The organism is Neoalteromonas facilis, from assembly GCF_002807665.1.
GTDB lineage: Bacteria > Pseudomonadota > Gammaproteobacteria > Enterobacterales > Alteromonadaceae > Alteromonas_E > Alteromonas_E facilis.
This window is the reverse complement of the sequence record NZ_PEAY01000007.1, coordinates 57,672-115,342: the sequence shown is the minus strand read 5'-3', so window position 1 is coordinate 115,342 and position 57,671 is coordinate 57,672. Positions and strand designations below refer to the sequence as shown.

Below are 57,671 nucleotides of genomic sequence, written 5' to 3'. Positions count from 1 at the left end.
AGTGTCTAAGTTCGTAAATTCAAGTCCATTTGGTGCATTCTTTTTATACCAGTGAGAGGTCTCATCATTCCATGAAATATCAGTAATGGCGTGCGTCTTTAAAAATGGCGAGCCATTTTCCCCTGTGAGTACTTCACCGATAAAACCATACTCACTTTGAGTTAACTGCAATAATTCCCCTAAAAAACGTGAAAAGATTCGATATCCTTCATCACCTTTAATGTACGCTTTTTGTAAATTAGATATCGCCTCAAGCATCTTCTTTTCTGCGTGAATCACTTGAGTATATTCATCAAGCAACAGTTTTTGCTTTCTACTCTCAATTAGCCTCATCACTTGCGTAGCGAGCAATCTTAGAAGTTTCTTTTGCGAATGTGTTAAACGTCTTGGTTTAGAGTCGATGATGCACAGTGTACCAAGCGGTAACCCTTCTTCAGTAATCAGTTGAGCGCCCGCATAAAATTTGATGTTAGGGTCGTTTGTAACTAGGGGGTTATCGGAAAATCGAGGGTCTTTCGATGCATCCTGGACTTCAAATACATCTCCTTCCAATATGGCGTGCCCACAAAAAGAAATGTCCCTTCCGGTTTCTTTCGCTTCGAGTCCTTTCGCGGCTTTAAACCATTGTCTTGAACTGTCTACAAGGGATATCAGTGAAATTGGGACACCAAACTCTTCTTGAACAAATTCCACCACTTCATCGAATTTTTCTTCTGGAGCAGTATCGAGAATGGAATATCGATAAAGTTGCTTTAACCTCTCTTCTTCCAGAGGATGCTCAATCGGATATTTCATGTTTCTGAATATTCCTTAATTAGAGATTCTTTACAGACTAATTCTAATTCATTAGCAAGTATAGACATAAAAAAATATAGGAACTTGAAAAAATAGATGTGCTTCTTATGGCTGCGATCCAGGGTCTAATTGGCAGTCAAATTATCTGATTCAATTGGTAATTATTGAAGAGTTATTTCAGAGAGGTTAATAAATTAGCGAACGGCTCTTTTACGGTAACAGCAGACAGCCATTGAGAATTTATGATCGGCAACTATATGGTACGAACCTGAAGTCGCAAAACACAACTCTGAACGTCGGCTGATTGTCTTTGGCCGACCTTAACTATGTAATGAGTTTCAACCAAATTATCCACAAAATGGCCTTGTAGCTATTTCATTGAACAGCTAAACAACCAATTTCGCTCTGTACTAGAAGTTGCTCTTGGAGCAATCTATTCACGTACCCCGAATGCCTGCTGAGACATTTCAAACCGTGTTTACTGATACAGTAAATAGGCTTGGCGTCGATGCAAAAAATCTGTCAGACCGGCTTGCCACTGGTGTCGAATGTCCTTCTCTGACGCTCCGCTCATAATCGCGAGTCGTAGCTTGTCTGTCCCAGCTAATTTGTCGAAAAAAGTCGGCGAAGTGAAAAACTCAATCCCCTGTTGCTGGCTAAGTTGATAGCTCTCAAGTAATAGTGCTAATGAAAGTCCTGAAAGTTCACTGGCGCGCAAGTCGATCCCCAACAAAGCGGTGTCTTGTAATTTAGGAGTAGGCGCACTGGTTGGCATACTGATCGGAGTAAAGGCAAAGTCACCCATATTGATCTGGTTGTGTCCTAACACTTGGAACGGAAAAGGTGTGCCACGACCAATACTCATGATGGTGGGTTCGAATAAACACAAACTTGGGTATAAGCGAATCGCTTGATCGTTGGGTAGATTAGGACTCGGCGCAATCGGCAAAGAGTAAGGGGTTTCTCTGGTGTAATCAGCAACGGGGACAACTTTGACTGTAGGTTGCTGTGAAACGGAAAGCCATTGCTCGCCAATCATCATTTGGGCTAATTCAGCTACGGTCATCCCATGTAATATGGGGATCGGATGCATGCCAACAAAAGAAGTAAATTCTGGCTCTAATATGGGCCCATCAACATATTGGATATTGGGGTTGGGGCGGTCTAATACGATAACCTTAATATGATGAGCGGCAGCGGCTTCTAAGACGTAATGTAAGGTGCTGATGTAGGTATAAAAGCGCACGCCAACATCTTGAATATCGAACAACAACACATCCACATTGCTGAGCATGTCATCTGTTGGTTTGCGCGTCTTGCCATATAAAGAAAAAATGGGGATGCCAGTCGCGTCGTCTTTGTCATCATTAACTTTCTCGCCAGCGCCTTTGTCGCCTCGAAAGCCGTGCTCAGGCGAGTATATAGCCGTTACCGAAACGTTCTGTGATATCAAATAGTCGACCAAATGCTGACCAAACGCACGCGAGGATTGATTGACGACTAAGCCAACACGCTTGTCTTTGAGATCGCTAAGATAGTGTTGCGGTTGTTCAGCACCTACGGTAATGGCATGCACTGGCGTGGCAAAACTAACGACAACCAATATGCATAATCCGAGGGCGATTTTAATCCGATTAACCATTGTGTACCTCGACGGCTTGTCGCAGAAAGCCCTTATTGTCATTCAGCAAATCAGTCGCTGTTGCGGCATCAGTGTTCGTTAAGATCATGAGTATCGCTAGTTTGGCATTGTTATTGGACGATTCCAGCGCTGCTTCAGCAGTATCAGCTTCGCATTGAGTGGCCTGCATGACAATACGAATGGCTCTGGCGCGTAGTTTCTCATTTGATGCGTTCACATCGACCATTAAGTTTTGATAGCTCTTACCCAATCGGATCATGCTGGCGGTGCTCAACATATTCAGTATTAATTTCTGTGCGGTACCTGATTTCATGCGGGTAGAACCGGTTAAGCATTCTGGCCCTACCACAGCACAAATGCCTATGTTTGCAGCTTCCAGCAAGGCAGAGCCGGGGTTACAGGTGATAGAGACCGTCGCGGCATCAACTGTTTTAGCATAATCCAGAGCGCCTAGAACATACGGCGTTCTGCCACTGGCGGCAATGCCCACAACCGTATCGTTTGCACTTACATTAAGATTTTGCAGATCAGCAATGCCACCTTGTCTATCGTCTTCAGCGCCTTCGACTGCATGCTGAATGGCGGTTTCGCCTCCCGCAATAATCCCTTGAACGAGCGTATCGGGCACGCTGAACGTGGGGCGACATTCGACGGCATCGAGTATGCCTAAGCGGCCACTGGTACCTGCCCCGATGTATAGCAAACGCCCACCTCGCTGAATGCGCTCGACTATGGTATCGACCGCCTTGGCAATTTCGGGGATACATTGGGCGACCGCAGCCGCGACTTTCTGATCCTCGTTATTGATCTTTTTAAGAATGTCTTCTGTGCCTAGCAGGTCAATGTCCATGGTGTCTGGGTTGCGTCCTTCAGACACGATTTGTTCGAGTTGATCCAATAATTGGGCCGTGGTTGACGAAGTATTGTTAGACATAAAATTAGCCTGCTTTAACAGTAGGGGGATTGGCGGTAGCGGGTGATGCTGGCTTGCCACATAAACACACCAATGTTGCTGCGACGGTGCCGAGCATTAATTGCCAGGTAAATGCGATAGATACCGGTGAGTCACTTGGGTACCAAATCGATAGCACGTATGGCTGGAGTGCTAGTGGAACCGCAAAGCCAACAACGAGCGCTAGCAAAACACTGAGCTTGGAGCCGCGATTGCTAAACAGTGCAGCAATATAGACCCCTAATAATCCGCTATAGGAAAATACCATAACGCTTAGTGCAAATTGTAACAGGGGCGTATCAGTATATTGTTGCCAGTAGAAACAAATACAGGCAACGCTCGCTAACAATATGGCAACGATCGCCATCATCCATTGACCATAGCGCACTTCTTGTTGTGCACTGAGCGCATGTTCACGCTTAGCAAAGTGAGGTTTCAACATATCATTGACGACAACAGACGCCATCGAATTCAATCCTGAATTCAGGGTTGAGAGAGCTGCGGCAATGATGCCAATAGTGACCCAGGCTTTTAATCCTGCGGGCAATTCGGTCAGCACGTAGTACATAAAGATGGTGACGGTTTCTCCAGCAAACGATGGCGCAGCATCTGCGTGATGGGCGAGTTGCATCACATCGGGTCGCTGGTAGTAGATGTATAGCAATAGGCCAATGGTGATGAATAACAGCATTACCGGGATCACCAACACGATAGACATCATCATAGCTGATGCCCCTTGCTTGGCGGTTTTACAGGTTAATACCCTCTGCGTCATGTCTTGGTCCAGACCAAAAGCGGCAATGTTTAACAATACAAAACCCGTTAGTACCGACCACATGGTAAAAGCACCGCCAGCAGAAAAATCCCAACGCCAGTCAAAAAGGGTAAGTTTCGATTGAGCACCATCTAGCGGTTGCTGTAGAGCACTGATCAGCGTACTCAAATCGGCGGGGATCGTACTGAGTAACCAGATGATAACGGCGATAGCAGCACTGACATAAACGACACATTGAATAACATCACTGTAAATAACACTGCGAACGCCACCGTATACAGTATATAACAGGCCACAAAGGGTGATGATCAGCGTTGCACTTACCACACTGGATGCTGCAATGTCGCCAAATAAGATCATTGAGACTGCAATTGCCGCCATGTAGAGGCGTGCCCCACTTGCTAACAATCGCCCAAACAGGTAAACACTGCCAGCTTGCTGTTTCGCTTGGCTGCCAAAACGGTCTTGTAATAATTCATACACAGTGAATACACGTGCCTGATAAAAACGCGGTATTAATACGAGGCTGACAATCAATGCGGCGATAAACGCGCCAATGTTGCTGGCCAGATAACTGAGATCGCCACGGTAGCCTTGATCCGGGCCTCCCAGAAAAGTGGCTGCGGATTGCGAAGTGGCTAGTACAGATATGGCAACAGCCCATACGGGCATAGCATTGCCACCGAGGAAATAATCACTCGCGCTGTTGGCTTTGCGACTAAACATATAACCGCTGATAGCAAGTAGAAGTAGGTAGGCTATAAATACTGCGATGTCGACACTAGAATATTGGTTAAGCATTGCGGTATGTTTACGCTTTGAATAAAGTATGTATAAATAAAGAATACTTTATTCTTAAAAATATGTACATACTGGAATAATATTCCTTTCTTATCGATAAATTGGACTAATTTCTTGGCACGAACCACTGTAGCAACCATTGACCTTAATGCACTAAGGCAGAACTTTCGTTTTATTCAACGCTTGAATCCTACGGGTAAAACCCTTGCTGTAATAAAGGCAAATGCCTATGGGCACGGCGCGTTAGCGGTATCTCGTGCGCTTGAGCAAGATGCTGATTGTTTAGCGGTCGCCTTTATGGATGAAGCGCGAGAATTGCGAGAGCAAGGCATTACAAAGGCAATTATTGCGTTAGAGGGGCCATACAGTAAAAGCGAGGCGCGCTGGGCTGCAGAAAATAATGTGACGTTGGTGGTGCATCGTTTGGCTCAACTAGATTGGATTGCCGCGTTGTCACAAAGGCCTCATTCGCTTTGGCTCAAGATCGACACGGGTATGCACCGATTAGGATTAATGCCGCAAGAGCTGGATACGGTATTTTCCCAGTACGCAGAATTACTCACCGGCGATGTCATCATATTCACCCATCTGGCTTGTGCCGATGAAGAGAATAATGCACATACACAAAAGCAATTAGACGCATTGCAGCAGATTTTAGCGCGCTATCACTATCCAGTGAGTGTGGCGAATTCAGCGGGTATCGTGCAATGGAGTAATGCCCATGGCGCGTGGAATAGGGCCGGTATAGCGCTGTATGGTGGGCGTTCAAGTCAGACTGAGCTCAATTTGCCACTTGAGCCTGTCATGACGCTATTCGCCCCCATCATTGCAATGAGAACTATTCAGCCCGGCGAAAGTGTGGGCTATGGCGCCACATGGACGGCAGATAGAGAAACAACAATAGCCACAGTGGCTATTGGTTATGCAGATGGCTATCCTCGTCACGCTCGAAATGGCACGCCTGCATGGTGTAAAGGCCAGCGAATATTGTTAGCGGGCAGAGTATCAATGGATATGTTGACCTTTGATGTGACGGATGCGCAAGGATTAGAAATCGGAGACATGGTTGAACTGTGGGGCAAAAATCAGAGTGTTGACGAAGTCGCACATTGTGCCGGTACTATAGACTATGAACTTATCACCCGTGTGTCAGACAGGGTTCCAAGAGCTTACGAGTAAGACAGAACAGGCTCTGCCACGTGACTCTGATCGCGCCCCTGAGTTTTCGCTTTGTACATAGCAGCATCCGCTCTTGCGATCCATTCATACGCCGTCTCATTGCGATTGAATTCTGCAACCCCACAAGACATCGTAACTTTCAACGCTTGTTCTGGCCATTGAGTCTCTCTGATGGCTTCTACGAGAGTATCAGCCAGCACGCCAGCTTCACGTTGTGCGGTATTTTCTACTACGACGACAAATTCTTCACCTCCTAGGCGATAGATGTTATCGCTCTGGCGAATACGATCACTGATAGTGGTAGTAAATTGCTTGAGTACTTCGTCACCTACAGCGTGACCAAATTGATCATTAATTTGTTTGAATAAGTCGATATCCATCATGATCAGCGAACAGGTTTGGTCTGGGTAGCGACGTAACCGTTCGATTGTGGCCAGTAACTTTTCTTCGAGAGCTCGGCGGTTGCCAATTTGTGTCAATGGATCGGATGTCGCAATTTGTTCCAAAAATTGCTGATGTCGGTGTGTTCTGCTGGCAAATGCATAACAAAACAGCAAAGTAGCACCTGCCGATACGGCAAATTTCAATACAAAGAATGCACTCGACATGGGCCAGATGATCAATATAACGCTGGCCAAAAATAAAACCGTGATAATCAACGCCACGCTGGGGGAGAGTAGAAAGAAAACGGTCGTGAGTGCGGGGTAAGCCCACACAATTTGGTCTGGGCCTTTGAGAGCGATCGTCATGATCATGACGAAAACGCTGAGCAGGGATAATCCCCAGCGAGCAAAATTAACCGTATGCGTAATGTAAACTTGGAAAAATATCGCGGCAGTGATGGATACCGCAACAGTATTTAAAACTGCAACCGAGAAGTCTTGCTGTAGAAAGCGAATAATCACGAAAGGCACCAAGCATAGCGATATGGCGCCGCTGATGGTCATGATTATTGATTCTTCAAGCGTTCTGACTTTGGTTTCCATACATCTATTCAATGCCAAATGTTGAGTGCAATACTACCGTTGCTCAATTAGTAAACACAAATGAAAATATTCATAAAAAACTAGCTTTGCGATATACGCCACGATTCGCATTAACCATTATCAAAGCCTCGTTAAAGCGTAGTCTATGGCGAGACAGGCTGTTTACATTTATCGATTTAACAGCCGCCTTATGCTCTGATTGAGCAAGTGTTGCATTTTTATTCCAGCATAGCCTACAAACTCATCGCCCGTACCTGATTGTGCGGTCTGGGCTGCTAGCGTGAATTCTCGTCCACCGTCAAATTCAGGCAAGCAAACATGGGCTAACACGACGGTTTCGCCTGCACCTCTAGTTTCACTCGGGCCCCAGCCAATTTTCTGGAAAATTCGCCACTGCCCGTTGGTTGCTTGATCGAGGACCTCTTTACTCGTCTTTTGATTGCTTGGGTCAATTGCTATCGCGATGGCATCTGCGAGCATGGTACTGATCCCAGCCATCATGCCGCCTCGACCATCGTCACCGTAAAACAAAATGCTAACGTCATTTTCTTTAAGGTACGGCTGTTGTGTGGCAGTGACGCGAGTATGGCTTGCCAGTCGCTTTAGCCACTCTGCTTGTGCCAACGCTGACATGGGTTTATTCCCTGTCTTGCCGCACTTGGAGCAAAGATAAGACTGGTAACCAGGGTCGTCCGATGCACGTTTAAACCCATTGAGCGGAACACTATAAGCACCATCAACCCAGCGTTTAGCGGTAGGCTTATACGCCTCTAGACCATAGGCACCGCGAAAACGGACGTTGGTATCGTCCATCCGTAACCACTGGTCGTGGAATAGAGCGGTAAGATAGTCTCTGCCAGCAATATTGGCGAAAAACGTTGCAATAGCGTTTGAATCGTCAGGCGCTTTGTGGGTTGGACGGTAACTGTGAATACTGGTAATCAAATCAGCTACGCTGACATCACCTATGTGGCTGGTGGCGCCAATACCAGATTGTCGGAGTGTCGCAATGGCACCCGCGTATGCGAAAATTTTAGAAGAGCTCCAGGGCTCGTATAGTTCGTTGTGTCTCGCATTAGCGAGATAACGATAAGCTAATTCCTGTTTGGAATTGAGCGCAAAATCAATGATCGCGATCCGGCCTAATTCATTGGCGCTGTCTAAATAATGCCAATCCGCTGCTACACGCTCGCTCCACTGGGCTTTTGAATAATCGATGGTGTTAGCTGAGCGGTAGTGTTGTTTATCTTTTCTTATGCCTATTTTGCATGATAATGAATGAACGGACAGATCGGCAGGGACATAAGGCGCGGCATTCATCACCTTATGATAAAACTTATCCGGATCACGCAATGATGTATCGGCGTGGCCTACGGCAGCTAACAGCACAAGCAAAGTACAAAAGATCTGTGCGAGTGTTGTAGTGATTTTTTGCATCAAACGGACTTACACACTTTTACATGCCGATTATGGTTAGGTTTAAGGTACTTCGACAAAACAATACATTCACGCGACATCAGCGAGAGTTCGCTGATGCCGCACCAGCGTTTCAGGAAGATATCGATGCAATGGTAGGTACTATCGACACGGTTTTAATTTTTGACTCACTGATCTCATTGCTCGCCATTGTTGACGGTACAAAACGATAGTCCATTGGTCCGGCTAGACTGTCTGCGGTCAGCGAAACATCATAGGTTTTGTCTTCTTGCCAACGAAAATAGAGTCTTTCACCTTGCTGTATAGTGAAGGTTGCAATGTAGAATGCTTCCTGATCCACTTCGAAAGGCGTATCCATTTTATACAAGGCGATTTCATGTAAGCCTGGCGTGAGGTTAACGATGGCTAAGGCGCCATTGGATAAGCGAGTGACTTCACTGCCGTTGATCTTAACGACTGGAACGGTATGAGCATTTCTCACTTGGATCGGACTGTACACAAACAGTGCTGTATCTGAAGTGTATTGCGCCACCGGTATAAATGGCCCTGAGCTTGAGCTACAGCCGAAAAGCGTGAGTAGGGAAATAACCGCAATAAAAGTTAATTTAATCTTGTGAAGCTTGAACATAAATATCCTTTTGAGTCGTTGTCCTGTTGCACTCTAAGATTAGTTTATTACTTTCAATTAGCAATATTTTTGCCATTTCGGTGGACCATAGCTTTTTTATGGCGCGTGCTGCAGTGCAGAATGACTTTGGCAACTGACGATAGCCGGCGCTTTGCGGATCAAGCTTTCGTCCTCAATCGCGTGAACCATAAATAAGGCAAAATCAATTCTTCGGGTAATATTGCTTTGTAGAGCGGGATCACCAACATGCTCTCGCCAAATGGGCAGACCCTGACTATCGCCTTCCTGCAAATCACTGCCTCGCACTACTGTCCATTGCCGTTGGCTAGCAAATATCCGATTGCACGCTTCCACTTGGTCATCAAGTTCTACCAGCCGTAGCCAGCGAGCAATCGGGCCAAAGACTTTTATTAGCGCTTTGAAGTGCCATGAGTACACATCTTTGCCGTCATAGGTGATATGCCAACCACAGGAAAAAATTAATCTGGCTTGAGGTTCTGCAAAGTCTAAAACCGCCTGTGCGGTGCCTGATGAATATTGATTAACACCCCACGGAACTAAAACGGTGAGCACGGCATCACAGCCTTTGACGGCTTGTCGAATGACGTCGCGATCATTGGTATTGCCGGGGACGATAGTAATGAGGTGCTTAAAGTGTTCCAACTTATCAACGCTTTGTGCCCGACAAACACCCACCACTTCATAACCATGCGCTAATGCGTGCTGGACCATGTATTGACCAAGCTTTCCTGAAGCGCCGATGATGCAAACCCGTTTAATCCTCATTCCCCATTCCATTTGACGTTGCAATTGAAACGTCATACTAGCACTCTGATTGTGAAATATTTGTGTGGTTGGTCGGTAAAAAAGGACTCAATAACGTGTTTTACTCCTTCGCATAAAACCTGATGTTACGTATGTGTAGATTTTTTTTGCGGGGGAATTAAAAAAGCCGCAGTTTGAAAACTACGGCTTTTTAAGATTGGTTGGGTAAGTTAAACGCGCTCGAAGATTGTCGCGATACCTTGGCCTAAACCGATACACATGGTGGCAAGTCCCAATGTTTTATCTTCAGATTCCATCAGGTTCAACAAGGTGGTTGAAATTCGCGCACCTGAACAGCCAAGTGGGTGACCTAATGCAATCGCACCGCCATTGAGGTTCACTTTTTCGTCGTACTTATCTAACCAGCCTAGTTGCTTCACACATGACAATGCCTGAGCAGCGAATGCTTCGTTAAACTCAGCAATTTCGATATCGTCCATGGTTAAGCCTGCTCGTTTCAGCGCTTTTTGTGTCGCTGGAACTGGGCCAAAGCCCATGATCGCGGCATCACAACCGGCTACACCCATCGCGCGGATCTTCGCGCGAGGCGTTAAGCCAAGTTCTTTCGCTTTATCGGCAGACATCAATAGCATGGCCGCGGCGCCGTCAGAAATCGCAGAAGAGGTTCCTGCTGTAACGGTACCATTCACTGGATCAAAAACTGGGCGTAAGCTTGCCATTGTTTCGATGGTGCTATCAGGGCGAATAACTTCGTCATGCTCGATAAGCTTCAATACACCGTTTTCATCGTGGCCTTCTATACCAACGATTTCGTTCGCCCAACGTCCTTCAAGGTGAGCTTTGTGCGCACGTTGGTGAGAACGTGCACCAAATGCGTCTTGCATCTCACGGGTAATGCCGTTTTGACGACCTAACAACTCAGCAGTCATACCCATGTTACCCGATGCCTTAGCTGTGTATTTGGCTAGGCCTGGGTGGAAGTCTAAGTTAAAGGTCATGGGTACGTGACCCATGTGCTCAACACCCCCGATCATGAAAATATCACCATTGCCGGTCATGATCCCTTTGGTGGCGTCGTGCAGGGCTTGCATTGACGAGCCGCACAATCTGTTCACGGTAACCGCACCAGTGCTACGCGGGATATCAGTTAATAACTGAGCATTACGCGCAATATTGAAGCCTTGTTCTTTGGTTTGCTGTACACAGCCCCAAATAATGTCTTCAATTTCCGCTGGGTTCACACCTGGGTTGCGCTCAAGCAATTTGGTCATCAAGTGTGCAGATAAGGTTTCTGCACGAACATTGCGAAACACACCGCCTTTAGAGCGACCCATAGGGGTACGAATACAATCAATAACTACTACGTCTTTCATAAGATTCTCCTTAGGCTGAGGTTATGCGAAATAAGATTTGCCGCTGCGAGCCATCTCGCGAACACCATCAGAGACCTGATAGATAGGGCCAAGATCTGCGTACTTGTCAGCTAGATCGACAAAGGCCTGTAATCCCATAGTCTCGATGTAACGGAAAATCCCGCCTCTAAATGGAGGGAAACCTAGCCCGTACAGAAGTGCCATGTCGGCTTCTGCTGCACTACCAACGATCCCTTCTTCAAGACAACGAATGGCCTCGTTAGCCATCGGGATCATGGTGCGTGCAATGATGTCTTCTGCACTGAACTCTTTCGTTTCAGCTACGTGTGGCTTGAGTAATTCATAGGCAGTAGCTGATGGCGTTTTCATTGGTTTACCGCGCTTATCGACGCCGTAGTCGTAGAAACCTTTACCATTCTTCTGACCCAAGCGGTCATTGGTGAACATGACAGTGATTGGGTCATTGTCAATCTTTTGCATGCGCTCTGGAATACCCGCTGACATTACGCCCGCTGCGTGATCAGATGTATCCATGCCCACTACGTCGAGCAAGTATGCTGGGCCCATTGGCCAGCCAAATTGCTTCTCCATTACCTTGTCTACCGCGGTGAAATCTGCACCGTCAAGGATCAAGCGACTAAAACCTGCAAAGTAAGGGAACAATACACGGTTAACTAAAAAGCCTGGGCAATCATTGACAACGATTGGCGTTTTGCCCATGCGTAATGTTGTGGCGACAACTGTTGCGATAGTGTCATCACTGGTATCTTCACCTCGGATGATTTCAACCAATGGCATTTTGTGCACAGGGTTGAAGAAGTGCATGCCACAGAAACGCTCAGGCTTTTTGAGGCTCTTCGCCAACTGATTGATAGAAATAGTAGAGGTGTTCGAACAGATGATCGCATCATCCGCCACCGCCGCTTCGGTTTCGCTCAGTACGATACCTTTGACTTTTGGATTCTCTACCACCGCTTCGACCACTAGATCAGCGTCTTTAATCGCACTGTATTCCAGTGTTGGGGTAATGTTAGCCAAGGTAGAAGCCATTTTAGCGCCATCGACTTTACCGCGCTGCATACCTTTAAGCAGAATGCTTGATGCTTCTTTCATGCCTAAATCTAAAGCCGCTTGGTTGATATCCTTCATGACGGTCGGAATACCTTTCACGGCACCTTGATAGGCTATGCCGCCACCCATGATGCCAGCGCCAAGTACCGCGTTTTGATTAACAGTTTTAGTTGCTTGTTTGGCTTGCTTTTTACCTTTGCTCTTAACCAATTGGTCAGCCATGAAAATGCCAATCTGTGCTTTTGCGGCATCAGTTTTGGCTAGTTTTACAAAGCCTTCATTTTCAAGTTTAAGTGCGCCATCTCTGTCGAGTGTTGAGGCGTTTTTCACTGTTTCGACCATAAGGTGTGGTGCAGGGTAGTGTCTACCTGCTTGCGCAGCAACCATTGCAGCAGCGGTTGAAAAGCTCATCATCGCTTCATTTTTATTCAACTGCAGTGGTGCTTTCTTCTGTTGGCGACGCGCTTCCCAGTTGATACGGCCAGCGGCTGCGTCTTGCGCCATTGAGATGGCTGCCTCGACCAATGCGTCAGGTGCTACGACCGCGTCAACAGCGCCTTCAGCTAGGGCTTTAGGCGCCTTTCTATCGCGCCCAGTGGTCATCCACTCTAATGCGTTATCTGAGCCAATAATGCGTGGCAATCTGACCGTTCCGCCAAAGCCTGGCATTAGACCAAGTTTTACTTCAGGTAAACCGATTTGAGCTGTCGTGTCAGCCACGCGTAAGTCACACGCCAATGCCATTTCACAGCCACCACCTAAGGCAAAGCCATTGACTGCACACACGGTTGGGATGGGTAAATCTTCGAAACGGTCAAACACTTGAGATGTTTTCGCAACCCAACTGAGTACCTCTTCATCAGGCTGAGCGAATAAGCCAGTGAATTCGGTAATATCCGCGCCTACAATAAAGGTAGGTTTTGCACTGCGAACGATAACGGCTTTTAAGCCTGATTGAGCTTTAATGGCTTGAGTGGCTTGATCCAGCTCCTCAACCGTTTGACGGTCGAACTTATTTACCGAGCCAGATGCATCGAAAACCAGTTCAGCAATGTCGCTTGCTGAATCGAGAGTTGCAACTGTTAAACAGCTACCTGAGTAAATCATATGTTGTATCTCCTAATAGCGGTGGAGCTAAGTATAGATGACTCACACCACATTATGCGTAGGGGTCGAGATTCTCGTTAAAATTAGCTCGAAACACAATGAAAAAATGAAACGAGCGTTTGAATGAGTAGAGATAGGTAGTAGGAATAATTTTTCAAGGTACAAATCGATCTTATTGCGATAAAGTGCACTGAAAAGCGTGTGAATACTTGATAGGCTATAGATATGCGGTGGCATTCTAATATTAAGTCGATACTGAAATTTATCGGTTGGCGCACACTTGAGCCGACGTCGTTATATCGACTATTTTCTATATCAATTTTACTCGGTTTGTCGCAAAGTTCGATTGCGGCGCAGCCAGTTTCCCCTTTTGTGTTAGCAGACAATGCGCTCGCCAATGTTAGCCGTGATCCCTACGTTAACCCGCAAACAGTATTGCATCGTCAGCAATTTGCCGAGTTGGTTAATATTATCCAAACCTCACGACGTATTGATGCAAATGATATTGCTCAGCGGTTAACGCAATTACAGGGCTATGCGTTGTATCCCTATGCATGGAAGTATTGGCTACTGGCCAGCTTATCGTATAAATCGGCGGACCAGATCCATGCATTTCTGGCCGAATATGATGGCCAGCCGGTTGCGCGAAACGTGCGCAAACGTTGGTTACAGTTGTTGCAAGATGAAAAAAGAAACAGCGTATTTGTTACTGACTATCGCCCTGGCATCAGTGCTGAGCTAGATTGTTATTTCTTACGCCAAACATTGCCTGCAGACGCTGATGAACGGACCTTGGATGGCAAGATAAGCCACTTGTGGATGGTGCCGTATTCTCAACCCAGCGCTTGTGATCCATTGTTTTCGCGCTGGAAAAAAGCAGGCTTGCAAACCTCGGAGCGTACGCTTAAGCGTATCAAATTAGCCACCAAAGAAGGCAACTACAAGCTTGCGCGTTTTCTCGCCAGAAGCCTCAAACCTCAACATAAGTTTTTAGCTGATTTGTGGCGCGACGCACAGCGCAATCCTTCGCGACTAACGGCATCTAAACGTTTTCCTATGCAGTTTTTACTGCAAGAAGCTGAAGTGTTTAGTTATGCCATGGAAAAGTTGGCTTGGTCGCGTCCTCACCAAGTTATTCAAGCCTATCGGACGTTGGCGGACACGCTGCAACTTAATGATCAACAGCGCGATAATATTGTCAATGCGATTGCATTGTCGCTAGCAGTCGATCAGCATCCAGATGCGCCTAGTTGGTTACAAAAAGCCCAAGATATAAATCCCAGTGAAGAGATTTTACGTTGGCAAGTGGCAACAACAGTAAGGCAACAACAATGGCAGGAAACGCTGGCATTAATCGAGCAAACGCCTGACATTTCACAACAGAACTTATCCTATGAATACTGGAAGGGGCGCAGTTGGCAACAGCTTTCGGTGGCTGATAAAGCTGAGACTAGCTTCAATCAAGCCGCTAAAGAGCGGCATTACTACGGTTTTCTCGCCAGCGCACAGCTTGGTACACAAGCGCAATTGAATCATAAAGAGCCGGCAGTAGATGATGCCTTACAGGGGATGCTGATACAGAATCTTAGTATTCAGCGTGCCTATGAACTTAAACTCAATGATCGCTTTTCCGAAGCCCGCCGAGAATGGCGCTTTGCACTCAATGAACAAGCCGATGAATTGAAGCTACAGGCAGCATTATTGGCCCATCACTGGGAGTGGTTTGATCAAGCGATATTGTTATTTAGCGAGCTTGACTATTTAGATGATGTATTACGCCGCTTTCCCGTGCCTACGCAGAGTCAATTTGAGCCTCTAGCCAATGAATATCAAGTGGATCAGGCCTGGGCACTTGCTATCACTCGGCGTGAGAGTTCATTTATGGTCGATGCCGTATCTCAGGTAGGCGCGCGTGGATTGATGCAGATCATGCCCACAACCGCGAATTACCTTGAGAAGAAATCAGTGCGTTACTCGACGCTATTGGAGCCAGAGCGCAACTTGTCTTTGGGAATGCAATATCTCAATTATTTGATGCAGAAGGTGAATAATAATCCTATTTTGGCAACCGCTTCTTACAATGCAGGGTGGCAACGCGTATTGAAGTGGTTACCCGAAGACGAGGCGATAGATGCTGATGTTTGGATTGAATCCATCCCGTTTAAAGAGACACGCAATTACGTTAAAGCCGTGTTAGCCTATAAACATATATATCAACTGCAACTGGGCCAAAAAACCGATGTATTTGAGCAGGTGCAAAACATGCAAATGCCGGCAAAAAAAGACAAGCGGTAGAAGGCTCACTGTAAACACTATTCACGAGTAAGGACTATATGCAAGCATTAGCTGATGATTATGGTAAACATATCGAAACTCTGCAGGCGCGAACGCGAGAGGCGTTAGAGCGCGAAGCACTTGATGGCTTAGTGATCCATTCCGGACAGAGTAAAGTGATGTTTTTGGATGACAACCATTACCCTTTTCATGTTAATCCTCAGTTCAAAGCCTGGTTACCGGTAATTGATAACCCGAATTGTTGGTTAGTCGTCGACGGTGTTAACAAGCCCAAGCTTATATTTTATCGTCCTGTCGATTTTTGGCATAAAGTGCCGCCAGAGCCTTCATCATACTGGACAGATTATTTTGATGTCGTCTTACTTAAACAGGCGAATGCAGTCGAAAAACACCTGCCTTACGATAAGGACAAATTTGCTTATGTAGGCGAGTGCATTGAAGTAGCTCAAGCGCTTGGTTTTAAAAACGTTAACCCCGATCGGGTCATGCATTATTTGCATTACCATCGGGCATACAAAACTGACTATGAGTTGTCTTGCATGCGCTTTGCAAACAAAACCGCGGTTGCAGCGCACCGGGCAGCAGAGCAGGCGTTTTTACAGGGCAAAAGTGAGTTCGATATCAATCTAGCCTACTTAAACGCTGCGCGCCAGGGCGAGAACCAAGTGCCGTATTCGAATATCGTAGCACTTAATGAAAACGCCTCAATTTTGCATTACATGGTGTTAGAGTCACAACCGCCACAGCAGCATCGCAGTTTTCTCATTGACGCAGGTGCCGGCTTTAATGGCTATGCAGCAGACATTACACGAACATATTGCAATCAGCCCCATGAGTTCAACGATTTGATCTCACGGGTGGATAACCTGACCAAACTATTGGCCACAGAATTGCAGCCGGGCGCAGATTATGCAGATATTCATCGCAAAGCACATGCGGGAATAGCAGAGATCTTAAGCGACGCTCATATCGTCAATTTAAGCGCTGAACAGATTCTGGAAAAAGGTATTAGCCGCACATTTTTCCCACATGGAATCGGTCACTTTTTGGGGCTTCAGGTACACGATGTGGGAGGTTTGATTGCCGATGAGCGTGGCACTCCAAAACCAGCACCAGATGATCATCCATTTTTACGCTGCACACGCACGATTGAAGCGCGACAGGTGTTTACTATTGAGCCTGGGCTGTATTTTATTGATAGCTTACTGAATGACTTGCGTGCAACGGAAAACAGTCAATATGTGAATTGGGACAGAGTTGCCGAGTTTAAGCCGTTTGGTGGCATTCGTATTGAAGACAATATTATCGTGCATCAAAATTCAATCGAGAACATGACGCGTGATTGTGGGTTAGTGTAAACGCCCACTAAAATTCATCACGGGTGCTAGGCTTGCGCCCGTGCTAGCCTATCATTTACATCATCCCAGTTTTCATTTTGAGGGGGCTGTTCAACCCAGATGTTGGCATACCCTTTATTATCTAAGGCATATAAGCTGCTATATAAATGGCGTGCATAGCTTGCTTTGTCAGACTCTATTTGCACGAATCCATGTACCGCTGCACTTTTTAATTGCTGGCCCACTTTATCGCTATACCATAAGCAGGCAGTGTCTTGTGGCCACTGTTTGAGCGCATTAATAATGGTTTGGGTGCTTTGTACTTGCAATCGGCCTTTCGGTTGATAGTGCTGTTTAATATTGCCTGGTACCTGCTGCTGATGGCTTCGATAACTTTCCACCGGTAAATTAATGGCATCACGCATTTGTTGTGCGGTAATAGGGCCAGCACGCAGTACTTTGATGGGGCTGTCAGGGTAATGGGCCACATCAACAATGGTTGACTCAAGCCCAACATGACAGGCACCACCGTCTACAACCGCATCTATTTTACCGTTCAATTCATTGAACACTTGTGTCGCAGTCGTTGGGCTTAACTGTTTATGCGGATTGGCCGATGGAGCCGCTACAACGAGATTACCTTCTGCCAAAATTGTGCGAAAAACGGGATGCGCTGGCATGCGAATGCCGATGGTGTCTAAGCCCCCAGTAACTACATTTCCTAAAGCGTAAGACTTCTTTAGGATCAAGGTCATTGGGCCCGGCCAAAACGCCTTTGCTAGTTCGATAGCAACGGGCGGAATATCAATACAGAGTTCAGTTAACTGTTCGAGGGTATGAATATGCACGATCAAAGGGTGATTGCTTGGTCTACCTTTGGCCGTAAATATCTTTTTTACCGCAGCGTCGTCAGTTGCGTTCGCTGCTAATCCGTAAACGGTTTCAGTAGGAACCGCTACGGTGCCACCTTGTTGCAATAGCTGCGCAGCGGCTGTGATACCTTCATGATCGTTGTGCAGAAAAACAGTGTTGAGCTTTGACATAGCTAGGGATTACACACATTACAATTAACAGGTTGAGTATATTCAGCAGCAACGGGCTCTTGATTGCTATAGTTGCATTGTGAGCAAGTGGCTGAAAACGCTTTAGTTTGCGCCGTGGGTTGTAGGCATTGACTACAGGGCAATCCACTGACAGGGGTGTCATAAACAAACCCTCGGTGATTGCATTGCGGGCACTTAGACGTCAGACGTTTGGCTAAGTCTTGAGCTGCCGCTGCAAGTGTTTCCTGTCGCTGCGGACAATGCATGGCGCGTAAATCAAATTGCAATTCTAGCAAAGTGGCATTCGCATGTGTACTTAACTGTTGTAGTGCGGTGATAATTTGAGTGTGGGTATAGAGCCCTTTTTCAGCAGCAATTACACGTTTATTCGCGTCACCCGCAGCCACTATACAGGCTTGCTTAGGTGGCAATTCTTCTAGAAAAGCTACAACATCTTGTTGCCACTGTGATGGTAAAGGAAGCTTCCACGTGATCTGATCAACGAACACAGGCTGCTTGGCGCGACCAATTGCAAGAGGGTTGTCATCACTATCGACACACACCAGGATCTCTTCATTGAAGGTTGCAAAGCCAAACGCATCAGATTGAAAGCTGCCCTCACTGCCAATGCCAATATCGCATTGGGCTCCTTGACGAGCGGCAATGGCTTTGGCGGTTGCGCAAGCAACGGGGGATTGTTGACGTTCCACTTCGCCACTGAAGGTGCCTAACGTATCGGTGTCTAGTTCAGTGTAGGTTGTCACTGACCAATTCAGAGTATCGCGCAGCGCTGGCTGAATATAACGCGTCTTATCATGCAAGGTTGCGATGGCTGCAGCCAATCCTCGTAGTGGTTCAGGCGAGTCTGCCTGCTTAGTCATTATTGTTCCAATGCCTATTGTTTCAATGTTTATTGTTCTAATTCAGACAGCAATGCTTCGAACTGCTTACTTAATTTGTGTGCAGGCGCAAAGAAGGCTAATGGTTTACGTTGCGAGTGTGATTCACGGACTTTAACCGATGAATTTAGCTTCGCTTCTAAAACGGGTAGTCCTTGCTCGGATAAAGACGCAACCAATTGCTTGGGCAAATTCGCTTGTGGGTTAAATTGATTGATTATGACCCCCTCAAACGCAAGGTCTGGGTTATGGTCGCTTTTCAGCTCCATTACATTATCCAATAGTCGTTGAATAGCTTGTGACGAAAAATCGTCACAATCAAACGGGACTAAAAATGAATCTGCTGCAATAAGCGCGGCTTTTGAGTAAAAGTTAAAGTTCGGTGGCGTATCAATGTATATGCGATCGTATTGCCCTTCGAGCTCTTTGATGGTGTCACGCAGTTTAAACATTTTATAGCGTGACTCGAGTTCGCGCTCAATGTTGGCAAGACTCTTGTCCGAAGGCATAACATAAAGGTTTTCAAATGCCGTTGACTGGACAAAGTCTTCACCCGTCAATGCGGTACTGAACCAGCCGACGGTCTGCTTGAACATATCCGCAACAGTATGAGTGTCGTCGGTAACATCCACACCGGCATAATGGGTTGCGTTGCCTTGCGCATCAAGATCGATTAGCAATGTTTTTAAACCCCGCTTGGCACTAGCGGCAGCAAGGTTAGTGCTGATCGTTGATTTTCCAACACCACCTTTTTGGTTAAATACGACTCGCTTGTTCATTGGCTGTGTACACTGGTGAACTGGTAGGATCAGCATAAAATAATCTCTGCGCTTTGGGAATGCTTAGCCCCCGTCAATTTGCATAAATCTGTATTTCTGTGGGCTATTCGCATCGAAATGAGGAGAGGTCGCGGTGAATAACCGGTTATTTTCGGGGAACTACTTTGGCTGAAAGGCATCTTAATAACTATAGTTAACATACTGTTAACATTCGCGAGGTGTCTATGCGAGTTGTCAAATCAGTTGCACTAGCAGCTTTATTCGTAGGGCTTACCGGGTGTGTATCAACACCGCCAGAGCCACTTGAGAGCGCGAATGTGCTTTTGAACGATAAGGCTTTTCCGGGTTATCACTTGTTTGATGTTGAAACTGAGGAAGAGGTGTTCACCCTACCGCCTGAGGCACGAGCATTCGTCGAGCGAGTGACCTGGCCGCATGATCATCCATCTAAAAAAATCAAAGCCCTCGTCAGCAGTGTTTTTGATCGCTCAGACTTCAATTTGTTGTACAGCAATGATGCGAATACTACGGCGGCACAAACCTTTAGGAATAAAGCTGCCAATTGTTTATCAATGTCGATTATGACCTATGCGCTGGCCAGATATGCAGGCTTTGATGCACGCTTTCAAGATATTCAGATCCCTGAGTACTGGACACGGCGAGACGGATTCAGTCTGCTGAATGGGCATGTGAATGTATTAGTCAGGCCCAGACACGATCAAAACGTTATTCAGTTGTTGAGCAACGACATGGTCATTGACTTTGACCCGCAAGATAGTCGTAAACATTTTCCGGTGGTAGAAATCAGTAAGCGACAAGCACTTGCGATGTTTTACAATAACAAAGGTGCGGATGCATTAATTTCAGATTCCTATTCACAAGCCTATGCGTATTTTAGGGCGGCGGTTGAACAAGATCCTGACTTTGATGCAGTTTGGGTGAATTTAGGTATTTTATATCGTCGAACGGGTTCTCCCGATTTGGCGCAAAAGGTGTATGAGCGCGCGATTCAGGCGGACGATGACAACTTAACTGCTTGGGAAAACTTAGCCTTTTTACATCAACAAAATGGCAATATTGCATTAGCCGATGAAATATTTACCCGGGTTGAGCGTCGACGTCAGGATAATCCGTTTTATCATTTCATCTTGGGGGAGCAAGCTTTTGATGATGGTGATCTTGAAGGTGCGTTACTGCATTATGTTAAGGCCCACCGTTTGGATGCAGAAAAACACGAGATCTTGTTTGGCTTGAGCAAAACTTACTATGAATTGGGTGACATTAGTCGCGCTGAAAAATACCTCGCTATGGCTAAACGCAGAGCCCCTAATCCGGTTGAAGAGGCACGTTATGAAGGGAAGCTGTCTAAGTTGCAGCGATTATAATTGATGCGTGTATTCGCCAGTCTGCTTATGGCGCTGTCGTTGCCGATAGAAGCTGCTGATGATGTTGTTCTCAATCAAGCGTGGGAAGACTTGGTATATTTAGCCTCAACAGCTCGTGAGGGGCGAGCGCCGAACACAGTGGGTAGTGAAGACGCTCAACGTTATATCAGCGAGCGCTTTGCTAATGCGGCGTTGCAGGGGTTATTTGAAGAAGGCCAATATCGACATCCCTTCTCCTATGAAAGTGGCTTGAATCGTTGGTCAGGCACGAACCTTATTGGTGTTCGCTCAGGTCAGAGTAAGCAATTTATTGTTATCACAGCACACTATGATCATATTGGGCGCGTTTTCGGAGTGGTTCATCCGGGCGCCGATGACAATGCTTCTGGGGTGGCGGCGATGCTTGCACTGGCACAGCAAAGTCAGTCAAGAATGTTTACCCATAGTCTTATGTTTGTGGCCACTGATGCTGAAGAGAAAGGGCTTATAGGTAGTAAGGCATTGATAGAGGGGCCTAACTTTCCGTTGGACAGTGTGAGCGCTAACATTAATCTTGATATGTTGGCTCAACTGGGGCGTCCTGCAAGGTTATATTTATCCGGCACAAACACACATCAAGCGTTTGATGGGCTAGTCTCTTTAGTGAATCAGAGCATTCTGCAAGATCCCGCTATTCGTTTGATTAAAGAGCATCGACAGCCAAGAGGGAGACGTTCTGCGTTGACTGAAATCAATTTTAAAAATGCCAGTGACCATGCGGTATTCGCTGATAATGGCATTCCCTATTTGTTTTTTGGGGTAGGAGTGCACCCGTATTATCACTCGCCGGATGATTCGGCAGACCGCATTGATGCAGAAAATTTTAAGCAGGCTGTGACAGTGGCGTGGGCGCTGCTCAACGAGGTTGATCAGCGCCTAAGTGTTGAGAATTAAGCAACGCCTAATTCGCGTAATCGTTCTTTTAAATAACTGTCTGCGGTATGGCGTTCCGATAGCACAACGTCAGGACGTGGGTGCAAGAATAACGGAAGCGATATACGTGAGCGCGTTTGGTCAGAGCCTTCAGGGTTAATCACACGGTGTGTAGTCGATGGGAAATAACCACCCGATGCTTCTTGTAACATGTCGCCAATATTGACGATCAAGTTTCCAAAATCACACGGCACATCAATCCAGTTACCATCTTTACCTTTGACTTGTAGCCCTGGCTCGTTAGCCGCTGGCAATATCGTCAATAAGTTAATATCTTCATGAGCAGCTGCGCGTATGGCATCGGGCTCTTCTGATCCGTCTAGCGGCGGATAATGGAGCACACGCAATAGAGTTTGCTGGCTGTCTTTGATCATGTGCGACAGTGGTTCACGGTACAGTTGGCTAACCGACTCAGGAGAAAGCTCTTCAACCCAGGACAATAACTCAGCCGCTAAACCAATTGCTTGCTCATAATAATCTTGTAACTGCTGCTTTAATTCAGCAGGACATTGACCCCATGGGTAATAATGAAAATACTCTTTGATATCTTTCTTTTTAAAGCCTTTGGCGACTTCAGAAACCGTGCTCGGGAAAAAGCCATCTTGTGTATCTTTATGAAAGGTGTACTGATTTTTTTCTTCACTGTCGAAGAAGGTTTGCCATTTGGCATAAATATCTGCAACTGACTGTTGCTGGATTGGATGGTTTTTTAGTACACCAAAACCGGTTTCACGAAGTGAACGAACAAACTGCTCTTTAGCATCTGCTGCCTGATAATCGACAGCAACCAATTGTTGAGTCATATACATCTCTATCTTGTTTACAATGCGACAAAGTATACCTTGGATTTGACCAAGGTCATTGATTAGGGTCAATTAAACCCTTGGCGTATTTGGCCTCGAATTATCCCAGTGACAAAAATACGCCAGCTAATGAGGCACTCATCAAGTTTGCTAACGTTGCAGCAAACACCGCTTTGAGGCCTAACTGAGCAATTTCTTTGCGACGAGTCGGTGCCATAGCGCCGATACCGCCCATCAAAATTGCGATTGAAGAAAAATTTGCAAAACCACATAGCGCAAACGTCACGATCGCTTGAGTACCAGCCGATAACGCTTCTTTGTGATTAATAAAATCTAAATAGGCAACGAACTCATTGACGACAATTTTCTGTCCGATAAAGCTGCCTGCCAAGCGAGCTTCTTCCCACGGCACGCCGATAGCCCAGGCGAGTGGTTGAAGAATATAACCCAGTATTAGCTGGAAGGTTAGATCGGGCATACCAAACCATGCGCCAACACCCCCTATCATGCCATTTAGCAGTGCAATTAATGCGACGAAGGCAAGTAACATAGCACCCACGTTCAGCGCCAGTTGCAAGCCTGAAGATGCCCCAGCTGCAGCTGCATCGAAGATATTGGCGTATTCTGCTTTATCTTCTTTTACTTCTGCCAATTCATTATGAACCTTATCCACTTCGGGTTGCATTAATTTAGCCATGAGTAGGCCGCCCGGAGCCGCCATAAAGCTTGCTGCTAACAGATATTTAATCTCAACGCCTAAACCTGCGTAACCGGCCATTACAGAGCCGGCAATGGAAGCTAGGCCACCGACCATAATCGCAAATAGTTCAGAGCGGGTCATTTTAGGGATGAATGGACGCACAACCAGAGGTGCTTCTGTTTGACCAACGAAAATGTTTGCTGCGGCAGACATGGATTCTGGGCGGCTGGTTTTAAGCAATTTTTCCAGTGCGCCACCAATAATACGAATCACCCAAGACATAATACCCAAGTGATAGAGCACAGTGATTAACGATGAAAAGAAAATAATAACGGGGAGCACATTAAAGGCGAAGATAAAGCCTAGCGATAAATTACCGACTGGGCCAAACAGAAAATCAATGCCTTGCTGAGAGTAGGCGATAATGTTTTTTACAAACTCACTTAAGCTCAGGAGCATTTGAATGCCGGGTTCAAAATACAGGATAAACGCACCAATACCCGCTTGAATAGCAAATGCACCGCCTACCGTGCGCCAACTGATCGCACTGCGATTGGATGAAATTGCGTAGGCAATAACGAGCAATGTAATGATGCCAATGATACCGGTCATGGGTAGGGGTTCCTTTTCTTATTCTTATTGTAATGCTTGTTTGATATGCGAAGAGATCACGTCCAAAGCAATATAGTTTTTTCCGCCTTGTGTTACGACTACGTCGGCAGTAAACCGGCTCGGTTCAATGTATTGGTGATACATAGGCTTAACAGTCGATTCGTATTGGTTCGCAACGGATTCAAGGGTTCTGCCACGTTCACGCACGTCTCGCATCATTCGACGCATCAAGCAGATGTCCAATGGCGTGTCGATAAATACTTTTACATCATATAGAGGCAGGAGATCAGGTCGTGCTAGCAGCATGATACCTTCAAGAATGATAACCGGAGCAGGCTTTAATGTTTCTGTTTCGGGTAAACGCGTGTGAGTTTTATAGCAATAGTGTGGGTATTCTATCTCTTCGCCGCTGCGCAGAGCCTCTAGGTGAGCCTTTAATAAACTGTGTTCAAACGCATTTGGATGGTCATAGTTGTTTTTTTCACGCTCTTCCATTGGAAGATGGTCCTGTGCTTTGTAGTAATGATCTTCACGCAGGATCTGCACTGGACGGCCTTGTTCGGCGAAGGCTTTAAGTAAATTTTCAGTGAACAGTGACTTACCGGAACCGGATGCACCGGAAATGGCAATAATAAGCGGCTTTTGCATGTTAAAACTGACTAACTCTCGAATCTGCCAAAGATACGTGTTTCAGCCAACATTGGCAAATTTACATGCCAATAAACTCTACTTTATCGTGTTCAATTTTGTTTAATGCGTAGCTATGTTGTTTTGACCTTGACCCTTCGCCCTGTGCTCGAGGGGGGTAGAAAATCGCTTTGTGCAGTTCGTCATTTGCAAATACGGAATCTAACACAGCCCTTATTTCACTCAGCGTTTTGTCTAAGTTGGCATTGAAATCGGGTCGTTTGCGTTTGGTATGACCTAATTCAATTAATCGAGCGAATACCTTGTTTGCTCTGTTAATCAGTTCTTCTGGTACATCTTTGTGATGCAGTAGCTCAGCGTTGGGGTGCTCTAAGCAATAAAGCACAAGAGCAGTGAAAAAACACAGCGGTTTGTTTTGCATTTCAAAGTGTTCGTTTGAAACCAAATTAATCACTTGCTTTTGTGCTAAATCGATACGTAAAAATGCCGATGGCGAGGCAGCAACACGCTGTTGTCGCGCTATTTCACGTCCTTCAGCCCGTTTGAGAAGCAAAATACTGAGCGCGGCTGCTAATAACAAACCTAACCAATTTACGGTCAATATGTTCCATACATTGGGTACCGAAACGAAGATTCTGATATTTGCTTGATCAGTTGCAAGGTACAGACTCGGTGTATCGCTCGACGGGGCTAAAAAGAACAATAAGTTTTCAACCAGTTCGGGCGAGGCGGCATCCTCGCTCAATTCATAATTAATGCTACGTACAGAAAGTTTGGGGATAGCATATCGGTTGTGTAAGGACTGATTGAGCGTCTCAATATATTGCTCGACACTCGCCTGATTCATGGATTGTTGGGTTTTTGGGTCGCCTAGGTCGAGGTGTGCAGCGTCTAATGCGACTCGCGTTTTTAGTTCAATCAAGGCATGACGCAGCGAGTGTTGGTGTGCTAATGATTCTGCCACTGAATAAACAAGCTGTGCACCTAGGCTTAACAATACGAAAAGCAGTAGACTCTTCTTGATGAGTATTTTACTCGCCATTGCACGACTCCAGCATTGTTAGATTGCGGTAGTAACTAGAGGGGTGTTCGTCGGATACTCGGGCAATGTTTTTTTGAATGGAACATATCAAATCTATATTTCTATCTTGTCGACGCAAATACCAACGCGAACCGGTAATACTTGAACTGATTTCGGTACGGTAATTGATAGAGAAATTCTGTGTATCGGACTCATCCCAATAACTGGCAATAATGTCGACATCGCCATTACGCAGTTTTTCTCTCAGCTCCTGATGCGAGTTGAAGTACAAAATAGTGGAATTGCTCTCATCTATGTCGAGCTTTTGTAATTCAGTTTTCGGGGCTATGTGGCCTGAGCGGCTACTCGGATAATCTAATAAACCGATGCGCTTGCCTAGAAAATACTCTTTGCTCAACAATGGCTTTTCAGTGCTGCCAATAAAGTAGGCAGGGTAACTCGGGTACTGTGCAATGGGCCTATAACCATAGACTTTATCGCTGACAAAGGCGTTGACCATGTTGTCTTTTACTAACGCTAAATCGGCGATGCCATAACTGATATTTCTATAGGTATCAAAATCATTGTCACCAAGGGTTACCAACACATTACCGAACTGCTTCTTAACGATTTCATCGCCACAGAGTGATTCAAGCATGGCATTGGCAAGCCATTTATCGGTGACATAAATGGTCAACTTATCGGGGTTTTCCGACAATTTCGCCCTACAATAGGTGTTTTTTTCGCCAATTGGCGACAAAGATGAAATATTTTTTTGACCCGAAAAAGCACCTAAAAAAGCGCTTAAAATCAAAATGCCACACACAGTGGCCCAGAGGAAGTTTCGGGAGGCGAGGATCGTGAATCGCAAAGTGACTATGAAATACTTTATTATTTATTGGGCTGATTTGAGCATTTATTCACCATTATTGCAATAGGTAATATTATTTATCGTTATTAAGTTGTTGAAATTAATGGTTTATCAATAAGTAAATCTGAATTTTGTTGAGCGCTGTTTACTTGAGGTTTTGGTGGGACAATTCGGATTGGAAAATAAGAAACACTAAACTCGCGCTCAAGCTTGTCTGTCGGTTTGTTTTTATCGGAAGGCAAAAAAGTTTTTTTGAAGCAAGTGAAGTGACACAAATCCTCTGATTACTTCGGATTGATGTGCGTATTGTCATAATTCTGACATAAAGATCGCGAAGAATTTAGCGGATTTTTTTGTACGTTTGCTACCAAAAGAGCACAGTGAAAGTGTTCGCTAATAAAAGCATGCAAATTTAATTGTTATTAAGACAATAGGAAACACACTATGTTACTTAAATCTAAACTCAATCGTGTTGCGATTGCAGTTGCCGTTTCAGTAGGTCTTTCTACTGCGGCTATGGCGCAAGATACGTCATCAACCATTCGTGGTTCTGTAGCAACTCAAGCTGGTGAGATGGTTAGCGGTGCTACCGTTACCTTGACAGATACTCGTACCGGTTCAGTTCGTACACTAGAAACTAACGAAAATGGTGGTTTCGTTGCACGTGGTCTTCGTGTTGGTGGTCCTTACACTATTACCGTAGTTGACGCACAAGGCTCTCGTACAATCGAAGATGTTTACCTAAACCTAGGTGAACCAGCGAACGTAAACATCGCACTTGAAACGTCTTCTAATATTGAGCGTATCGTAGTAACAGGTGCAGCTGGTGGTGTTGTAACTGAAGCGTTAGGCCCATCATCTAACTTTAATTTCGAAGACTTACAGTTCCAACCTTCTGTTAGCCGTGATATTAAAGACGTTATCCAAAACGACCCACGTATCACAATTGACCCATCAAACTCTGATGCGATTCAATGTGGTGGTGTTAACAACCGTTTCAACAGCATCACGGTTGACGGTATCGCACAAAACGATAACTTCGGTTTGAACAACAACGGTTACCCAACTGAGCGCTTACCTTTCCCATTTGACGCGATTGACCAAGTAGACGTACAGCTTGCGCCATTCGACGTAACATACGGTGGTTTCACAGGTTGTAACGTTAACGCTGTAGTACGCTCTGGTACGAACGAAATCCACGGTAGTGTTTGGATTGATTACACCAACGACGCGATGCAAGGTGATTCAATCGAAGGCGAAAAATTTGACGTGCCTGATTTTGACGAGAAGCGTTACGGCTTCACTGTTGGCGCACCAATCATCAAAGATAAACTATTTATCTTCGCCGCTTATGAAACTCATGAGCCAACTGAATTATTCGAAGACGGTCCAGAAGGCGCCGGTTTCGCAGAGCCTATCGATGGCTTAACGGTAGGTATCCTTGACGAAGTACGTAGCATTGCACTAAATACTTACGGATACCAAGCCGGTGATATCATCACTGCCGCTGACGAAGACGAAGAAAAAGTATTGATCAAGTTGGATTGGGATATCATGGACGGTCAACGTGCCTCTTTGACTTACCAAAACACTGACGGTAATACAATTTCGTCTACAGGTGCGAGCTCATCTAGCTACGCATTCAACGACCGTTATTACAAGCGTGCTAACGAATTAACTTCTTACTCACTACAGTTGTTCTCAGACTGGACTGACGATTTCTCTACTGAAATCCGTGTAGGTCTACAAGAAGTACGTAATGGTCAAACACCATTCACTTCTGATTCTGATTTCGGTGACGTTGTTATTCGTGACGTAGTTGATGGTGTAGACGTATTCTTGGGTGCTGACCAATTCCGTCAAGCAAACAAACTAGACTATGACACAAACACATTCCGTTTCGCGGGAACTTACTACGCAGGTGATCACGAAATCACGGGTGGTTTTGAATACGGCTCAGTAGACGTATTTAACTTATTCGTACCAGGTAGCCAAGGTGTTTTTGAATTCGATTCTCTTGATGACTTCCGCAACGGTATTGCCGCTGAAATTGACTACAACATTCCAGCATCTTTAGATGCAAATGATGGTGCGGCAGCATTTACATTTGAAAACACGACTGTTTACTTGCAAGACCGCTGGGAAGCGTCTTACGACTTGACTGTTACATTCGGTCTTCGTTACGACAAGTGGACCAGTGATGACACACCAACTGCTAATGCTAGCTTCCAACAACGTTACGGCTTCACCAATGCTGTAGCGCCTGATATGGACCTATGGCAGCCACGCTTGGGCTTCAACTATGTGGTTGATGACAGCACATTCGTATACGGTGGTGCAGGTTTATTCGCGGGTGGTAACCCGAACGTTTGGTTGTCTAACAACTATTCAAACAATGGTGTAACTATCCTAGCGTCTACAGTTGAAGATGGCCCAGGCCTAATTGCAGCTAACACGCCAGGATTCTTGTTCAACGTACCTCAAGCTTCTATCGATGGCCTAACAGGTGGTGACGGTGCGGTTAACGCATTGGACGCTGACTTCAACGTGCCTTCAATCTGGAAGTTCAACTTAGGTACTCAACACGAGTTTGAAGACGGTACTGTAGCCGGTATCGATGCAATCTACTCGCGTCAGCAAGACTCTGCAAAAACAGTAGCGCTTAACACAGTACGTGTAGGCCGTGCGGCAGATGGTCGTCCAATCTATGAAGACGTAGATTTACTTGACCCAGATTGTCGTGTATCACCTACAAGCAGTTCATGTTCTGGTCGTAGCACAACTGACTATTTCCTAACTAACTCTGATGACGACGGTGATTCACTAATCGTTTCATTGTTCGCTAACAAGACTTACGACAGTGGTCTACGTGTTGGTGCAGCATACGCATATATGGATGCGGAAGAAGGCAGCCCAATGAACAGCTCTACAGCAAGTTCAAACTACGGTAACCTTTCAACTGCTGACTACAACAACCCAGAAGTTGCAACCAGTAACTATGAAGTGAAGCACCGCTTTACATTCAGCCTTGGTTACAAAATGGAAATCTTCGATGGTTATGACACACGCTTCAACCTATTTGCACAACGTGTGAAAGGTAAGCCGTACAGCTATAACTTCGACTGGGATCCAGGCTTCGGTGACGAGCGTCCATTCGAAGACCGTTCACTACTTTACGTACCATTGGTTGACGATCCAATCGTTCAGTATGGCGAAGGCTTTGATATTGACGAGTTCAATGCGTTTATCAGAACAGCTGGCCTAGAAGGTGCGCGCGGTACAATTCTTGACCGTAACACTCAGTACAGCGATTGGTGGACACGAGTAGACCTACGTGTTTCTCAAGAATTACCTGGCTTTATGGACGGACACCGTGGTGAAGTTTACTTCGCAATTCGTAACCTAGGTAACTTGATTAACGACCAGTGGGGTGTATACCGTCAGGTTAACTTCGAGTACAACAACCCAGTGGTTGATGCTAGATTACTTGATGACGGTACATACCTATACACTAACTTCGACGGCGACCGTGGCCAATCAGTTAACGCTGATGCCTCTACTTGGTCAATGCGTGTTGGTGTTAAATACCGCTTCTAATCCGAACGGATTATACGATTTAAAAACCGGCCTTTTGGCCGGTTTTTTTTTGCCCGATTCCATATTGAGCTAATCCCGCTAAAGTTGTTTTCAACTCACGAAAACATTTGGCCTCAATAGGTTAACGTCGCGAAACCAGATACATGCAATATCACCTCTCAAATAAACGGACTATCCGTTATTAACTTATTAAATTTAAAGCATTATAAGGTTAATGTTGATGTGAATGTTACGAAATTGTTAATTTTTGAAGTGGTACATAGCACGTGAATTCGCCAGCACGCTTGTTACGCTCTAAACAAAATTATTTGTGTAATGTCTTCAATACGTTAGGTGATAATTTAGATGCTCTGCTTGCAGGTGGCTAAAAACCACCTAACACAACAAAAAAATCAATTTGGTATCAAGCCATGTCATCGGAATGTAACACCCGTGTCATTCAATGATTGGTTAATATATCAATACAATAAACAAATGGATTTTCTATGAAAACTCGCACTTTTTCTCGTCGTCATTTCCTCAAACTAACCTCTCAGGGTGTAGGTCTTGCCGTTGTTTCATCCGGATTAATGGGATGTTTAAGTAGTTCAACAAATGATCAGCCCGATGTGGTTGAGGCTCCGATGATGCCTGTTGAGTTTTTACACGGGGTGGCCAGTGGTGATCCTACGGCTGAGGCGGTTATTTTATGGACCCGCGTTACGCCTGGGGACAGCAGTTACAATGGGCAATTGTTGGTGCAATGGGAAGTTGCCAACGATGCTGAGTTTGAAAATTTAGTCACTAATGGACGGGCATTAGTTTCAGCAAATTCAGACTATACACTGAAAGTAGATGCTATCGATCTATTACCAAATACAACGTATTACTACCGCTTTAGCAGCAACGGCACAGACTCAGCGGTTGGTATCACCAAAACATTACCGGTCGGCTCTATCGATTCAGTCAAACTGGCGGTGATGTCGTGCTCCAATTACCCAGCGGGTTTCTTCAATGTGTATGATCTCGCCGCAAAGCAAACAGACTTAGATGCCGTGGTACATTTAGGTGATTATATATATGAATATGACCGTGACGGATATGCGAATGAAAATGCGGCTGCGTTAGGGCGAGAAGTTTTACCGGCGAATGAGCTGATTACTCTGTCAGATTACCGCACCCGTTATGCTCAGTACCGCACGGACGAGAGTCTGCAACAGCTACACTCGATTGTGCCGTTTATTGCGGTATGGGATGACCATGAGGTTGCCAATGATGCATGGCGTGACGGCGCTGAAAATCACAATGAGGAGGATGGTGATTTTGAAGCGCGAAAATTGGCGGCGATGCAAGCGTACTTTGAGTGGTTGCCAATACGCCCTGTGATCGAAGGTAACAATGAACTGATTAACCGCGCCTTTCGCTTTGGCGACCTAGTTGACTTGTACATGCTTGATACGCGTGTTGTAGCGCGTGATCAGCAGCTCGACTATGCCAACTACATAGACCCAGCTACAGGCGGTTTAGATGCTGCTAGCTTTACAGCCGATGTTACTGATACCAACAGAACGTTACTTGGTGCAGAGCAACTGCAGTGGCTACAGGGCTCAATGATGATGTCGAGCGCGACGTGGCAAGTATTAGGACAACAAGTACTCATGGGGCGTATGATGCTGCCCGCTGCTATTGCTACCTTACAAATGAGCATTAGTGACTACGCTGAATTGGCGCAGCTTGCTGTCCTTGCGCAGCGTGCACAAGCCAATGATCCGACATTAACACCGGAAGAATTGGCATACTTACAAGCCAATATTGGTCGCTTAACACCACAGGTGCTGGCACTTCTGCAATTACCGTCAATCCCTTATAACCTAGATGCGTGGGATGGTTATGCGTATGAACGCGAAGTCGTGTTAGGCACCGCCAAACAATTGAATAAGAATCTTGTTGTATTGGCAGGTGATACGCACAATGCGTGGGCAAATGATTTACGTGATATAAACGGTGATATTGTCGGGGTTGAGTTTGCGACTCCATCGGTGTCTTCACCGGGGCTGGAAGAGTACTTGTCAATTGCGCCTGAAGATGCATTAGCGACAGAGGCTGGTATTGTTCAGCTGGTATCCGATCTGCAATATGTAAATGCCATCGACCGTGGTTTTATGACACTGACCTTTACCGCAGACAAGGTGTCGACGCAGTGGCATTACGTCGATACGGTACAATCAACCACTTACACTGAATACAGTGCTAGAGGTCAATCGGCAGAATCTGTTGTAGGTGCGCCAGGCGTGACGCTAGTTTAATTTAGTTTTCTAGCAAGGTTTATGGCATCAAAAAGGGGCTTGTTAGCCCCTTTTTGTTGAAATATTTGATTCGCTAGAGCAAGACAACGCGGATTAAACGTTATCAAACAACTTTTCAACGCGTTGACGCAATTCTTCAATTTGGCCGACATCAGCCGGTGCGATGAAGATCGTATCGTCGCCTGCAATGGTGCCTAACACGCCGTCTTTTTTAGACAATGAATCGAGCAAGCGAGCTATCAATTGTGCTGCACCAGGGCTGGTGCGAATAATGACCATTACATTGTTATGTACAATGTCTAAGACTAACTGCTTGAGAGGGCTCTTAGCGGTTGGCATGCCTAGCTCAGGTGGTAAGCAATACACCATGTCACCGCGCGCATTGCGGGTACGGACCGCTCCAAACTTGCTTAGCATACGAGAAATCTTTGACTGACTTATGCTGTCAAAGCCTGCTTGCTTGAGTGCGTCGACGATTTCGCCCTGTGAACCATAACTTTCTGCTTTGAGCAGGTCTTTAAATGCTTTGATGAGTAATTCTTGTTTTGCGCTTGCCATGGAAACCGGAATGTACACTGGAAAACCGACATTTTGCCGCATTCACCGCAGTGAGGCAATTTTAGTGTAAATAAGGCGCTATAATTGGGTTAAATAGTCACTATACGACTATAGGGTCATTGAGTTTTGGACCCTTTTGATTTAGTGTGTCGGGCGTTTAATTTCTTGCGCGTTGCTCAAGCCCTCGCTTCGACCTGCGTTCGCATAAATTCTTTAAGTTAAGTAAAGATTAATCTTGTAGGAGAGACTCATGAAAGTAGCAGTCCTAGGTGCCGCTGGTGGTATTGGTCAAGCATTATCACTGTTGTTAAAAACTCAATTACCTGCGGGTTCTGAGTTATCACTGTATGACGTTGCACCTGTTGTTCCAGGCGTTGCCGTTGACTTAAGCCACATCCCAACTGATGTAAAAGTTACTGGGCACGGTAAAGATGATTTGGCTGACGCATTACAAGGCTGTGACATCGTGCTTATTCCAGCAGGTGTACCTCGTAAGCCGGGCATGGACCGTTCTGATCTTTTCAATATTAATGCGGGTATCGTGCGCAACCTTGTTGATGCTATTGCGGACACTTGCCCAAGTGCTTGTATTGGTATTATCACTAACCCAGTTAATACTACGGTTGCTATCGCGGCTGAAGCGCTTAAAGCTAAAGGTGTTTACGACAAAAATAAATTGTTCGGTGTTACAACCCTTGATGTTATTCGTGCAGAAACATTTGTAGCTGAGAAAAAAGGCTTGGATGTATCAGGCGTTCACGTACCAGTAATTGGTGGTCACTCTGGCACTACAATTTTACCTCTTTTGTCGCAGGTTGAAGGTGCAACATTCTCTGATGAAGAAGTTGCCGCACTGACTACTCGTATCCAAAATGCCGGTACTGAAGTTGTTGAAGCGAAAGCGGGCGGCGGTTCAGCTACGTTGTCTATGGGCCAAGCAGCAGCACGTTTCTGCTTGTCTTTGGTTGCCGCAATGAAAGGCGACAATGTGGTAGAATATACTTATGTTCAAGTTGATTCAGATGACGCGACATTCTTTGCTCACCCAGTACGTTTAGGTCCAAACGGTGTGGAAGAAATTTTACCGTACGGTGAATTAAGTGCATTTGAACAGAAAGCTAAAGAAGATATGCTAGATGGCCTTCGTGGTGACATCCAGTTGGGTGTGGATTTCGTAACTAAAGCCTAATCACCCTTAGCGAGTTCATGAAAAAGCCAGTTGCATGCAACTGGCTTTTTTATTTCTGTGGAAAAATGTTTGTTCGCTCACAAGGTTATGGCATTTATCAATAGTTAGCGGCTGGCTTAATACTGTTTGACCGCTTTACAGTTAACTTACCGCTAACTGCTCGTTAAGCCATTGCTCCGCTTTTTCTTGATCGGCAAAGCAAGCCACTGTGTCACCACACTCTGTGTACATTTTGTCAAAATAGCGTGCGTAAAAATCAAAGTGTTCGTCATTGGTAATAACCACCGCTGTGGCGACTCGACCGTGATTTTTTTCGATACTAATTTGGTTTTTTAAATGGGCTTCTGCCGAAGGAATATACATTGGGTCACCATGCATGATAGTGATAACGCCCCAATGTGGTCCTAAGCACGCGGGGAAATCTGACGGCAATTGCGCCTCAGCTTGCTTTATCAATTCCAGATTCCACGGGCCTGTGCCTTCGATCTTCAGAATGTTGCCGTGAATTTCCAGCGCTAACTCACCGTGAGCTTTAAATACACCTGCCATCAATTCATTATCCTGTGTTTCGCATACCAATCGCGATACCCGCTATCGTAACCATCATTGCACGTTCAAGTGTAGCAATTTGTTCACTTTCAGGCTGTTCTTCAAGATCGGTTGCCTGCGCACGAATGCGTGATAGTAACTCTATCTGCAAATAGTGTAGCGGTTGCAAATAGCCTGCGCGAATATTCATTGACTCTTTTCCTTGCGGATCGGTTTCCATAACCGAATCTTGATGCGTCAACTGCAACAACATACGGATACTATCGCTCAACTCTTTGCGCAAGCTTTCGCCAAAATGCTTAAGCTCATTCGGGACCAAGCGAGCATCATAGGCTTCACTGATTTGTGGATCGGCTTTGTGAAAGACCATGTCGAGCATCGATAACCGAGATGCAAAAAATGGCCAATGCGTGATCATGTCATCAATCACGGCTTGCGAATCACCTGCGTAGTGTTGTTCCACTGAGCGCATCACACCGAGCCAAGAAGGCAAGACTAAACGGGTCTGAGCCCAGGCAAAAATCCAAGGGATCGCACGCAGACTCTCAATTCCGCCGGTTGGTTTACGTTTAGCCGGGCGGCTTCCTAATGGCAGTTTACCCAATTCTTGTTCTGGAGTCGCAACCCGGAAATAGGGCACGAAGTCAGGATGCTCGCGCACAATATCACGGTAGTTATCGCGCGCTTGATCCGCCATTGATTGGATCGTATCGCGCCACGCCTGTTTCGGCTGAGGTGGCGGAAACAACATCGCTTCAATAATCGCACTGGTATATATACCCAAACTGCGCTTGGCCAATTCCGGCATACCAAATTTATAGCGGATAGTTTCACCCTGTTCCGTAACACGGAATCCGCCGTCGAGTGACCCGGGCGGTTGTGAGTGGATCGCGGCGTGAGCCGGCAATCCTCCGCGCCCGATGGTACCACCACGGCCGTGGAATAAGGTTAACTGTACGTTCGCCTCTTGAGCTAGCGCAACCAGTGCCTCTTGTGCCTGATATTGTGCCCAACCAGCGGCCAGCGCACCTGCGTCTTTGGCTGAATCTGAGTAGCCGATCATCACATATTGTCGGCCTTGAATATAACCGCGATACCAGTCAATCGACAGTAAGTTGGTCATGACCTTTGGTGATTGGTTGAGATCATCTAGCGTTTCAAATAGTGGCGCAACAGGCATAGGCCAGGACACGCCCATTTCTTGCAATAATAATTGCACGGCAAGTACATCAGACGGCTCGCTGGCCATGGAAATGATGTAGATCCCAAATCCTTGTTCTGAATGCTTGGCAATAGTCCCCGCCGTTTCAAGTACCTCTTGAACGTCGTCGCTGGGTTGCCAGTTACGCGGGAATAAAGGCCTTTTTGAGCTTAATTCGCGTAACAAGAATGCTTGTTTGTCGGCTTCGGTCCATTGATTGTAGTCTCCCAATCCAAGGTAGCGGGTTACTTCGCTGAATACGTCGGCATGGCGTTGTGAGTCTTGGCGAATATCGAGTTTTAATAGGTGGATGCCAAAGCAATGTGCGCGACGAATGGTATCGGTAAGTAAGCCATCGGCAACGATTTTCATGCCACAATCAATCAGGCTTTGGTAACACAACATTAATGGCTCGATAAGTTGCTCTTGCTCGGACAACCAGAGTGAAGGCTCACTGGGCTTGCCGTTCAAATAGCGGTCAATATCGTCGCGGGTAAACTGTAACTGAGTCACCAGTGGACGTAAGATAGCGCGGTAGGGCTCCAGTACATCGCCCACCTGTTCACGCAACGCCCCATTGCAATCACTCATGGATAACTCCACTTGCAGTTTATCCAAGTCGATGGCAAATAATTTGGCTGCACGTTTGCGCGCTAGCAGCAGAACCTGCTCTGTGACTTTTGAAGTAACAAAAGGATTGCCGTCGCGGTCGCCGCCCATCCAGCTACTGAATTGCACGGGCTTAGCATCCAACGGCAGTGTTAGGTCATAGTTATTGTTGAGTCGGCAATCCATATCTCGCAGGAATTCTGGAACCGCTTCCCACAACGAGTTTTCAATCACCGAGAAGCCCCAACGTGCTTCGTCGACGGGGGTTGGACGGACCGTACGGATCTCTTCGGTATGCCATGCTTGGGCTATGAGATCAGCAATGCGAGCGTGTAGCTTGTCTCTATGGTGTTCGTCATTCACGCTTTGATGTAATTGTGTCAGGCATTTGGCCAATTCACTGTGCTTGTGGATCAGGGTACGGCGTGTGACTTCTGTTGGGTGAGCCGTCAGTACTAAGTCGATATTCAAGTCAGCTACCGCGGAGGCAACACTCTCTTTATCAAGTTTGGCTCGTTCTAAATGTTCAAACAGTTTATCTATTGGAAAGTCGATTTGCTGAGCTGAATTAAATTCCTGCTCTGCGATATTGGCGAGATTCAAAAACTGTGCGAATGCACGGCCAATCACCAGTAAATCTTTTTCACTGAGTTGACTAAAAAGCGTTTTTAATTGGGTACGGCTATCATCGTCGCCCTTATTGGCCGCGCGGCCGGCTAAACGGATGGTTTCTATGCGCTCTAGCCACTCATCACCTAATTGATGTTTAATTGTGGCGCCCAATGTTGCCCCTAGCTGGCGGACAGTTTCTCGAAGTTGCGCATCAAATTCAGCCATTTCCCTCTCCTTTATTCAGCGAATAAACAAGATACTGCATGTCAGGGAGCAGTGTCTAATCACTTTGGCAATAAGTTAGATAGATCTTAATGCCCGCCAAATTGCCATTTGAGTGTGATATCATCGCGCCTTTTAAATCAATCGGGAAAAATTGTGAGCGACAAATACTCAACTATTGAACTTCAAGGTAGCTACGGCATTGGTTATCAAATGGGCCAGCAATTGGCGTCGAATCCTTTCGAAGGCATGGACGTAGATGCTGTTGTTGAAGGTGTACGTGATGCCTTTACCGGTGAAGCGCCTAAAGTAACTGACGATGAATTGCGTACTGCGTTCAATACCATCCATGAGCGTATGCAAGCGGCAAAAGCTGAACAGCACAAAGCCGTAATCGAAGAAGGTGTTTCGTTTTTAGCTGATAATGCCAAGCGTGATGAAGTTCAGGTGACAGCATCAGGCCTACAATATGAAGTATTAACTGAAGGTGATGGCGCAACGCCTGACGCGAGCTCAACAGTTCGTACGCATTATCACGGGACACTTATCAATGGCTCAGTATTTGATAGCAGTTACGAGCGTGGTCAACCCGCTGAGTTCCCAGTTAGTGGCGTGATCAAAGGTTGGACAGAGGCGCTTCAGTTAATGAAAGTGGGTTCAAAATACCGTTTGTACGTGCCGCATAACTTGGCCTATGGCGAACAAGGTGCAGGTGGTGCTATTGCCCCATACAGCACATTGATCTTTGACGTAGAGTTATTGGACATTCTTTAATCCAGAACTCGTCAATAAGCCTAAAAAAACCTGCGTCAAAGCAGGTTTTTTTATTTCAGTTGCGTAATGCTATATGCAACGCTTACCCTATCGGTAATAGAGAACAATAATAAGAAGGATATGTGTGGTGCACGCCTTAAGCGCAACAATTGATCGTGTGATTCGATTCATTGGTCAATGTGCCAGTGTTGGCATTTTGTTGATGACGCTGATCACCTTTGTCGTCGTTGTATTACGTTATGGCTTTGGAACGGGCTGGATAGCGTTACAAGAATCGGTGATGTATTTGCATGCGTTGGTGTTTATGTTGGGGGCGGCTTACACCCTGCGGGATGATGGGCACGTTCGTGTGGACATTTTCTATCGTAAATTTTCTGAAAAACAGCAAGCCATGGTGAATATTGCCGGGACTTTGTTGTTGTTGTTCCCCGTTTGTATATTCATTTTTGCCATGAGCTGGGACTACGTTATGAAGTCTTGGCAATTATTAGAATCATCCAAAGAAGCCGGCGGCTTACCGTTGGTCTTTGTGCTCAAAAGTTTAATCCCCGCCTTTTGTGCATTGATGTTATTGCAAGGGGTATCTGACCTTATTCGCTACGCAGCAGTCATCACGCAACGCAAGGAATCAACGTAATGGAATATATGGCATTAGTCTTATTTGCCTGTGTATGTTTGGTGTTGTTGCTAGGCTTTCCTGTAGCGCTCAGTCTGGCCGGTACTTCTTTATTATTTGCTGGATTAGGTATTCTGATGGGCGGTTTTGATGCGAGTTACTTGCATGCGTTACCGAGTCGCTTATACGGAATATTAACCAACACAACGTTAATCGCAGTACCCCTGTTTGTATTCATGGGGGTGTTGTTAGAAAAGTCGAAAATAGCTGAAGAGTTGTTGCATAGCATGGCGCAGTTACTCAATGGGCGTTTGCCTGCCGGTATGGCGCTCTCTGTAATTTTTGTCGGCATGCTGCTGGCAGCGAGCACGGGTATTGTTGGGGCAACGGTTGTGACCATGGGGTTACTCTCCTTGCCCAGTTTATTGAAGCGGGGTTATACACCAGAACTCAGTACTGGCCTTATCTGTGCAACAGGAACGCTTGGGCAAATCATTCCGCCATCCATCGCATTGGTTTTGCTCGGTGACGTTTTATCCAGTGCATATCAGCAAGCGCAATTGGACATGGGGATATTTTCGCCGGACTCTGTTTCGGTCGGGGATTTATTTGTCGGCGCCATTATTCCCGGTTTTATCCTCGTTGCCTTGTATACCGCATATGTAATTTTCACCACATGGCGTCAGAAGATGCCAATCACTCAAGACGAAACGGCTGAACCGATTTCATGGCGCCAAGTATTTTCAGCACTGCTGCCGCCGTTAGTGCTGATTGTTATCGTATTGGGTGCCATTATCAGCGGCTATGCAACTCCCACGGAAGCCGCTGGAGTAGGGGCCATGGGGGCATTGGTTTTGGCGTTGTTAAAACGCACACTAAGTCGCTCCCAATTGTTTGAAGTGCTGACAGACACCAGCAAGATAACCTCAATGGTGTTTTTGATTTTAATCGGTGCTTCGGTGTTTTCACTGGTATTCAGAGGATTTGGTGGGGAAGAACTGATTGAGCATTTCTTCGCGTCACTGCCAGGCGGTCACGTTGGTGCGATGCTGGTTGTGATGCTAGTCGTTTTCTTATTGGGCTTTATTCTCGACTTTATTGAAATCACGTTCGTTGTGGTACCCATTGTTGCGCCTGTATTATTGATGATGGGGATTGATCCCGTTTGGTTGGGGATTATGTTAGCGGTTAACTTGCAAACCTCATTCTTAACACCTCCCTTTGGTTTTGCATTATTTTACTTGCGTGGAGTCGCAGCTAAAACCATACATACTGCACAGATTTATCGAGGGGTAGTCCCTTTCATTATTATTCAGCTATTATTGTTGCTTATGCTTTCCATCTGGCCTGAGATTGCCACTTATTTGCCGGATGTTATCTACTAATTGATAAGGTTATAACGATGAAAATAAAAACCACAATTGTCAGTGTACTTTCATTGGGGCTCATATCGCTATTATTGGGGTGTGGACAACCAAAAACAGAAGAAAGTGCTGCGTCAGTCGCGGCAGAGCCAGTGAAAGAATACCGTTGGAAAATGGTGACAGCCTGGCCTAAAAACTTCCCCGGTTTAGGACGTGGCCCAGAGACCTTTGCTCGCTATGTGGAGTCAATGTCAGGTGGGCGTTTAAAAGTAAGGGTTTACGGCGCAGGCGAGCTAGTCCCGGGTTTTGAGGTATTTGACGCAGTGTCACAAGGTACCGCCGAAATGGGGCATGCGGGTGCCTATTATTGGAAAGGCAAAATTCCGGCAGCACCTATTTTTTCTGCTATCCCGTTCGGCATGAATGTGACGGAAATGAACTCTTGGTTGCAGTATGGTGGCGGCCTAGAACTGTGGCGTGAACTGTACAAGCCGTTTGGCGTCATTCCGTTTGCGGGTGGTAATACGGGCGTGCAAATGGCGGGATGGTTCAACAAAGAAATTAATTCGATTGAAGATTTTGCTGGCTTGAGTATGCGTATTCCGGGTCTTGGCGGAGAAGTGTTTGCCAAAGTCGGTGGCGTACCGGTAACGCTTACGGGCGGTGAGATTTTCACATCGCTGCAGACTGGCGCAATTGACGCGACTGAGTGGGTCGGCCCGTACAATGATCTCGCCTTTGGATTACACAATGCTGCTAAGTATTACTACAGCTCAGGTTGGCATGAGCCGGGTACTGCATTGGAATTTATCGTTAACGAAGAAGCGTTCAATGCCTTGCCGAAAGATTTACAGTCGATCGTTGAAATTGCGACACGCGCAGTGAATCAAGACATGCTGGATGAATATACGGCGCGCAACAATAATGCGATGCAACAATTGATCAATGAGCACAATGTCGATGTGCGTGAATTGCCAGAAGACGTGATTGAATCATTGCGTGAAGCGACACAACAGGTGCTTGCTGAGAAGTCTGCTGAAAATGCGGATTTCGCGCGCATATACCAGTCTTACAAAACATTTTTCGACGGTGTGAAGCAATACCATAAATTGTCTGAACAAGCGTATTACGAGAACCGAGAATAATGGTTAATCGCGCGGCTTTTAGCCGCGCTTTCAGCAAATGCTATCGTCACCAAGTCTGTTTGGTGTTTGTATTGCTTGATTTACTTCACAATCCTGTGGCCCGTGATTTAATCTAATCTGCTCCGAGTTGTTAAACGCACACAGCTGATTACAATAGCCGCCACTGATAAGAATAGGATTTATTATGGTTATTCAACCTAAAGTGCGCGGGTTTATTTGTACTAACGCTCACCCAATCGGCTGTGAAGCCTCTGTCGAACGACAAATCGCCTATATTCAATCGAATAGCGAACGCTTCAAGAGTAATACACAAAAGCCCAAAAATGTGTTGGTTATCGGTTGTTCAACCGGATACGGCCTCGCTTCTCGTATAACAGCTGCCTATGGTTACAATGCTAAAACCTTGGGCGTGTGCTTCGAGAAAGCACCCACTGAACGTAAAACAGGCACAGCAGGTTGGTATAACACTGCGGCATTCCATGCACGCGCAAAGACTGATGGTCTGTATGCGAAAACGTTGAATGGTGATGCGTTTTCAAATGAGCTTAAGGCAGATGTAATTGAAGCCATTAAAGCAGATTTGGGTACAGTTGATTTGGTGATTTACAGCTTGGCGTCACCACGCCGCGCTGACCCAACTACTGGCACAGTATATAAGTCAACGTTGAAGCCGGTAGGGCAGGCTTACACAACCAAAACCTATGACACAGACAAAGACCTTATTCATACCGTCGATCTTGAGCCTGCGAATGAAGAAGAAATTCATGACACAGTGAAAGTGATGGGTGGCGAAGATTGGGAACTATGGTTGAACGCACTGGCTGATGCAGGATGTTTATCTGAAGGTTGTGAAACCACTGCATACACATACATTGGCAAAGCCCTTACTTGGCCTATCTATGGCCAAGCCACCATCGGTAAAGCCAAAGAAGATCTGGATCGCGCAGCAAGCGCTATTCGTGAACGCCATGCAAATTTAAACGTAGATGCGCATGTATCGTCTCTAAAAGCCTTAGTGACGCAAGCCAGCTCAGCTATTCCTGTGATGCCGTTGTACATTTCCCTGATCTATAAAGTGATGAAAGAAGAAGGCACCCACGAAGGCTGTATTGAACAAATTGCGGGTCTGTTTTCTGAGCGTTTGTTCGCTCAAGATGCGCCAACCGATGAAGCGCGTCGTTACCGCATGGACGGTAAGGAAACGAATGACCAAACTCAAGCAAAGATACAACAGCTTTGGGATCAGGTTACACAGGAAAACTTCCACCAATTAGCCGATTACGAAGGGTATCATCAAGATTTCTTGCAGTTATTCGGCTTTGCATTTGACGGTGTAGACTACGACGCTGACGTAGACCCTATTCGTGAGTGGTAAAGAATAAAATTTTAAACGCCCCATTTTGGGGCGTTTTGCTATGCTTAGAACGAACAAAAACTAAACAGATGGCAATGCATAAACTGGCTGAATACTAACTATCGGTGTTGAGTCGTTGTTTTATTGCATTAAAATTCTGATGTTTATGTGATTTTGATTAGCACATGAATGCCGGTTAGTGTTAAAATCACAGAGTTTATTTGAGGTGGTTCTGCATGGGATGCAATATCACCGCAATCGAAAAATGAAACATCACAACTATCACATAATTTCACAATCGATGCTGTGCTCAGGAAACGGATACCTAGAGTGGTTGCAGTGCAGTGGTTTTATGGATGTGGGGGTTTTGGCAACGCGCCGAAACATATGGGGATAACCGTCGTTATCCAATAGCCTAACCTCATTTTACTAGGCTATTTGCCTGCCTATGGCCCTTGTCGCCAAGTGGGTTAGTAAAATCAGGTTTTGTAATTAAAGTAGTGCTATAGCGTATGATAAAAATCAAGAAAGGTTTGGATCTTCCTATCGAGGGAGCGCCGCAGCAGCAAATCGGTGACGGCCCAGCCGTGACTAAAGTCGCTGTACTGGGCGAAGAGTACGTTGGTATGCGTCCGACTATGCACGTGCAGGTTGGTGATTCAGTGAAGAAAGGTCAGGTCTTGTTTGAAGACAAGAAAAACCCTGGCGTTAAGTTCACTGCACCGGCTGCAGGTCAAGTAGTTGAGGTTAATCGTGGTGCCAAACGTGTGTTGCAATCTGTGGTTATTCAGATTGAAGGTAATGATGAAGTAACCTTCGAGCCTGTCGATGCCGGTCAGCTTGCATCATTGTCTCGTGACAAAGTTGTTGAACAACTTAATGATGCGGGTATGTGGGTTTCACTGCGTACACGTCCATTCAGTCGTTCTCCGGCCTTAGATGCAACCCCAAGTTCCATTTTCGTGTCGGTGATGGATACCAATCCATTGGCTGCTGACCCGTTGCTTATCGTGAATGAGCGAATTGACGATTTCAATAATGGTTTGGCGGTACTTAGCACATTAACCGACGGCAAGTTGTTTGTATCTAAAACAGCAGGCGCATCGGTTGATGTAAAAGGTGCACGAGTTGAAGTAAATGAATTTGGCGGTCCTCACCCAGCGGGTCTGGTCGGTACTCACATTCATTTCCTTGATCCAGTCGGCATGAACAAGCAAGTGTGGCATATCGGTTACCAAGACGTGATTGCCATTGGCGCATTGTTTACCACCGGTAAACTAGACAACAGTCGCGTAATCTCTCTAGCAGGTCCTGCAGCCGTTAATCCGCGTTTGATTCGCACTGTATTAGGCGCATCAATCAACGAAATCGCTGCGGGTGAATGTAAAGAAGGTGACGTACGTGCCGTTTCGGGTTCCGTACTTATGGGTACCACTGCAATGGGTGTACACGGCTACTTAGGTCGTTTCCATGTACAAGTATCATTGTTGATGGAAGGCCGTGAAAAGAAACTATTCGGTTGGTTAACACCTGGTAGTGACAAACACTCAATTACTCGCGCTTACTTAGGCCATTTGAGTGGTAGCAAAAAATTCAACATGACAACAACAACGAATGGATCAGATCGTTCGATGGTGCCGATCGGCAACTACGAGCGCATTATGCCGTTGGATATTATCCCAACGTTGTTGTTACGCGACATTATCTCTGGCGATACTGACAGTGCTCAATCTATGGGCTGTTTGGAGCTGGATGAAGAAGATTTGGCATTGTGTACTTATGTTTGCCCAGGCAAATATAACTACGGCCCAATCTTGCGTGATTGTCTGACCACTATCGAGAAAGAGGGCTAAGTCATGGGGTTAAAGACATTTCTAGAAGACATTGAGCCGCATTTCGAAGCTGGCGGCAAATATGAAAAGTTTTATGCGCTCTATGAAGCGGCTGCGACGATCTTTTATACACCGGGTAAGGTGAATAAAACCGGTACGCACGTTAGAGATAGCATTGACCTTAAACGTATTATGATCATGGTATGGATGGCGACGTTCCCAGCTATGTTCTACGGTATGTACAACGTAGGCGCGCAAGCGCATGAAGCGATGGTGCAGTATGGCTCATCACTTCCGGACTTCTGGCAAGCTGCACTATTCAGTGCGCTGGGTGGTCAGCTAGGATTAGAAACGACCGGTTGGGGCAGTATGATGCTCTACGGTGCATGTTTCTTTTTACCTATTTATGCTGTGACCTTTGTGGTTGGTGGATTCTGGGAAGTATTATTCGCTTCTATCCGCAAACACGAAGTCAATGAAGGCTTCTTCGTAACATCAGTATTGTTTGCACTGACATTACCCGCGACGATCCCGTTGTGGCAGGTAGCGTTAGGTATCACATTCGGTGTGGTGATCGCGAAAGAAATCTTTGGTGGTACAGGACGTAACTTCCTAAACCCAGCACTATCAGGTCGTGCATTCTTGTACTTTGCATATCCTGCACAAATTTCTGGCGACCAAGTATGGATCGCAACTAACCCAGCAACCGCAGCAGATGGTTACTCAGGCGCAACTTGGTTGAGTAAAGCCGCTTCAGGTGAAATGGGTGACGTGACCAATGGGTTCACTGATTTGGCATTATGGTGGGACGCATTCTTTGGCAACATTCCAGGCTCAGTCGGTGAAGTATCGACCTTGGCTATTATGATCGGTGGTTTGTTCATCATATACATGCGCATCGCCAGCTGGCGCATTGTCGCAGGTGTTGCTTTGGGTGTGGCGTTCTTCGGTTCTCTATTGAACTTTGTTGGCAGCGATACAAACCCAATGTTTGCGATGCCGTTCTATTGGCACTTTGTCATTGGCGGGTTGGCGTTTGGTATGTTCTTTATGGCAACAGACCCTGTTTCAGCATCATTCACCAATCAAGGTAAATGGGCGTACGGTATTTTCATCGGTTTTATGACCGTGTTAATTCGTGTGTTAAACCCAGCATTCCCTGAGGGCATTATGCTTGCCATCTTGTTTGCAAACTTATGGGCTCCACTATTCGATTACTTCGTGGCGCAGAGCAACATTAAACGGAGGCTTGCACGTGTCGGCTAAAAAAGAAACTTTAGGAAGAACCGTCGGCATCGTAGTTGCCGTATGTTTGGTTTGCTCTATCGTGGTAGCAGGTTCAGCTGTTGGCTTACGTTCTACGCAAGAGCGTAATGCTGCGTTAGACAAGAAAACCAATATCTTAACTGCTGCAGGTCTGTATCAAACCGGTATGACTGGTGGTCAGATTGCAGAAGTGTTTGAGCAATTCGTAGAAGAGCGCTTTGTAGACCTAAGCAGTGGTCAGTACGTTGAAGAAGCTGAAGGCTATGACATGTACAAAGCGGCTAAGAACCCGGAACTGAGCAGCAAGGTTGAAAACAGTAACGTGGGTTTCCAGCGTCGTCCGAATGTCGCCAGTGTATACGTTGTTAAAAACGAATCTGGTGCTGTGACTCGTGTTGTTTTGCCAGTACATGGCAGCGGCTTGTGGGATTTGATGTACGGATTCTTAGCCGTTGATGCTGATGGCAACACCATCAAAGAATTGGTCTATTACCAACACAAAGAAACACCAGGATTGGGTGGCGAAATTCAAAACCCAGCATGGGCATCTAAGTGGCAAGGTAAGAAGCTTTATGACAACGGTCAGGTAGCGATCAAAGTGAAGAAGCAGGCTGGTAGCGATAACCCTTACGCGGTTGATGCTATTTCAGGTGCCACACTAACCAGTAACGGTGTACAAAATACATTGACTTACTGGGCTGGTGAGAATGGCTATGGTCCTTATCTTAAAAAGCAATCCTGGCGTTCATAAGAGGCAAGAACAATGGCAGATACAAAAGAAATGAAAAAAGCCCTGTTCGGGCCGATTTTAGACAGTAACCCGATTGCTTTACACGTACTAGGTATATGTTCAGCATTGGCGATTACTACAAAGTTAGAAACTGCACTGGTAATGTCCTTGGCATTAACTTCAGTTGTAGCGTTTTCGAACTTGTTTATTTCGATTATTCGCAACCATATCCCAAGTAGCGTAAGGATCATTATTCAAATGACCATCATCGCATCATTGGTAATCGTGGTTGACCAAGTGCTTAAAGCCTACAGTTACGAAATATCGAAGCAGCTCTCCGTATTCGTTGGTTTGATTATTACAAACTGTATCGTGATGGGGCGTGCTGAAGCATATGCGATGAAGAGCCCGCCTGTGATGAGCTTGCTTGACGGCATCGGTAACGGTTTAGGTTACTCATTTATCCTAATCGTGATTGGTACAATCAAAGAGCTAGCAGGCTTCGGTACTATCCTTGGTTTTGAAATCCTTCCATTGGTACAAAACGGTGGCTGGTATCAAGGTAATGGCTTACTGATCCTTCCATTCAGTTCATTCTTCTTAATCGGCGGTATGATTTGGTTTATTCGTACCATCAGACCAGAGCAAGTAGAGGCTAAGGATTAATCATGGAACATTATTTATCACTATTGGTCCGCTCGATCTTTATCGAGAATATGGCACTAAGTCTGTTCTTGGGGATGTGTACTTTCCTAGCCGTTTCTAAGAAAGTTAAAACCTCTATGGGTTTGGGTGTTGCGGTAGTTGTGGTGTTGGGTATTTCAGTCCCAGTAAACCAAATTATCTACGTTAATATCCTTGCACCTGGAGCGTTGGCTTGGGCCGGATTCCCTGAAGCTGATTTGAGTTTCTTGAACTTTTTGACCTTTATCGGCGTTATTGCTGCTTTGGTTCAAATCCTAGAAATGAGTTTGGATAAGTTTTTCCCGTCACTGTATAACGCATTGGGCATATTCTTACCGTTGATTACGGTTAACTGTGCGATTTTCGGTGGTGTTGCATTTGCGGTTCAACGTGAATACAACCTGGCTGAAAGTGTTGTTTATGGTGTAGGTAGTGGCCTTGGTTGGGCACTGGCTATCACACTATTAGCTGCGGTTCGTGAAAAGCTTAAATATGCCGATATGCCTGATGGTGTGCGCGGTCTAGGCTCAGTATTTATGATTGCTGGTTTGATGGCACTGGGCTTCCAGTCATTCACCGGTATCCAACTTTAATAAAGGCAGGTCAAAGGTATGAATCAAGTTGAAATTTACCTCGGCGTTGGCATGTTTATCGCCATCGTACTCGCCTTGGTGTTTATTATTATGTTCGCTAAGTCGAAGCTAGTCCCTAGCGGCGACATCAAAATTATGGTGAACGACGATCCTGATAAAATTATCACGGCTGAGCCGGGCGGTAAGTTGTTAGGTGCATTAGCAAACGCTGGTATCTTCGTATCTAGCGCCTGCGGTGGCGGTGGCTCATGTGGTCAGTGTCGTGTTGATGTGAAAGAAGGTGGTGGTGAAATTCTGCCAACCGAGCTTGACCACATCACCAAAGGTGAAGCGCGTGAAGGTTGTCGATTGTCTTGTCAGGTATCAATCAAGCAAGACATGAAGATTGAATTACCAGAAGAAGTGTTTGGTATTAAGAAGTGGGATTGTGAAGTTATTTCAAATAACAACGAAGCCACGTTTATCAAAGAGCTTAAGTTGGGTATTCCTGATGGTGAAAGCGTGCCGTTTAGAGCGGGCGGTTACATCCAGATCGAGGCGCCACCTCACCATGTTAAGTACAAAGACTTCGATATTCCTGAAGAATATCGTGGTGATTGGGAACGCTTTGGCTTCTTTGATATTGAGTCAAAAGTAGACGAAGAAACTATTCGTGCATACTCAATGGCGAACTACCCAGAAGAAGAAGGGATTATTATGTTGAACGTGCGTATTGCTACGCCGCCACCTAATAACCTTAGCTTACCTGCGGGTAAAATGAGCTCATTCATTTGGAGCTTGAAGCCAGGCGACAAAGTAACGATCTCAGGTCCATTCGGTGAATTCTTTGCTAAGGAAACTGACGCGGAAATGGTCTTTATCGGTGGTGGTGCAGGTATGGCGCCAATGCGTTCGCATATCTTTGACCAATTACGTCGTTTGAAGTCTAAGCGTAAGATTTCGTTCTGGTATGGCGCACGTTCATTGCGAGAAATGTTCTATGTAGAAGATTTCGATATGCTGCAAGCTGAAAACGAAAACTTCAATTGGCATGTGGCGTTGTCTGATCCTCAACCGGAAGACAACTGGGAAGGTTACACAGGCTTTATTCACCAAGTATTACTTGAGAATTACCTGAAAGACCACCCAGCACCAGAAGACTGTGAGTTCTATATGTGTGGACCACCTATGATGAACGCAGCGGTTATCAACATGTTGAAAGACCTTGGTGTTGAAGATGAAAACATCATGCTTGATGACTTTGGTGGCTAATTAGCAATCATTAGTTAAATAAGAGGGCGTTTTCGCCCTCTTTTTTTAGGAATACCATGACCCCGTTTCGCTTACCGATCTTATTCTTATTCACGTTGTGTTTTGCTGTTGCGTGTTCGCAACCTGTTCCAGAAGAAACTCATTTTACCGGCAAAACCATGGGAACCACTTACAACATTAAAGTGCCGCCCAATGCGTCAGTAGATGAAAATATACTGCATGATCAGATAAAGGCTGCATTAGCTAATGTGAATGCGCTGATGTCGACTTATGACCCACAATCTGAACTGTCTCGCTTTAACCAATCAAGATCTCAAGAGCCTTTTGCTATTTCGCCGCAAACTCATTTAGTGATTGCCGAAGCGATACGATTGGCTGGCGTAACCGAGGGTGCCTTGGACATTACTATTGGGCCGGTTGTCAATCTTTGGGGCTTTGGCCCTGATATGCGTCCGGAGGTCATTCCTACTGATGAAACTATTACCGAAGCGTTATCTAAAACCGGGATTGCGCAGTTACAACTGACTGACAGAGCTGTTATTAAATACCATCCTGAGCTGTACGTTGATCTGAGTACTATCGCGAAAGGCTATGGTGTGGACGTGATTGCGGAGCTACTGCAAGCGAATGGTTTTACTGATTATTTGGTGGAAATCGGTGGCGAGATGCGCGTTGCAGGTAAAAAGTTAAATGGCCAACTATGGCGCATCGCAATCGAAAAGCCAGTCACGGAACAGCGCATACTTCAGAAAGTGATTGAGATCGGCGATAATGCAATTGCGACATCGGGCGATTACCGCAACTATTATGAGCAAGACGGTGTGCGCTATTCACACTTGATTGACCCAACAACAGGGAAACCTATTCAGCACAATCTTGTCTCAGTTACAGTAGTGCACCCATCTACGATGACTGCCGATGGTCTTGCAACGGCGCTTGCGGTGATGGGGGCTGAGAAGGCCAAAGCGCTTGCTGAATTGAATGATTGGGCCGTTATGTTGATCACCAAAGAAGGTGATGAGTTTGTCGAGTGGGCGTCAAGCGGATTTGAACAGCGGGTGACAGTTGTCGAGCCGACCCATTGAGATACGAGATAATTTATATATGAGCACATTTGTTTTAGCCTTTGTTTTCTTCCTAGCCATGGTGGCCGCTATGGCTGTGGGTTATATGGTCCAGCGCAAAACCATTTCGGGTAGCTGCGGAGGATTAGGTGCCCTTGGCGTAGATAAGGCCTGTGATTGTCCTGAGCCATGTGACCGCAAGAAGGCGCGTATGGAGCGTGAAGAAGCGCGTCAAAAGAAATTGGACGAGTGGCAGAAGAACCAAATTTTATAAATAGAGTATTACGGGAGTACACTGTTTTGTACTTCCGCTGAACCAAAGGGCATACTTGTCGTTTGCCTTTCTCTCCTTTCTTTTCCTGTTGAGATACACCGCTTTGGTCTAATGATTGCGCGATGTATCTCTTGATCAATACATTTCAGTGTTCTCGGCACTCGCTGTAAGTGTTTTAGCCATTTGCGTCAAAATTGGACGTATTCAACATTCACTACCACACTATAGTCATCAATCCATAATCGGTATTCGCTTGATGGCTACTCAGAGATTGTTTCCATTAATAGCAAGCGTGCTAATGGCCAGCTTGGCTACACCAGCACTAAGTCAGTCCCATGAATACAAAGGATTTATTGATTTAAATGCATACCCCTATTTACAAGATGTTGATAGTGATGCGCGATTTGTGATCAATACAGCGTCATCGCTGCCACACCGTATGTCGTACTTTGGTTTTATTAATGTCATTGACCAAACGTTTGAGGAAACAGGTCAAGACAAAACCATTTATTTTACTGAACAAAACTTACGTTGGCAGGTAGCCGAGGGTTCTCCTTTTGATTTGACTTTTCAGGCCAATTTGCGTTCGGGAAGCGGAAACGACCGCTATCGATTAGGCATACGCTGGCGACTCAATGACACGGCTTGGTTGGCCTCATTTTTCAAAGCCTTGAACATGCGCTATGCACTCAACTTGCATGCCATTCAGTTTGATCAGCTTGAAGGCACGGCGTGGCAATTGGAGCATTCATTTGGCATGACATTTCCCTACATCAGTGACAAGCTCTATCTGGCGGGTTTTATTGATCATAATTTCAATGAACCCCTGCCCGATACAATCCCCGATGATCCCATTGTTACTGAAGTACAGCTGGGTTACGAATTTGCCCCGGGTTGGTTTGTTATCAGCGAGTATCGCGTGAATCAATACCGCCGCAGTGATGTCAATAACTTAGCGGTTGGACTGGAATATAAATACGTATTCTAGCTATGTCGGCACGCTAGTTGCCGCAACCTAGGCGAAGTGCTATGGCTGTGGTTTTAGCTGTTCTAGTAACATGCGATAAGCGACGTCCTCACTTTGTGCCGCGTTGGTTTGGTATTCTGCTATCACACCCACTGACTGCCAGTTATCGGACGTGATTGGATGCTTAGTTTCAGCATAGGCTAATACAAGTCGAACATTTTCACTCATAGATATGGCTGTTGTCATACGCCCAACCCCCATCGTATCTTCGCCTACAACCGTTGCGGCGTTTAAATGTTTCAGTGTGTAAGTGAAAAACTCCCATGTGCCTGCTACAAAGCTTGAAGTTAAAACATAAACTGATGGCTGTTTTTTCAAAGCGTTTGTACTGGGATTAGTGGAGAAAATGCGTTCAGACTGATTGTTGCCATAGGTGATGTCAGACAAAACCGTGTCTGCCTCGAGCAAATAATTCATCAGATATATGGCTGCTTTCAATGTGCCACTCCCGGCGTTTCGAAGATCGATAATCAAGCCATCGACGGATTGCAAATATCCCATTGCAACTGAAATATCGTGTTCTACCCCAAAGTAGGTTAAGTCACCTGTAATCGAGAGCATGCCAATATTGTTATCGAGGATCTGCGTTTGAATGGCACTGGGAAAATGTTCATTGTCGCTGTCGTTAGATAGCATCTCGCGGCGTTTTATTTCAAAACTACTATCACCACTGGCACTGATCAGAACATGTTCAAGCTCTTGCTTTAGTCGAGCAAAAGGGATGTCTTGCTGAAATTTGGCTAATTTTTGCCGTGCACCAATAGCGTTGGTTATACGCTCCACTTTAGCGGGCGCAATGTAGTGCTGTTGTATAGCTTGCTGTGAATTCTTAAGTACTTGGGCGATTTCGTCTTTGCTGATGATGACATCGCTATCTGTCTGTCCACTTGCGAAAGCATGAGATAAAAACAATAGGCTGACGAGGCATGTGTACTGGATAAGTTTCAAGGTGTTACCGGTTTTAACAACATGATTAGGTTATGTGTGCCAATCTGTGTAATTCAAGGGGAGCTTCGGAAAGGTTTATTCGAAGGCTGCTACGTAAACACTGTACGGTAAAACACTTTGCAAAAAAAGGTATAAAGGTTCATTATACTGTCTGTTTATACAGTTGCGGTGTCGGCGTGCGAAAAATTATTCATGTGGACATGGATTGTTTTTATGCTGCAGTAGAGATGCGTGACAATCCTGCTTTACAACATATACCCATAGCGATCGGTGGCAGCTCAGATCGCCGAGGTGTTATCAGTACGTGCAACTACCCTGCACGACAATTCGGTGTACGCTCTGCAATGGCAACTGCGCATGCATTGAAGCTGTGTCCTGATTTAAAAGTATTGAAAGGACGTATGGACGTGTACGTATCGGTGTCGAAGCAGATCCGCGACATATTTATGCGCTATACCGATATCATAGAGCCACTGAGTTTAGATGAAGCCTACCTCGATGTGTCTGATTGTCAGTTATTTAATGGCAGTGCCACGCTGATTGCACAAGACATACGTCGCAGTATTAAGCAAGAATTAGGCTTAACCGCGTCGGCAGGCGTGGCGCCATTAAAATTCGTCGCAAAGATCGCCAGCGATGAAAATAAGCCGGATGGTTTATGCGTAATTACACCGGACAAAGTGGATGACTTTGTGAGAGGTTTGCCGCTGCGTAAAATCCCCGGTGTGGGCAAGGTTACAATAGAAAAACTCCACCGATTAGGTCTTTACACCTGTGAGGATGTGCGCAAGTATCCGCTCGATAGGCTGGTCAAACAGTTTGGCAAGTTTGGTCCTATATTGTGGAAAAGAAGTCATGCAATCGATGAACGCGACTTAACCACACAGCGAGAACGTAAGTCGGTCGGGGTTGAGCGAACCTTATCTGATGACATTTCGACTGTAGAGGAGTGTCTAGAGATCAGTCTTAAACTTTACGACAGCTTGATAAAACGGCTTAAGCAAGGCGTGCACACTAAAATTGCATCGCAAGGTGTAAAGCTTAAGTTTTCTGATTTTCAACAAACCACAGTGGAGCATAAAGTCGCGTTGCTTCAACCACATTATTTCGAGGATTTGATACGAGAGGCCTATAGTCGCAGCAATGGGCGAGCGATACGCTTGGTTGGGTTGCATGTGGGCCTGCCAACAAATCATTCCATGCGTCAAATGGATTTGCCACTAGAACAACTTGAGTTAGTGGCAGAAGCAAAGGCACAATACTCCTCACGTTAATTAAAACAGAGAGTTGTTATGCCTGTACCCCACATTCTTGCAGTAGAAAGTCTTGATAGAGAAGATCTTGTAGCGACATTTGATGCCGCAGTCATAGTTTCAGATACCTTGGAAGCAATCGAATCCCCAACATGGGGGAATGCGTTGTTGGCACATCAACACGTGGACGCTCGGGTAGGCAAGGAAATGGTGGTTATCGCTTGTGAAGACGCACCAGGTAAAAGGCTTGTGCATGTGCCAACAGGAAAACTGAATCACTATTACGATGATGTCAGGCGAGTATTTGATAGCGCACGCAGTGCTGCAAAAAGTTTAGTTGCTATGGGGTCAGTAAAACCATTGGTTATGGTGAATTTATCGACTAAAGCTAAAAAATTCGCCCATGCAATCGAGGTCGCAGGCTTAGGTATTGCACAAGGTTTATGGCAACCATTGGAAGCACGTGAAGCACTCGTTGAGTCAGACATAGAGCCGGTTTCACAGATTGGTTTAGTCGGGCTAAGTGAGTCTCAGGCTCAGCATCTTTACGCACTTGAACTCGGTAAGCGTTTGGCAAGAGATCTATGCGGTACTGAGCCAGAGCGTATGGCACCTCCTAATTTCGCGAACTACTGTGTTGACGCATTCAAGGGCACGGCAGTTAAAGTTGACGTGATTGATGATGATGCGCGTTTACGAAAAGACTATCCACTTCTGCATGCCGTTGCGCGAGCGTCTGTTAAAGTCACGCGTCACCAACCGCGAGTGGTTCGTCTTACCTATGAAGGAAAAGGCCTGACGCAAAAGAGTCTGTTTCTAGCCGGTAAAGGGATTACATTTGACACTGGCGGTGCTGACTTAAAAGTTGGTGGTCATATGGCAGGTATGAGCCGTGACAAAGGCGGAGCCGCGTCAGTTGCAGGCTTTATGCGAACGCTGGCAGAAATCGCGCCACCTAATATTAAAGTTGTAGCTGAGCTTGGTGTTGTGCGTAACAGCATTGGTGACGATGCATTTGTGCCTGATGAGATTATCAAGGGGCATGCAGGCGTGCGTGTTCGTGTTGGCAATACCGATGCTGAGGGGCGAATGGTGTTAGCGGATGTATTGTCACATTTGCGTGAATTGGCATTAGAAGAGCCTCAAGAAACTCAGCCGGAACTTTTCTCGGTGGCAACATTGACAGGGCACGCTGCTATCGCGTTAGGGCCGTACACGGGGTATGTACAAAATGGAGCCGCTGAAGCGCGCAAAGTCGCGGACAATATTCTTACCCACGCTGAGCCATGGGGCGATTGTGGTGAAGTTTCTCGCAGCCGTAGAGAAGATTACGCATTTATTGCGCCTCGCACAAAAGCGGATGATGTTTTGTCATCCAATAATGCGCCTTCAGTTTCAACCATGCGTGGGCATCAGTTCCCAATGGCATTTTTAGCCATCGCATCAGGCCTTGATAAACATGATGTCGATAGCACGCAACCAATGCCTTATACCCACGTGGATATCGCCGGCAGTGGCGTTGAGAATAGCGATTGGCAACACGGTACGCCAACGGCTGCGGCAGTAACAGCGTTAGTCGCTACCTATGCGCTACCTGCGCTAGAGCACTGATCTTGCCGGCTCAAGTATGGTTACTTGCCTGCATTCAAGCACTGGCGATGAGCGCCGGTGCTACGGTTGTGTTGGTGGGGGGAATTGTAGGTGCTTCACTGGCACCTGATGCGGCCTTAGCAACCTTACCCGTAGCATTGATGATCGTAGGTACTGCCTGCGGCGTGATACCGATAACGCGTTTTATGCAGCGTTGGGGACGTCGCCCGGTGTTTATCTGCGCGGCATTGTTTGCGGCATTGGCCGCTTGTTTAGCAGCGGCAACAACGCTATGGCAAAGCTTTTATGGCTTTTTGTTTAGCACCTTTGCTTTGGGTTTAAGTATTTCAGCGTTTCAACAAATTCGATTTGCTGCGATTGAATCCGTTCCACCCGATCTGGCGGCGAAGGCAACTGCCAGAGTGCTGATGGGGGGATTGGTTGCCGCCGTGATCGGCCCTGAGCTGGCGACCTTGGGCGAGCCTTGGTTAGCTCAACCTTTTGCAGGTAGTTTTGTGTTAGTCGCACTGGTGGCAGTGTTATGTGCGTTTTTGTTTTCACGCATGACACGGATACAAGTCGACAAAACCGCGGCTGCGGCGGCACCGCCATCCTCACGACATTTGTTCACAACACCGCGTTTTGTAATTGCAGTGGCGACATCGGTCACCGGTTTCGCGCTGATGAGTTTCATCATGACAGCAACGCCGGTGCACATGCATGTGCACGAGACGTTCAGTTTAGAAGAAACTAAATGGGTGATCCAAAGCCATATTCTCGCCATGTACCTCCCCTCTTTCATTAGTGCGTGGCTGGTTTCCCGGTTAGGGCTGAAAGGGGTCGTTTTAAGCGGTATTACCATCTACATGCTGACAATTTTTATTGGCTACATCGGTATGCATTTTGTCGAGTATTGGTTGGCACTGGTACTACTGGGCTTTGGCTGGAACTTGCTATTTTTAGCCGGCACTTTGGTGTTGTCGCAGAGTCACTCAGTAGAACAACGCTTTTCTGCGCAAGGCGCGCACGATTTTGCGGTGTTTGCAGGGCAAGCATTGGCGGCGTTAAGTGCAGGGGCATTGCTGGCGATATTTAAATGGCAAGGACTGATGCAAATCAGTTTGGTCATTATTGTGGCCTATTTATTGTTGTTAGCTTGGCAATACAAGCGAATGCGAGGGCAAACACATGCTGCTTAAACCGGGACGCTACCGACATTATAAAGGGAATGAGTATGAGGTTATTGATGTCGCCATACACTCAGAAGATGAATCATTACTCGTGGTATATCGTCCGTTATATGGAGAAGGAAAACTATGGGTGCGACCGTTGAGCATGTTTACTGAAAACGTTAACGTTGACGGAAAAACCATGCCACGGTTTGCCTATATCGGTGAATAAAAAAAGCGAGGCATAAAGCCTCGCTTTTTTATTTCCGATACTTCTGGTTTTCTCAAGCTCTGCTAAATGCTTAGACGGCGCAACAGAGCTTAAGTGAGAACTTAGAAGCGGAAATTAATCCCCGCTTTGTAAATACGACCTAATGTATCGTAGTTACTTGGGAAAGTGTTACCCGAGTTGGAGCTGGTATCACCGATTTGATTTCCTAGTGCTGGTGGATCATCGTTGAACAAATTATCCACGCCTGCGGTTAGGGTTATGTAATCGTTGATTTGGTAGCTGCCGAATACATCGATGTAGTCATAAGCATCGATGCTACGGAATGCTTCGAAGCGTAACGAACTTTCAGGTGGCTCAACATCAACAGCACTAATGTGGCGCCATTGTACTGAAAGCGTTATGTCATCATAACTCCAGGTTGTGCGTTGTACCCAACGTAAATCAGATAACGGGTCACAGCTGGTGCCGTAATATCCTTTACAATCCAGTACCGGCACAGTTGACGAGCTTTGCGACTCTTGCGACAAGTACTTATTGATGTTACCGGATAAACGCAAGCTGCCGTAGTCATCCAAGTCGAATGACATATTGAAGGCGATTTCCACACCTTCAGCTTCAAGGTAACTAAGGTTAGTGGTAAACAAGTTAACACCTGCAGCAGAGCCGGTTAAGTCACCACCGACACGGTTGATTTTGGCGCAGTCTTCGGTTAGACCATTGACATAACAAGAGTCCAGAACTTCTTGTGCACTGAAGTTACCTATGATGTCCTTGATATCAATTTTG

General features: G+C 46.0%; 49 protein-coding genes (2 of these 49 cut by a window edge). 26 read left to right on the top strand and 23 right to left on the bottom strand.

The genetic code is table 11. The annotated features are described in order from the left end of the window. The 4 genes from CSH93_RS16640 to CSH93_RS16625 form a co-directional block, all read right to left on the bottom strand. A protein-coding gene (locus CSH93_RS16640) for an ATP-binding protein (protein ID WP_100644488.1) crosses the window boundary here: on the bottom strand, positions 1–795 show its 5' end (the start). The gene continues 1,779 nt to the left of window position 1, outside the view; only the first 795 of its 2,574 coding nucleotides appear in the window; its start codon is at positions 793–795; its stop codon lies beyond the left edge, outside the window. 478 nt (positions 796–1,273) lie between these two features. After that, positions 1,274–2,437, bottom strand: coding sequence for an exo-beta-N-acetylmuramidase NamZ family protein (locus CSH93_RS16635; RefSeq protein ID WP_100644487.1), 1,164 nt, complete (start codon positions 2,435–2,437; stop codon positions 1,274–1,276). Next, the gene (gene murQ / locus CSH93_RS16630; RefSeq protein ID WP_100644486.1) at positions 2,430–3,371 is read right to left on the bottom strand and encodes an N-acetylmuramic acid 6-phosphate etherase; all 942 of its coding nucleotides are present in this window, start codon (positions 3,369–3,371) and stop codon (positions 2,430–2,432) included. Before murQ ends, CSH93_RS16635 begins: the two co-directional genes overlap by 8 nt. 4 nt (positions 3,372–3,375) lie before the next feature. Further along, the gene (locus CSH93_RS16625; protein WP_100644485.1) at positions 3,376–4,965 is read right to left on the bottom strand and encodes a sodium:solute symporter; all 1,590 of its coding nucleotides are present in this window, start codon (positions 4,963–4,965) and stop codon (positions 3,376–3,378) included. 114 nt (positions 4,966–5,079) lie between these two features. On the opposite strand from CSH93_RS16625, the gene alr reads away from it, so the two are divergent. Beyond that, positions 5,080–6,144 carry an alanine racemase gene (gene alr / locus CSH93_RS16620; RefSeq protein WP_100644484.1) on the top strand — a complete coding sequence of 355 codons (1,065 nt, stop codon included), beginning with the start codon at positions 5,080–5,082 and terminating at the stop codon, positions 6,142–6,144. Here alr and CSH93_RS16615 read toward each other — a convergent pair. The 6 genes from CSH93_RS16615 to fadB all read right to left on the bottom strand — a co-directional run bounded on the left by CSH93_RS16615 (position 6,135) and on the right by fadB (position 13,532). Then, positions 6,135–7,130 carry a GGDEF domain-containing protein gene (locus tag CSH93_RS16615; protein ID WP_100644483.1) on the bottom strand — a complete coding sequence of 332 codons (996 nt, stop codon included), beginning with the start codon at positions 7,128–7,130 and terminating at the stop codon, positions 6,135–6,137. The genes alr and CSH93_RS16615 overlap by 10 nt on opposite strands. A gap of 168 nt (positions 7,131–7,298) precedes the next feature. After that, a complete protein-coding gene (locus tag CSH93_RS18170) occupies positions 7,299–8,567 on the bottom strand; it encodes a hypothetical protein (protein WP_240615638.1) in 1,269 nt (422 codons plus the stop codon). Between the two features lie 112 nt (positions 8,568–8,679). Next, positions 8,680–9,195, bottom strand: a complete 516-nt coding sequence (locus tag CSH93_RS16605; RefSeq protein ID WP_100644482.1) for a hypothetical protein — start codon at positions 9,193–9,195, stop codon at positions 8,680–8,682. 96 nt (positions 9,196–9,291) lie between these two features. Continuing rightward, positions 9,292–10,017 (bottom strand): NAD(P)-dependent oxidoreductase, encoded by a 726-nt coding sequence (locus CSH93_RS16600; RefSeq protein ID WP_240615637.1) that lies wholly within the window; start codon positions 10,015–10,017, stop codon positions 9,292–9,294. Positions 10,018–10,190: 173 nt separating this feature from the next. Then, entirely contained in the window at positions 10,191–11,354 is a 1,164-nt protein-coding gene (gene fadA / locus CSH93_RS16595) for an acetyl-CoA C-acyltransferase FadA (protein ID WP_100644481.1), read from the bottom strand. 21 nt (positions 11,355–11,375) lie between these two features. Further along, a complete protein-coding gene (gene fadB, locus CSH93_RS16590) occupies positions 11,376–13,532 on the bottom strand; it encodes a fatty acid oxidation complex subunit alpha FadB (protein ID WP_100644480.1) in 2,157 nt (718 codons plus the stop codon). A gap of 225 nt (positions 13,533–13,757) precedes the next feature. Here fadB and CSH93_RS16585 point away from each other — a divergent pair, with 225 nt between their 5' ends. After that, positions 13,758–15,827, top strand: a complete 2,070-nt coding sequence (locus CSH93_RS16585) for a transglycosylase SLT domain-containing protein (RefSeq protein ID WP_100644479.1) — start codon at positions 13,758–13,760, stop codon at positions 15,825–15,827. A gap of 38 nt (positions 15,828–15,865) precedes the next feature. Next, entirely contained in the window at positions 15,866–17,185 is a 1,320-nt protein-coding gene (gene pepQ / locus CSH93_RS16580; RefSeq protein WP_100644478.1) for a Xaa-Pro dipeptidase, read from the top strand. A gap of 26 nt (positions 17,186–17,211) precedes the next feature. Here pepQ and CSH93_RS16575 read toward each other — a convergent pair whose 3' ends face one another. From CSH93_RS16575 to CSH93_RS16565, 3 genes are read right to left on the bottom strand one after another with little or no spacing between them, the layout of a single operon-like run. Beyond that, positions 17,212–18,207 carry an L-threonylcarbamoyladenylate synthase gene (locus tag CSH93_RS16575; protein ID WP_100644477.1) on the bottom strand — a complete coding sequence of 332 codons (996 nt, stop codon included), beginning with the start codon at positions 18,205–18,207 and terminating at the stop codon, positions 17,212–17,214. A 2-nt stretch (positions 18,208–18,209) separates the two neighbouring features. Further along, complete coding sequence (locus CSH93_RS16570; protein WP_100644476.1) at positions 18,210–19,088, bottom strand: DUF6671 family protein; 879 nt, start codon at positions 19,086–19,088, stop codon at positions 18,210–18,212. Between the two features lie 29 nt (positions 19,089–19,117). Continuing rightward, on the bottom strand, positions 19,118–19,885 hold the full coding sequence (locus CSH93_RS16565) for a ParA family protein (RefSeq protein ID WP_100644500.1): 768 nt from the start codon (positions 19,883–19,885) through the stop codon (positions 19,118–19,120). A 224-nt stretch (positions 19,886–20,109) separates the two neighbouring features. On the opposite strand from CSH93_RS16565, the gene CSH93_RS16560 reads away from it, so the two are divergent. Together CSH93_RS16560 and CSH93_RS16555 are read left to right on the top strand one after the other, a co-directional pair. Then, a complete protein-coding gene (locus CSH93_RS16560; RefSeq protein ID WP_100644475.1) occupies positions 20,110–21,270 on the top strand; it encodes a tetratricopeptide repeat protein in 1,161 nt (386 codons plus the stop codon). 3 nt (positions 21,271–21,273) lie between these two features. Then, positions 21,274–22,203, top strand: a complete 930-nt coding sequence (locus CSH93_RS16555) for a M20/M25/M40 family metallo-hydrolase (protein ID WP_100644474.1) — start codon at positions 21,274–21,276, stop codon at positions 22,201–22,203. Here the strand turns inward: CSH93_RS16555 and CSH93_RS16550 are convergent. From CSH93_RS16550 to CSH93_RS16530, 5 genes are all read right to left on the bottom strand, one after another. Continuing rightward, positions 22,200–23,045, bottom strand: a complete 846-nt coding sequence (locus CSH93_RS16550; RefSeq protein ID WP_100644499.1) for an isopenicillin N synthase family dioxygenase — start codon at positions 23,043–23,045, stop codon at positions 22,200–22,202. The two genes, CSH93_RS16555 and CSH93_RS16550, sit on opposite strands and share 4 nt — an antisense overlap. A 100-nt stretch (positions 23,046–23,145) precedes the next feature. Further along, positions 23,146–24,357 (bottom strand): NupC/NupG family nucleoside CNT transporter, encoded by a 1,212-nt coding sequence (locus CSH93_RS16545; RefSeq protein ID WP_100644473.1) that lies wholly within the window; start codon positions 24,355–24,357, stop codon positions 23,146–23,148. A gap of 24 nt (positions 24,358–24,381) precedes the next feature. After that, positions 24,382–25,005, bottom strand: a complete 624-nt coding sequence (gene udk, locus CSH93_RS16540) for a uridine kinase (RefSeq protein WP_100644472.1) — start codon at positions 25,003–25,005, stop codon at positions 24,382–24,384. 61 nt (positions 25,006–25,066) lie between these two features. Then, positions 25,067–26,047 (bottom strand): hypothetical protein, encoded by a 981-nt coding sequence (locus CSH93_RS16535; RefSeq protein ID WP_100644471.1) that lies wholly within the window; start codon positions 26,045–26,047, stop codon positions 25,067–25,069. Further along, positions 26,037–26,744 (bottom strand): PhnD/SsuA/transferrin family substrate-binding protein, encoded by a 708-nt coding sequence (locus CSH93_RS16530; RefSeq protein ID WP_124748994.1) that lies wholly within the window; start codon positions 26,742–26,744, stop codon positions 26,037–26,039. Before CSH93_RS16530 ends, CSH93_RS16535 begins: the two co-directional genes overlap by 11 nt. 597 nt (positions 26,745–27,341) lie before the next feature. Here CSH93_RS16530 and CSH93_RS16525 point away from each other — a divergent pair. Together CSH93_RS16525 and CSH93_RS16520 are read left to right on the top strand one after the other, a co-directional pair. Beyond that, positions 27,342–30,494: a TonB-dependent receptor gene (locus CSH93_RS16525; RefSeq protein ID WP_100644469.1), complete on the top strand. Its 3,153-nt coding sequence runs from the start codon at positions 27,342–27,344 to the stop codon at positions 30,492–30,494. Positions 30,495–30,979: 485 nt separating this feature from the next. After that, positions 30,980–32,779, top strand: a complete 1,800-nt coding sequence (locus CSH93_RS16520) for an alkaline phosphatase D family protein (protein ID WP_100644468.1) — start codon at positions 30,980–30,982, stop codon at positions 32,777–32,779. 93 nt (positions 32,780–32,872) lie between these two features. Here the strand turns inward: CSH93_RS16520 and argR are convergent, their stop codons facing one another. Beyond that, a complete protein-coding gene (argR, locus tag CSH93_RS16515) occupies positions 32,873–33,337 on the bottom strand; it encodes a transcriptional regulator ArgR (RefSeq protein ID WP_100644467.1) in 465 nt (154 codons plus the stop codon). 250 nt (positions 33,338–33,587) lie between these two features. Between argR and mdh the strand changes: the two genes are divergently transcribed. Then, a complete protein-coding gene (gene mdh, locus CSH93_RS16510) occupies positions 33,588–34,526 on the top strand; it encodes a malate dehydrogenase (protein WP_100644466.1) in 939 nt (312 codons plus the stop codon). 141 nt (positions 34,527–34,667) lie between these two features. Here mdh and CSH93_RS16505 read toward each other — a convergent pair whose 3' ends face one another. Together CSH93_RS16505 and ppc are read right to left on the bottom strand one after the other, a co-directional pair. Continuing rightward, a complete protein-coding gene (locus CSH93_RS16505; protein ID WP_100644465.1) occupies positions 34,668–35,075 on the bottom strand; it encodes a hypothetical protein in 408 nt (135 codons plus the stop codon). Positions 35,076–35,082: 7 nt separating this feature from the next. Beyond that, entirely contained in the window at positions 35,083–37,722 is a 2,640-nt protein-coding gene (gene ppc, locus CSH93_RS16500) for a phosphoenolpyruvate carboxylase (protein ID WP_100644464.1), read from the bottom strand. A gap of 153 nt (positions 37,723–37,875) precedes the next feature. On the opposite strand from ppc, the gene CSH93_RS16495 reads away from it, so the two are divergent. From CSH93_RS16495 to CSH93_RS16430, 14 genes are all read left to right on the top strand, one after another. Further along, positions 37,876–38,493 carry a BamJ family beta-barrel-assembly machinery protein gene (locus CSH93_RS16495; protein ID WP_100644463.1) on the top strand — a complete coding sequence of 206 codons (618 nt, stop codon included), beginning with the start codon at positions 37,876–37,878 and terminating at the stop codon, positions 38,491–38,493. 127 nt (positions 38,494–38,620) lie between these two features. After that, complete coding sequence (locus CSH93_RS16490) at positions 38,621–39,130, top strand: TRAP transporter small permease subunit (protein ID WP_240615636.1); 510 nt, start codon at positions 38,621–38,623, stop codon at positions 39,128–39,130. Continuing rightward, positions 39,130–40,494, top strand: coding sequence for a TRAP transporter large permease (locus CSH93_RS16485; RefSeq protein ID WP_100644462.1), 1,365 nt, complete (start codon positions 39,130–39,132; stop codon positions 40,492–40,494). Before CSH93_RS16490 ends, CSH93_RS16485 begins: the two co-directional genes overlap by 1 nt. A gap of 17 nt (positions 40,495–40,511) precedes the next feature. Beyond that, a complete protein-coding gene (locus CSH93_RS16480) occupies positions 40,512–41,618 on the top strand; it encodes a TRAP transporter substrate-binding protein (RefSeq protein ID WP_205663377.1) in 1,107 nt (368 codons plus the stop codon). A 184-nt stretch (positions 41,619–41,802) separates the two neighbouring features. Next, positions 41,803–42,993 carry an enoyl-ACP reductase FabV gene (fabV, locus tag CSH93_RS16475; RefSeq protein WP_100644461.1) on the top strand — a complete coding sequence of 397 codons (1,191 nt, stop codon included), beginning with the start codon at positions 41,803–41,805 and terminating at the stop codon, positions 42,991–42,993. Between the two features lie 491 nt (positions 42,994–43,484). Further along, a complete protein-coding gene (locus tag CSH93_RS16470) occupies positions 43,485–44,825 on the top strand; it encodes a Na(+)-translocating NADH-quinone reductase subunit A (RefSeq protein WP_100644460.1) in 1,341 nt (446 codons plus the stop codon). 3 nt (positions 44,826–44,828) lie between these two features. Then, complete coding sequence (locus tag CSH93_RS16465; RefSeq protein WP_100644459.1) at positions 44,829–46,070, top strand: NADH:ubiquinone reductase (Na(+)-transporting) subunit B; 1,242 nt, start codon at positions 44,829–44,831, stop codon at positions 46,068–46,070. Beyond that, entirely contained in the window at positions 46,060–46,821 is a 762-nt protein-coding gene (locus CSH93_RS16460; protein ID WP_100644458.1) for a Na(+)-translocating NADH-quinone reductase subunit C, read from the top strand. The genes CSH93_RS16465 and CSH93_RS16460 overlap by 11 nt, the downstream gene beginning before the upstream one ends. Positions 46,822–46,833: 12 nt before the next feature. Next, positions 46,834–47,466, top strand: a complete 633-nt coding sequence (locus CSH93_RS16455; protein WP_100644457.1) for an NADH:ubiquinone reductase (Na(+)-transporting) subunit D — start codon at positions 46,834–46,836, stop codon at positions 47,464–47,466. Between the two features lie 2 nt (positions 47,467–47,468). Then, complete coding sequence (gene nqrE, locus CSH93_RS16450; RefSeq protein ID WP_100644456.1) at positions 47,469–48,077, top strand: NADH:ubiquinone reductase (Na(+)-transporting) subunit E; 609 nt, start codon at positions 47,469–47,471, stop codon at positions 48,075–48,077. Positions 48,078–48,095: 18 nt separating this feature from the next. Further along, positions 48,096–49,328, top strand: coding sequence for an NADH:ubiquinone reductase (Na(+)-transporting) subunit F (gene nqrF / locus CSH93_RS16445; protein ID WP_100644455.1), 1,233 nt, complete (start codon positions 48,096–48,098; stop codon positions 49,326–49,328). A 56-nt stretch (positions 49,329–49,384) separates the two neighbouring features. Next, the gene (locus CSH93_RS16440; protein ID WP_164078399.1) at positions 49,385–50,413 is read left to right on the top strand and encodes an FAD:protein FMN transferase; all 1,029 of its coding nucleotides are present in this window, start codon (positions 49,385–49,387) and stop codon (positions 50,411–50,413) included. Between the two features lie 19 nt (positions 50,414–50,432). Continuing rightward, entirely contained in the window at positions 50,433–50,666 is a 234-nt protein-coding gene (nqrM, locus tag CSH93_RS16435; protein WP_100644454.1) for a (Na+)-NQR maturation NqrM, read from the top strand. 115 nt (positions 50,667–50,781) lie between these two features. After that, a complete protein-coding gene (locus tag CSH93_RS16430) occupies positions 50,782–51,654 on the top strand; it encodes a hypothetical protein (RefSeq protein ID WP_124748993.1) in 873 nt (290 codons plus the stop codon). A 39-nt stretch (positions 51,655–51,693) separates the two neighbouring features. Here CSH93_RS16430 and CSH93_RS16425 read toward each other — a convergent pair whose 3' ends face one another. After that, positions 51,694–52,641 (bottom strand): S41 family peptidase, encoded by a 948-nt coding sequence (locus tag CSH93_RS16425; RefSeq protein WP_100644452.1) that lies wholly within the window; start codon positions 52,639–52,641, stop codon positions 51,694–51,696. A gap of 176 nt (positions 52,642–52,817) precedes the next feature. On the opposite strand from CSH93_RS16425, the gene dinB reads away from it, so the two are divergent. The 4 genes from dinB to CSH93_RS16405 are packed head-to-tail and all read left to right on the top strand — an operon-like array spanning position 52,818 to position 56,885. Continuing rightward, positions 52,818–53,915, top strand: coding sequence for a DNA polymerase IV (dinB, locus tag CSH93_RS16420; protein ID WP_205663375.1), 1,098 nt, complete (start codon positions 52,818–52,820; stop codon positions 53,913–53,915). An 18-nt stretch (positions 53,916–53,933) separates the two neighbouring features. Continuing rightward, complete coding sequence (locus CSH93_RS16415) at positions 53,934–55,505, top strand: M17 family metallopeptidase (RefSeq protein WP_100644450.1); 1,572 nt, start codon at positions 53,934–53,936, stop codon at positions 55,503–55,505. Between the two features lie 2 nt (positions 55,506–55,507). Further along, positions 55,508–56,683, top strand: a complete 1,176-nt coding sequence (locus CSH93_RS16410; RefSeq protein ID WP_240615635.1) for an MFS transporter — start codon at positions 55,508–55,510, stop codon at positions 56,681–56,683. Further along, positions 56,673–56,885, top strand: a complete 213-nt coding sequence (locus CSH93_RS16405; RefSeq protein ID WP_100644449.1) for a DUF1653 domain-containing protein — start codon at positions 56,673–56,675, stop codon at positions 56,883–56,885. The genes CSH93_RS16410 and CSH93_RS16405 overlap by 11 nt, the downstream gene beginning before the upstream one ends. A gap of 101 nt (positions 56,886–56,986) precedes the next feature. Here the strand turns inward: CSH93_RS16405 and CSH93_RS16400 are convergent, their stop codons facing one another. Then, positions 56,987–57,671: the 3' portion of a TonB-dependent receptor plug domain-containing protein gene (locus CSH93_RS16400; protein ID WP_100644448.1), read on the bottom strand. Its footprint extends 2,294 nt past the window's final position; 685 of the gene's 2,979 nt are visible here — the last part of the coding sequence; its start codon lies off the right edge, out of view; the stop codon is at positions 56,987–56,989.

Coding starts and splice junctions, on each gene's coding strand:
- CSH93_RS16470 (WP_100644460.1), top strand. CDS start 43,485: ATGATAAAAATCAAGAAAGGTTTGGATCTTCCTATCGAGGGAGCGCCG.
- murQ (WP_100644486.1), bottom strand. CDS start 3,371: ATGTCTAACAATACTTCGTCAACCACGGCCCAATTATTGGATCAACTC.
- argR (WP_100644467.1), bottom strand. CDS start 33,337: ATGGCAAGCGCAAAACAAGAATTACTCATCAAAGCATTTAAAGACCTG.
- ppc (WP_100644464.1), bottom strand. CDS start 37,722: ATGGCTGAATTTGATGCGCAACTTCGAGAAACTGTCCGCCAGCTAGGG.
- CSH93_RS16520 (WP_100644468.1), top strand. CDS start 30,980: ATGAAAACTCGCACTTTTTCTCGTCGTCATTTCCTCAAACTAACCTCT.
- CSH93_RS16615 (WP_100644483.1), bottom strand. CDS start 7,130: ATGGAAACCAAAGTCAGAACGCTTGAAGAATCAATAATCATGACCATC.
- CSH93_RS16560 (WP_100644475.1), top strand. CDS start 20,110: ATGCGAGTTGTCAAATCAGTTGCACTAGCAGCTTTATTCGTAGGGCTT.
- CSH93_RS16415 (WP_100644450.1), top strand. CDS start 53,934: ATGCCTGTACCCCACATTCTTGCAGTAGAAAGTCTTGATAGAGAAGAT.
- CSH93_RS16535 (WP_100644471.1), bottom strand. CDS start 26,047: ATGGCGAGTAAAATACTCATCAAGAAGAGTCTACTGCTTTTCGTATTG.
- CSH93_RS16565 (WP_100644500.1), bottom strand. CDS start 19,885: ATGAACAAGCGAGTCGTATTTAACCAAAAAGGTGGTGTTGGAAAATCA.
- CSH93_RS16525 (WP_100644469.1), top strand. CDS start 27,342: ATGTTACTTAAATCTAAACTCAATCGTGTTGCGATTGCAGTTGCCGTT.
- fadA (WP_100644481.1), bottom strand. CDS start 11,354: ATGAAAGACGTAGTAGTTATTGATTGTATTCGTACCCCTATGGGTCGC.
- CSH93_RS16625 (WP_100644485.1), bottom strand. CDS start 4,965: ATGCTTAACCAATATTCTAGTGTCGACATCGCAGTATTTATAGCCTAC.
- CSH93_RS16465 (WP_100644459.1), top strand. CDS start 44,829: ATGGGGTTAAAGACATTTCTAGAAGACATTGAGCCGCATTTCGAAGCT.
- CSH93_RS16575 (WP_100644477.1), bottom strand. CDS start 18,207: ATGTCAAAGCTCAACACTGTTTTTCTGCACAACGATCATGAAGGTATC.
- CSH93_RS16480 (WP_205663377.1), top strand. CDS start 40,512: ATGAAAATAAAAACCACAATTGTCAGTGTACTTTCATTGGGGCTCATA.
- nqrM (WP_100644454.1), top strand. CDS start 50,433: ATGAGCACATTTGTTTTAGCCTTTGTTTTCTTCCTAGCCATGGTGGCC.
- CSH93_RS16545 (WP_100644473.1), bottom strand. CDS start 24,357: ATGACCGGTATCATTGGCATCATTACATTGCTCGTTATTGCCTACGCA.
- nqrF (WP_100644455.1), top strand. CDS start 48,096: ATGAATCAAGTTGAAATTTACCTCGGCGTTGGCATGTTTATCGCCATC.
- fabV (WP_100644461.1), top strand. CDS start 41,803: ATGGTTATTCAACCTAAAGTGCGCGGGTTTATTTGTACTAACGCTCAC.
- fadB (WP_100644480.1), bottom strand. CDS start 13,532: ATGATTTACTCAGGTAGCTGTTTAACAGTTGCAACTCTCGATTCAGCA.
- CSH93_RS16555 (WP_100644474.1), top strand. CDS start 21,274: ATGCGTGTATTCGCCAGTCTGCTTATGGCGCTGTCGTTGCCGATAGAA.
- CSH93_RS18170 (WP_240615638.1), bottom strand. CDS start 8,567: ATGCAAAAAATCACTACAACACTCGCACAGATCTTTTGTACTTTGCTT.
- udk (WP_100644472.1), bottom strand. CDS start 25,005: ATGCAAAAGCCGCTTATTATTGCCATTTCCGGTGCATCCGGTTCCGGT.
- CSH93_RS16505 (WP_100644465.1), bottom strand. CDS start 35,075: ATGGCAGGTGTATTTAAAGCTCACGGTGAGTTAGCGCTGGAAATTCAC.
- pepQ (WP_100644478.1), top strand. CDS start 15,866: ATGCAAGCATTAGCTGATGATTATGGTAAACATATCGAAACTCTGCAG.
- CSH93_RS16455 (WP_100644457.1), top strand. CDS start 46,834: ATGGCAGATACAAAAGAAATGAAAAAAGCCCTGTTCGGGCCGATTTTA.
- CSH93_RS16550 (WP_100644499.1), bottom strand. CDS start 23,045: ATGACTCAACAATTGGTTGCTGTCGATTATCAGGCAGCAGATGCTAAA.
- CSH93_RS16635 (WP_100644487.1), bottom strand. CDS start 2,437: ATGGTTAATCGGATTAAAATCGCCCTCGGATTATGCATATTGGTTGTC.
- CSH93_RS16605 (WP_100644482.1), bottom strand. CDS start 9,195: ATGTTCAAGCTTCACAAGATTAAATTAACTTTTATTGCGGTTATTTCC.
- CSH93_RS16570 (WP_100644476.1), bottom strand. CDS start 19,088: ATGACTAAGCAGGCAGACTCGCCTGAACCACTACGAGGATTGGCTGCA.
- nqrE (WP_100644456.1), top strand. CDS start 47,469: ATGGAACATTATTTATCACTATTGGTCCGCTCGATCTTTATCGAGAAT.
- CSH93_RS16440 (WP_164078399.1), top strand. CDS start 49,385: ATGACCCCGTTTCGCTTACCGATCTTATTCTTATTCACGTTGTGTTTT.
- CSH93_RS16485 (WP_100644462.1), top strand. CDS start 39,130: ATGGAATATATGGCATTAGTCTTATTTGCCTGTGTATGTTTGGTGTTG.
- CSH93_RS16600 (WP_240615637.1), bottom strand. CDS start 10,017: ATGACGTTTCAATTGCAACGTCAAATGGAATGGGGAATGAGGATTAAA.
- CSH93_RS16585 (WP_100644479.1), top strand. CDS start 13,758: ATGCGGTGGCATTCTAATATTAAGTCGATACTGAAATTTATCGGTTGG.
- CSH93_RS16405 (WP_100644449.1), top strand. CDS start 56,673: ATGCTGCTTAAACCGGGACGCTACCGACATTATAAAGGGAATGAGTAT.
- mdh (WP_100644466.1), top strand. CDS start 33,588: ATGAAAGTAGCAGTCCTAGGTGCCGCTGGTGGTATTGGTCAAGCATTA.